Here is a 54,707-nt window from a genome sequence, read left to right on the forward strand (position 1 = left end):
GAGGTCCCGCACGACGTGAGGAATCCCGCATGAGCACCAGCCCGTCCACGCCCCAGGCCGACACCGCCGCGATCGCCCGCATCATCGACCACACGCTCCTGAAGCCCGAGGCCACGCGCGACGAGGTCGCCGCGCTGGTCGCCGAGGCGGTCGAGCTCGGCACGTACTCGGTGTGCGTCTCGCCGTCGATGCTCCCGCTCGAGCTGCCCGCGGGATCCGACCTCAAGGTCGCCGTCGTCTGCGGCTTCCCCAGCGGCAAGCACCACAGCGAGGTCAAGGCCGCCGAGGCCGCGCTCTCCGTCCGCCAGGGCGCCGACGAGGTCGACATGGTCATCGACGTGGGAGCCGCCCGCGAGGGCCGCTTCGCCGACGTCGAGGCCGACATCCGCGCCGTGCGCGAGGCCGTGCCCGCTCCCGCCGTGCTCAAGGTGATCATCGAGTCGGCCGCGCTCGACGACGACCAGATCGTCGCCGTCTGCGAGGCCTCCGTCGCCGCGGGGGCCGACTTCGTCAAGACCTCCACGGGCTTCCACCCCACCGGCGGCGCGACCGTGCACGCGGTCGAGCTGATGAGCCGCACCGTCGACGGGAAGGCCGGCGTCAAGGCGTCCGGCGGCATCCGCACGTACGAGGCCGCGGTGCAGATGATCGAGGCCGGCGCCACGCGCCTCGGCGTCTCGGGCAGCGCGGTCGTCCTCGCGGGTCCCGTGCAGACGCCCGAGAACGGCGCGCTCGGATCGAGCGGCTACTGATGCCGGCGGACCGCCGCGCGCACCTCGCCGACCTCGGCCGCTACATCCAGGCCTCCCCCTCCTCGTTCCACGCGGCGGAGGAGGGCGCCCGCCGGCTCGAGGCCGCGGGCTTCACCCGGCTCGACGAGCGCGACGCCTGGCCCACGGGCGCCGGCCGGCGCCTCATCGTCCGCGACGGCGCGCTCCTCGCGTGGATCCAGCCCGCCGGCGCCCGCACCACCACGCCCTTCCGCGTGCTCGGCGCCCACACCGACTCCCCCGGCTTCAAGCTCAAGCCGAAGCCGACCATCGGATCTGACGGCTGGGTGCAGGCCGGCGTCGAGGTCTACGGCGGCCCGCTCCTCAACTCCTGGCTCGACCGCGACCTCGAGCTGGCCGGCCGCCTCGTGACGCGCGACGGCACCCGCCACCTCGTCCGCACCGGCCCGCTGCTGCGCTTCCCGCAGCTCGCCGTGCACCTCGACCGTGGGGTGAACACCGAGGGCCTCCGCCTGGATCCGCAGCGCCACATGTCGCCGGTCCTCGGCACCGGCTCCCCCGCCGACGCCGACGTGCTCGGCCACCTGGCCGGCCTCGCGGGGCTCGCGGCCGACGACGTGCTCGGCTACGACGTGGGCGTCGCCGACACCCAGGCGCCCGGATCGCTCGGCCTCGACGGCGAGCTGTTCGCCGCCGGCCGCATGGACAACCTCAGCTCCGTGCACGCGGGCCTCGCCGCCCTGCTCGAGCTCGCGGCCACTGCGGACACGAACCCGGACGCGCCCATCGCGGTGCTCGCCGCCTTCGACCACGAGGAGGTCGGATCCGCGACCGCCTCGGGCGCCGCCGGCCCGATCCTCGAGGACGTCCTCGGCCGCATCTCCGCCGGCCTGGGCGCCTCCTCCGAGGAGCGCCGCCGCGCGTTCGCCGCGTCCTGGTGCCTCTCCGCGGACGCCGGCCACGCCGTCCACCCGAACTACGGGGAACGCCACGACCCCGCCAACCGGCCGGTGCCGAACGGCGGGCCGCTGCTCAAGATCAACGCGAACCAGCGCTACGCGACCGACGGCGTGGGCGCGCGCGAGTGGGCGCTGGCCTGCGAGCGCGCCGGCGTGCCGTACCAGGAGTTCGTCTCCAGCAACGCGGTGCCGTGCGGCTCGACCATCGGCCCCATCACGGCCACGCGCCTCGGGATCCGCACGGTCGACGTCGGCATCCCGCTGCTCTCGATGCACTCCGCCCGCGAGCTGTGCGGCGCCGACGACCCGGGGCACCTCGCCGCCGCGGCCGCCGCGTTCCTCCGCCCGGCCGGCTGACCCGGGGCGATCCCGCCCCGCACGACGGAGGGCCCGGCGCCATGCGCGCCGGGCCCTCCGTCGTGCTCGGGATCAGCCGCCGTACGAGGCGAGCAGCGCCCGCATCTTGGTCAGCTGCATCCCCTGCGCCGACGACATCGCCTCGGCGATGCCGATCGCCTCCGTGGAGGTGCCGAGCTGCGACTCCCCGTCCGCCATCTCGATGGCGGCCTGGTGCCTCGCGATCATGCCCTGCAGGAACAGCCGGGCGGCGTCCACGCCGGTCGCGGCGCGCAGGGCCTGCAGCTCGGAGTCGAAGGCGGCGTCGCTCATCTCCTCGGTCTCGGCGCGGGATGCGGACCCGCCCTCGACCCCGGTCCCGTCGTCGCTGCCGGTGCCGCTGTCGGCACCCGATGCGGCGCCGGTGCCGCCCTCACCCGCAGCCCCGCTGCCGCCCTCCTCGCCGCTGCCGGCGCTGACGCCGCCGGCCTCCTCGCGGTCCTCGGTGCCGTTCGCGCCGGATCCGCCCTCCTCGGCGGCCCAGCCCTCGGCGAGCTGCGCGAGCTGCCTGGCCTGCGGTCCCTGCTCGTCGCGGATCTGCACGGCGAGCTCCTCCGCCTCCTGCGGCAGGCCCTGCACCTGGAGGGCGGCCTCGGCGAGCTCCACGGATCCGGCGGCCTGGTCGCCCATCTCCTCGGCGAACGACAGGTCGGCGCGGTTCCAGCCCTGGGACTCCGTCTCGCCGGGCTCGGCCGCGTCGGCGCTGGCGCGGGCGGCGTCCTCCGGGGTGCGCGGCGGCGTCGAGCAGGCGGCGAGCCCGGCGACGAGGACGAAGGCGGTCGTGGCGGCGGCGAGGCGGTGACGGTATCCCATGCGACGATCCTCCTCCACGGCGCGGCCGGCGACCGACCTCCCGATAGGTTCTCCCCATGCCCGAGATCGTCGACCTGCCGCACCCCGGCGTCACCCTCGAGTTCGGCGAGCCCGGCAGCCCCGTGGTCGTCCTCGTCCACGACGACCACGGCCGCCTCCCCTGGCTCGACCAGTACGCGCTCGCGCTCGCCCGCGCCGGCTTCCACGTGCTCGTGCCGGACCTCTACGACGGCCGCGCCACGCTCGACGACGAGCTCGCCGCGGGCCTCGCCGCCCAGCTCGACGTGGGCTTCGCCCTCGGCACCCTCCGCGACGGCATCGACTCGGCGCGCGCCCGCGGATCCGAGCGCGTCGGCCTCGTCGGCTTCGCCCCCGGCGGCTGGCTCGCGCTCCTCGAGGCGCAGGACGGCGGCGCGGACGCCGTGGTCGCCTACTGCGCGAGCCTCGGGCCCGAGGAGCACGGCGTCATCCCGTGCGCGGTGCTGCTCCACCTCGCGGAGCACGACGAGTGGATCGACGACCAGCGCCCCGAGGCCTTCATCGGCCGCCTGCGCGAGCACGGCACCCCCGTCACCGCCCACACCTACCCCGGCACGCTCCCCGTGTTCCCCGACGCGAGCCTCCGCGACCGCTTCGATCCGGACGCCGCGGCCCTCGCGTACCGGCGCACGGAGGCGTTCCTCGCGGAGCATCTGGGAATCGGGCCCTGATCCAGTAGCGCGAACGCACCAATCCGGGCGCGTAGGCGGTACGAATGTAGAGAGCCTGGGAGAACCCCGGCTCTTCCCTACCAGTGGAGGCACCACCATGAGCTCGTCCCCGAACCGCCTGCTCGGCACCGTCTTCGGCGCCGTCTATGTCCTCGTCGGCCTTCTCGGCTTCCTGTTCCCGCCGTCCAGCGGCGGCTTCTTCTCCGATCAGGGCGGCCTGCTGCTCGGGATCTTCATGGTGAACCCGTTCCACAACGTGGCGCACCTCCTCATCGGCGCGGCCCTCCTCATCGGCGGCCTCTCCAGCGTCGCGTCGGCCAAGGCCGTGAACTCGGTCGTCGGGTTCGCGTACCTCGCGCTCGGCATCGTCGGCTTCTTCCTCGTGAACACCGACTTCAACATCCTCGCGCTGAACACCGCGGACCACTTCCTGCACCTCGGCAGCGCCGTCGTGCTGCTGATCGTGGGCCTCGGCGCCGAGAAGGGCGTCCGCAACCGCGCCGCCCGCGCCGCCTAGGCACCGCACCGCCGCCGCGCCGCTGCACCGGGCGCGTCACGCATCACCGCACGACAGCACCGCAGCACCACAGCACCGCACCACCGCGGCGCCCGGGACGACGAAGGGACCAGCACGTGTCACTGCTCATCCGCCACTGGCTGGCCCTCGCCGCCCTGGGCGCCGCGCTCATCCACCTGGCCGTCGGCGCGGGATCCCCGCCCGCGGTCATGGCGGCCCTCCTCGTCATCGGCGTCGCCGAGGGCGCGTGGGCCGTCGCCGTGCTCCGCTCGGACCGCCTGCCCGCCGCGTCGTGGGCCGTCGTCGGCGCGCTCGTGCCGGTCGCCGGCTGGGCGCTCCTCGTCACCGCCGCGGTCGTCATGTCGGCGCCCGGCATCACCAGCGGCCTCCCCGCGATCCCCATGCTCGCCGCGACCCTGCTCGACCTCGTCGTCGCCGCGGTCGTCGGCCGCCACCTGCGCTCCCGCGCCGAGTCCGAGGCCGAGGCGGTCTGCACGGCCGTCGAGGCGTCCCTCCCGGCCGACATCGCCCTCGTCGGATCCGGCGCCCCGCGCCCGTCCGCCGTCGCGAGCCCGCCCGCCGCCGCATCCGCCATCGTCCCCGCTCCCGCCGCCGGGACCGTCGAGCCCGAGGCCACGGGCGGCCGCTACCTCGTCGGCGTCCTCGTGGGCGCGTTCGTCGTCGCCGGGCTCGTCACGCCGGCCCTCTCGCTCACGCACGCCGGCGAGTTCGCCGTGCCCCACGGGCAGCACAGCACCCTCGACCTCGACGGCATCGAGGGCGAGCACGGCGGCCACTGAGCCGGCGTCGCCGCCACCAGACGCCCGCCGTGGGATCAGCCGGCGGGCGTGACCGCCGGGGTCACCCGGATCCGCGTCGCCTCGCTCATGAACCGCCGCACGTTCTCGTCGACGATGATGTCGGCCGGCCGCAGCGGCCGCGTGAGGTACAGGCCGTCGATGTCGGTGATCCGGCTGAGCGCCACGTACGTCTGCCCGGGGCTGAACACGCGCGCGCCGAGGTCGACGATCGCCCGCTCGTAGGTCTTGCCCTGCGACTTGTGGATGGTGACCGCCCACGCCAGCCGCAGCGGGAACTGCGTGAAGTCGGCCACGACGTCGCGCCGCAGCTGCTTCGTGGTGGGCGAGTACGAGTACTTGTGCTTCTCCCACGTGACCGGCTCGACCTCGTGCACGACGCCGTCGAGCTCGACGTACACGTTCGTGTCGATGCGCGTGACGACGCCCACGGATCCGTTCACCCAGCGCTGGTCGGCGTCGTTGCGGAGGAACATCACCTGCGCGCCGATCTTGAGGTCGAGCTTCTCGTCGGCCGGGTAGGTGCGGCCGCCGAAGTCGCCCGTGACGTCGGCGGTGGCGGTGAGCGAGCGGCCGGGCAGGCGCTTGAGGGCCTCGGCGTTGATCCGGTTCACCGTGTCGTTGCGCGTGGCCAGCGTGATGGCCCCGTCGGTCGGCGCCGGCCGGGCGCCCGCCGCGTTGAGGACGCCCGCGATCTCCGCCGTGACGCGTCCGTGGCGCACGGCGTTCAGCATCTCCTTGAACGCCTCCTCGTGCTGCCGATGGATCTCGGTGAGCTCGTAGATGCGGAGCTGCGCCTCCTGCCACACGTTCGCGTCGAAGAACCACATGGAGCGGTAGCGGTCGGCGAAGTAGGCGCGCTCGTCGCCGTCGCCGGGCACGGGGGCCAGCTGGTACGGATCCCCGAAGAGCACCACCTGCACGCCGCCGAACGGCACGTCCTTCTTGTGGCGGGCCTGGCGGAGGCTGCGGTCGATGGCGTCCACGAGGTCGGCGTTGACCATGGAGACCTCGTCGATGACAAGCGTGTCGATGGTGTTGAGCAGCTTCCGCAGCTCGCCCGTCTGCTCGATCTCCTCGTCGGCGATGACCCCGATGGGCAGCTTGAACAGCGAGTGGATGGTCTGCCCGCCGACGTTCAGCGCGGCGACGCCCGTGGGCGCGCAGATGACGATCTGCTTCTCGGTGTTCCACGACAGGTGCGTGAGGAGGGTCGACTTGCCGGTGCCGGCGCGGCCCGTGACGAAGATGTGGTCGCGCGTGCCCTCGATGGCCTGGAAGACGGCGGCCTGCTCCGGGGAGAGGGGGACCGTGCTCACGCGGGGCTCCTGGCGGGTCGGGGACTTGAGGATGCGCGGGACGGCGGCGCCCGGCGCCGCGCGGATGCGCACTCGAATCTACCCCGGCGCCCGCCGCCGGGAGGCCCCGATGCCCCGCCCGTAGGATGATCCGCATGCCGAGCCCCGCCGTCGACGCGCGCGCGGAGCTCCGCCGGGCCGTCGTCGTGTGGTCGCTGCTCGCCGCCCTCCTCCTCGGCGCGTTCCTCGGCACGGTCGGCTCGCTCAACCAGGGCACCCTCAGCGCCCACGGCTTCGTGCGCACCTACCTCGACGCGCTGGCCCGCGAGGACAGCCGCGACGCCCTCGCGACACCCGGCGTCGTGCTGCCCGACGAGGGCAGCCGCGCCCTCCTCGACGCGCGCGCCCTGCCGGGCCTCGACGACGTGCGCCTGGTGTCCGACGAGCCCGCGGGCGACGGCGAGCGCGCGGTCACGTACGCGTACACGCTGCCGTCGGGGCCCGGATCCACCGAGTTCCGCGTGCGCGAGCGCCCGGCCGCGCTCGGCCTCTTCGCCCGGTGGGAGTTCGCGACGAGCCCGGTCGCGGCGGTCGACCTCGAGCTGCGGCACGCGTCGACCTTCACGGCCAACGGGCTGCCGGTGCAGGCGACGGCCGGCGGCGCGGCGGCCGCGGGCGGAGGATCCGCGTACCTCGTGCTCGCGCCCGGCTCGCTCACGCTCGACCACGCCTCCGAGCACCTCCAGGCCGAGGACGCGGAGGTCGCGGTCACGGAGCCCGGCAGCGTCGTCCCGGCGCGCGTCGACGCCGAGCCCACGCCCGAGCTCGTCGACTCCGTACGGTCGGAGGTCGAGGCGTACCTGACGGAGTGCACGACGCAGTCCGTGCTCTACCCGTCCGGCTGCCCGTTCGGGAAGTCGATCCGCGACCGGATCACCGCGCCGCCCGTGTGGACCATGGCGGCCATGCCCGAGATCGCCCTGCAGCCGGCGAGCGACGACCCGGCCGACCTCGACTGGGTGGTGCCGCCGACGGTCGGCACCGCGCACATCCGGGTGCCCGTCCGCTCCCTCTACGACGGCAGCGTGAAGGACCTCGACGAGGACGTGCCGTTCAGCGTGAGCTGGCGCGTGAGCGTCGACGAGACCGCGGGCGTGCGCATCCAGGGCCTCTAGTCGCCCCGCACCCTCCCCGCGCGTCACGGTGCGGGTCGGCGGCGACCGGGCCAGGATCGGGACGCAACAGGGTCGCCGCGACCGCGGGGCCCGTCACCCGAGGAGCATCCCCATGTCCGCGATCATGAACCCGTACCTGTCCTTCCGCGACCAGGCGGCGCAGGCGCTCGGCTTCTACCAGGGGATCTTCGGCGGCGAGGTCGAGACGACCACCTTCGGCGAGGGCGGCATGGCCCAGGATCCGGCCGAGGCCGGCAAGGTCATGCACGGCCAGCTGACCTCGGGCGCGGGCTTCGTGCTCATGGCGTCGGACACGCCGGCGTCGATGGGCGTGCCGAGCGGATCCTCCATCAGCCTCTCGCTCTCGGGCGACGAGGAGCCCGTGCTGCGCGGCTGGTGGGACGCGCTGACGGCCGACGGCACCGTCGTGCTGCCGCTCGAGGTGGCGCCGTGGGGCGACCAGTTCGGCATGTGCACCGACCGGTACGGGATCGACTGGATGGTGTCGATCAGCGCGGCGCCCGCCGCGGGCTGACCCGGCGGTTCCCGGCCGTCAGGCCCAGCGGCCGCCGCGCGGCACGATGAGCGGCGTGTGCGAGACGGGGTCGTCGATCACGAGGCACGGCAGGCCGAAGACCTCCTCGACGAGCTCGGCGGTGACGACGTCGCCCGGCGCTCCCGCCGCGACCACGCGGCCCTCCGCCATCACGATGAGGTGGTCGGCGTAGCGGGCGGCGTGGTTGAGGTCGTGCAGCACGGCGACGATCGTGCTGCCGTCGCGGTGCAGGTCGGCCAGGAGGTCGAGCAGCTCGATCTGGTGGGCGATGTCGAGGAAGGTCGTGGGCTCGTCCAGGAGCAGCACGGGCGTCTGCTGCGCGAGCGCCATCGCGACCCAGACCCGCTGGCGCTGGCCGCCGGAGAGCTCGTCGACGTGGCGGGCGGCGAGGTCGGCGACGCCCGTCGCGGCCATCGCGTCCTGCACGGCGTCCTCGTCGGTCGACGTCCACTGGCGGATGAGGTTCTGGTGCGGGAACCGCCCGCGCGCCACGAGGTCGGCCACCGTGATCCCCTCGGGCGCGATGGCGCTCTGCGGGAGCAGGCCGACGATCCGCGCGACCTCCTTGGCGCGGTACGACCCGAGCGGCCGGTCGTCGAGGAGCACGCCGCCCGAGGTGGGCGCGAGGAGGCGCGCGAGGGCGCGGAGCAGGGTCGACTTGCCGCAGGCGTTGGGGCCGACGATCACCGTGAAGGAGCGGTCGGGCACGGCGACGTCGAGGCCCTCCGAGATCACGCGGCGGTCGTAGGCGAGCGTGACGCCCTCGGCGCGGAGGCGCGGAGCGGTCGGGGCGACTAGGGGCGCGGCGGGTGCCGCGAGCGCGGCGGGTGCGGTGTCGTCCACGGCGGGACCTCCCATCGGGTCGGGGGCGGCGGCGTCAGGCACGGCGGGACGCCTCGCGGATCAGCAGCGCGATCAGGTAGACCCCGCCGACGACGACCGTGACGATCCCCACGGGCACCGTCCCCGGCAGCGCGTGCTGGGCGACGGAGTCGGCGGCGAGCAGCAGCAGGCCGCCCGTCAGCGCGGCCGGCACGAGGGGCAGGCCGGCGCTGCGGGTGAGGCGGCGGGCGATCTGCGGGGCGGCGAGCGCGACGAACGCGATGGGCCCGGACGCCGCCGTCACGATCGCGGTGAGGGCGACGCCGAGGACCAGCAGTGCCAGCCGCGTCGGCTCGGCCCGCACGCCGTGGGCGCGCGCGGCGTCGTCGCCGAGCTCGAGCTGCCGGAGCGGGGCCGAGAGCAGCAGGATCGCCGGCGCGAGCACGAGGAGGGCGACGAACGCGGGGAGGGCGCGGTCCCAGCCGACGAGCGCGAGGGATCCGGCGCCCCAGATCGACGCGGCCATCGCCACCTCGGTGCCCGCCTTCAGCAGCAGGAACGTGTTGACCCCGTGCAGCACGGCCGTGACGGCGATGCCCGTGATGATCAGCCGGAACCCCTGCACGCCGCCGCGGTACGCGAGCAGGTACACGACGAGCGCCGTGCCGAGCCCGCCGGCCAGCGCGCCGATCGCCGTGGGCAGGAAGGCGGCGCCCGCCAGCGTGGTGACGATCAGCGCGCCCGTGTACGAGCCGGTCGAGAAGCCGATGATGTCCGGCGATCCCAGCGGGTTGCGCGTGAGCGACTGGAACACCGCGCCCGCGACCCCCAGCGCGGCACCGAACGCGAGGGCCGCCAGCACGCGCGGCAGGCGCCACTCGAGCACGATGGTCGAGGCGAAGGACCCGTCGGGGAGCACCATCGCGCGGATCACCTCGGGCACCGTGAGCGGGAAGTCCCCGGTGCCGAGCGCCACGAGCGCGACCGCGACGATGACGACGGCGAGCGCCGCACCCACGAGCACCTCCCGGCGCTGGAGGCGCGTGCCCACCACGGGCAGCCGGACGGTGCCGGGGATGCGGGCGGCGGGTCGGCGACCGGCGCGGGCGGGCGCGCTCACAGCGCCGACGCCCTCTGCCGGCGCACGAGCAGGATCAGCACGGGCGCGCCGAGCACGGCCGTCACGATCCCCGCGGGCAGCTCCGCCGGCCGCAGCACGACCCGGCCCACGACGTCGGCCGCGAGCAGCAGCACGGGCGCGAGCACGATCGTGTACGCGAGGATCCAGCGCTGGTCCGGCCCCACGATCCAGCGGGCGATGTGCGGGATCATCAGGCCCACGAACGCGATGGGCCCGGCCATCGCCGTCGCCCCGCCCGCGAGCAGGGTCACCGCGACGACCGCGACCGTCCGCACCACCACCACGTTCGCGCCGAGGGACCGCGCGAGGTCGTCGCCGAGCGCGACCGCGTCGAGGCTCCGGGCGATGAGCGCGGCCAGCAGCACGCCGACCGCGAGGAACGGAGCGACCGGCAGGAGGGCGTCCCAACCGCGGTCCTGCAGCGAGCCCGACTCCCAGGCGCGCATGGCGCTGAACCCCTGCGGGTCGGCCAGCAGCAGGCCCGAGGTGATGCCCGCGAGCACCGCGCCGAGGGCGACGCCGGCGAGCGTGAGGCGCACCGGGTCCCCGCCGCCGCGCCCCGCGGATCCCACCACGTAGACCACGACGGCGGCCACGAGCGCGCCGCCGAAGGCGAACCAGAGGTAACCGCTCACGGCGGTCACGCCGAGGACGCCGGTGGCGACGGCGACCGCGAAGGCCGAGCCGGCGGTGACGCCGAGGATGCCGGGATCCGCCAGCGGGTTCCGCGTGACGGCCTGGATGAGCGCGCCCGCGACCCCGAGCGCGAGGCCGGCGGCCAGGCCGACGAGGGTGCGCGGGATGCGGAGGTCGAGGATCACGACGAGCTCGGCGGCATCGCGCGGCCGGCCGGCGAGCGCGTCGACCACGGCGCCGAGCGGGATGTCGCGCGAGCCGATCGCGATGCTCGCCAGGCACGCCAGCACGAGGGCCGCGAGCGCGAGCAGGAGGCCCGCCGAGCGCGACAGACCGCTCCGCGCCCGGCCCGCGGGGGCGTCGGTGGCGGAGGCGCGCGCGAGGACCCGGAGCGACATGGCCTCGGAAGCCTATCGCGCGTTTAGGTTAGGCTGCCCTTGCCTGACGGGATCCGCACCGACCCGTCACCCTTCGCTCCGCTCCCGAGAGGCCCCGCACCATGAGGTTCCCCACCACCGGCTCCGCGCTCGTCGCGATCACCGTCGCGACGCTCGCCCTCACCGGGTGCAGCGCCGCGTCCGACCCGGGCGCGTCCGCGCCGCCGGCCTCCGGATCCGCGTCCGGCGCCTTCCCCGCCACCGTCGACACGAAGTTCGGCGAGGTGACCGTGCCGAGCGAGCCGACGCGCGTCGTCGCCCTCGGCTGGGGCGACGCGGAGACCGCGCTCGCCCTCGGCGTGCAGCCCGTCGGCGCGTCCGACTGGCTCGGCTTCGGCGAGGACGCCGACGGCGTCGGCCCCTGGGCGCAGGACCTCTACACGGAGGCGCCGCAGCTCATCGAGACGCTCGAGCCCTCCTACGAGGCGATCGCGGCGCTGAAGCCCGACCTCATCCTCGACACCAAGGGCTCCGGCGACCAGGCGCGCTACGACCGCCTCTCGCAGATCGCTCCGACCATCGGCGTGCCCGAGGGCGCCGACAGCTACCTCACCGACATGGAGGACCAGGTCGACATGGTCGCCGAGGCACTCGGCCGCGAGGACCAGGGCGACGCGCTCCTCGAGGCGGTGGACCAGCGCTTCGACGAGGTCGAGGCCGCGCACCCCGACTGGAAGGGCAAGACCGTCACGGCCGCCACCAAGACCAGCGAGGGCTGGGGCGCCTACGTCGAGGGCAGCGAGCGCGTCGCGTTCCTCGAGCGCCTCGGCTTCGCGCAGAGCCCCACCATCGCCGGGATCCCCGCGAACGCCGGCGGCTTCTCGGTGGACGTCTCCTCCGAGCAGCTCGACCTGCTCGACGCCGACGTGATCGTGGCGTTCCCGATCTTCATCGACAAGGCCGTCATCACGGACGACCCGCTGTGGCAGGCGATCCCCGCGGTCGCGGCCGGCCACGCGATCGTGCTCGACGGCGACGTCTCGTCGGCCTACTCCATCGGCACGACGCTCTCCACCGGCTACGCGCTCGACCGGCTCGTGCCGCTGCTGGAGACCGCCACGTCCTGAGCCCGCCCTGCTCCACCGAGGCCCGCCGCGCGCATCGCACGGCGGGCCTCGTCGCGTCCGGCGGCCCCGGCCGGCGGTGACGGCCGCCCGCTACGCGTCGAGCATCTCCGTGAGCGCCCGGCGGTAGTCCTCGAACGCCCGCCGCCCGACCGTCGTGAGCGCCAGGTAGGTCACGGGCTGCCGCCCCTCGTGCGTCTTCCGCACCTCGACGTAGCCGGGGTCCTCGAGCTTCCGCAGGTGCGTCGACAGGTTGCCGGCCGTCATGTCGAGGATCTCCTGGAGCCGCGGGAACGACAGCGCCTCCCCCGCGTCGAGGGTGGCGAGCGACGCGACGATCCGCAGCCGGGCCTGCGCGTGGATCACGGGGTCGAGGTCAGCCAAGGCGGGCTCGCAGCGAGCGGCGGGTGCGCGCTCCGCGCACGGCGACGGCGATCCCCGTCACGAGGTAGGCGCCCCCGCCCACGACGGCCATCACCAGGTAGTTGCCGGGGTAGCCCGCGAAGGGCGCCGCGAGGGCGGCGACCACGAGGATCGAGCCGAGGAGCAGCGACGTGCGCGAGTGGAACAGCGCCGCGGTCGACAGCAGCATCATCCCGGCGACGAACGAGAAGCCCGAGGGGTAGAAGATCGCCAGCGTCTCGTCGGTGGCGCCGTTGAACGCGAGCCCGATGCCGAGCACGTAGACCGACGTCATCGCCACCGACCAGCTGATCCCGTAGACACGCCCCTGCCAGCGCGCCTCGCCCGTGGTCGCCAGGCCCGTCGAGCCGCGGATCCCGAGCACGATGCTCACGACCACGCCGACGCCGATGAGCCCCGCGAAGATCCCGACGGCGACCGGCAGCGGCAGGCTCACCGCGTCGGACCCGTCGATGAGCCACAGCGCCGTGTAGCCGAGGATCCACGCGACGCCCCAGACCACCTCCATGATCCAGACGAACGACGTCTGCGCGTCGACCGCGACCCGCCGCTGGTCCTCCATGAGCGCGTGCATCGCGCGCGGGTCGGGCGCGGGCCCGTCGTCGTCGACCTGGTCCGTGCGCATCGTCGTGTCCATCTCCGCCTCTCCGCGGACGACCCTCGCCCGCCGGGCTCCCGCCCTCGCTACTTTGTAACGCAAAGTGCTTTGCCGTGTCAATGGATGCGGTGATGCCCGCCGCCGTCCGCCATCATCGAGAGGTCGCGCGCCGCCACGGACGCTCGGCGGGAGGAGACCCATGAGCACCCGCCCCGACGCCGTCCCCGCGGCCGCCGGCATCGCCTGGATCGCCGCCGCCGTCGTCTACGTCGGCACCGAGGCCATCGCCGCTTCCGCCTTCCCCGGTTACAGCTACTCCGCCAACTACATCAGCGACCTCGGCGTGCCCGAGGTCGCCGAGTTCCAGGGCCGCACCATCGACTCGCCGCTCGCCGCCGTCATGAACGCGGGCTTCGTCCTCCAGGGCGTCCTCTACCTCGTCGCCGCGGCCATCGCCACGCGCGCCCTCCGCGCCGGCCCGCGCCGCGCGTTCCTCGCCCTCGCGGCCCTGCACGCGGTCGGGATCATCGTGGTCGGCCTCATCCACGGCAGCGCCGCGAGCGACGCGAGCGGCATCGGCTGGCTGCACGTCGTCGGGGCCGGGCTCGCGATCATCTCGGGCAACGTCGCCTCGATCGTGGCGGGCGCCGGCTCCCGCCGCCTCGGCGCACCCCGCGCGTTCCGCGTCGCGAGCGTCGCCCTCGGGGTCGTGGGCCTCGCCGCGCTCGTCGCGCTGCAGTCGCTCGGCGGATCCGACGTCGACGGGATCTGGGAGCGCGGCTCCGTCTACACCGTCACCGCGTGGGAGCTCCTCACGGGCATCGCCGTGCTCGTGGCCGCTCGCCGGGCCCGCGCCGACTGAGGCCCCCGCAGGGGCCGGACGCCGCGGCTCAGCGCCGCTCCGCCGCCTGCAGCGCCTCGAGGTTGCGGTTGTAGGCCTCGAGCTCGGCGTCGCCGTCGCGGTCCGCCTTGCGGTCGTACCGGACGGAGTCCCGCTTGTCGCTCTTGCTCCACATGATGGCCGTGACGATCGCGAGGACCACCGTGGGGATCTCGCCGATGCTCCACGCGATGCCGCCGCCCGCCTGCTGGTCGGCCAGCGCCGACTCGCCCCACGGCCGCCCCATGGCGCCGAACCAGTCCGCGAGCAGCAGCCCGGTCCCCGTCATGAGCGACAGCCCGAAGAACGCGTGGAACGCCATGGTGGCGAGGAGCAGCAGCAGGCGCATCGGGTAGGCCAGGCGCACGGGCATCGGGTCGACGCCGATGAGGTTCTGCGTGAAGAGGTACCCGACGATGAGGAAGTGCACGATCATCCACTGGTGCCCGATGTGGTCGGTCGTGGCCCAGCTGAACAGCGGCGAGTAGTAGAAGACGAGGAGCGACCCGGCGAAGAGCACGGCCGCCACGATGGGGTGGCCGACGAAGCCGGCGAACTTGGAGTGGACGGCCATGAGGATCCACTCGCGGCCGCCGCGGCTGCCGTCCTGGCGCTTGCGGATGGCGCGCATCGCGAGCGTCACGGGCGCACCCGGCACGAGCAGCAGCGGGATGACCATGGCCAGCACCATGTGCGCCAGCATGTGCGAGCTGAAGAGGTACTTCTGGTAGACGTTCACGCCGCCGTTGGTGATGTAGAAGAGGCCGATCATGCCCGCGACCCAGAGGATCGAGCGGTGCACGGGCCAGGCGTCGCCGCGCTTCCGGAGGCGGCGCACGCCGGCCAGGTAGAAGAAGACGCCGAAGGCGCACAGCAGGACCCAGAGCAGGTCGAAGTTCCACTCGGTGAGGTAGCGCATGGGCGTGAGCTCGGGCGGCAGGGGCTCGCCGGTGAGGATCTGCGCGGGCGTCGGATCCGGCAGCTGCGTCGCCACGACCTGGCTCACCGGCGGCGCGGTGCGGGCGAGGGCCGCGGCCACGCCGGACGCGACGCCCATGAACGCGAGCTCCGCGGTCACGAGCCACCAGAAGGGCCCGCGGGCCGTGGATCCCCGCTCCTCCAGGCGCCCGATGAGCACCCGGCGGTACGCGGCGCCGAACAGCCCGAGCGCGAGCAGGGCCGCGACCTTCACGAGCACCAGCAGGCCGTACGGGGTGAGCAGCCGGTCGAGCGAGCCGACGCGGATCTCCGCGCTCACGTACCCGGACGCCGCGACGACCACGAAGCACACGAGCGCCACGGCCGAGTAGCGGCGGAGGACGGGCACGAGCCGGTCGCCGTCGAGCTTCGAGCGCAGCAGCACCATCGTGAGCAGGCCGCCGAGCCACACGGCCGCGAACACGAGGTGCAGGCCGAGCGCGTTGACGGCGGCGTCGTGCCCCTCGGTGCCGCCCGCGTGCCCCTGCTGGGCCATGGGGACGAGCCCGCCGACGGCGAGGACGAGCACGAACGCGATGGCCGTGTGGTTCCGCACCGCGAAGCACAGCACCGTGACGGTCGCGGCGATGAGCGTGGTCGCGAGCCACGCCTGGCCGACGGAGATCTGCGTGAGCACCAGGCCGAGGCTCGTGCCGAACTCGGGGCTGAGGGAGAACGGCGTGCCCGAGACGCTGAGGAAGGTGAAGAAGGCGGTGATCGCCGAGGCGACCGTCCAGAGGGCTGCGCCCGCGGCGGCGATGTCGAGCGCCCGTCCGTACTCGGCGCGCTTCCGGGACAGCGCGAAGGCCGCGAGCAGCAGCGCGCCGATGGCCGTGGCCGCCGTGATGTTCACCATCATCTTCGCGGCGGGCAGTCCGTAGCGGACCACCGGGCCGGCGTCCTCGAGGAGCTGCGGGGCGGCGCCTCCGCCGATGGCGAGCGCGGCCAGCAGGGAGAGGAACGCGACGATGAGGAGGGCGGCGGGCCCCGCGACGCGGAGGAGTCTGGGCATGAGGGATCCAGCGTAACTCGCGCCTGCTGACGGGCGGCTGGCCGCCTCGGCCCGCAGGAGGCGGAGCCCGGGGACGCGACAGCGGGGGCGCCGACCGGAGTCGGCGCCCCCGCTGGGCGTGAGGTGAGGAGGACTACTTGACGGCGGCCTTGAGCTTGCTGCCGGCGGAGACCTTGACGCCCTTGGACGCCTTGATCTCGAGGGGCTCGCCCGTCTGCGGGTTGCGGCCCGTGCGCGCGGCGCGAGCCGTCTGCTCGAACGCGACCCAGCCCGGGATCGTGACCTTGACGCCGTCGGCGACGTTGGTCGCGACGGTGGAGAAGAGAGCGTCGAGGACGCCGTTGACGGCGGCCTGGCTCTGTCCCGACTCCGCGGCGACGGCGGCAACGAGCTCGGTGCGGTTGAGTGACTTGTCAGCCATGGGTGTCCTCCTCGGACCTGGTGCCGTTCTTCTCGAGCGGCCGTGTGGTGGATGGGTTCTGTCTACGTCAGCTGACCGCGCGACCCGACGGGGCCATCAGCGGTCCGTACGGCCGTGCGGCCGCTTGGAACCTACCAGCTCGACTTCGTGATGCCCGGAAGCTCGCCGCGGTGGGCCATGTCCCGGAAGCGGACGCGGGAGATGCCGAACTTCGACAGGTTGCCGCGGGGGCGACCGTCGATGCCGTCGCGCTGGCGGACGCGGACGGGCGAGGCGTCGCGCGGGAGGCGCTGGATGCCGGCGCGGGCCGCCTCGCGGCTCTCGTCGGTGCCGTTCGGGTCCACGAGGGCCTTCTTCAGCTCGAGGCGCTTCGCGGCGTACCGCTCGACGATGACCTTGCGCTGCTCGTTGCGGGCGATCTTGCTCTTCTTGGCCATGGTTAGCGCTCCTCGCGGAAGTCGACGTGCTTGCGGACGACCGGGTCGTACTTCTTCAGCACGAGGCGGTCGGGGTTGTTGCGGCGGTTCTTGCGGGTCACGTACGTGTACCCGGTGCCAGCCGTCGAGCGGAGCTTGATGATCGGACGGACGTCCTGCTGCTTGGCCATCAGATCTTCACCCCACGACCGAGGAGGTCCTTGACGACGGACTCGATGCCGCGGGCGTCGATGACCTTGATGCCCTTCGCGGAGAGCGTGAGCTTGACGTTGCGACGCAGCGAGGGGACGTAGTACGTCTTCTTCTGCACGTTCGGGTCGAAGCGGCGCTTGGTGCGCCGGTGCGAGTGCGAGATGTTGTGTCCGAAGCCGGGGACGGCGCCGGTCACCTGGCAGGTTGCTGCCATGGTTTCCTCCGTAGGTACCGTAGGGCGAGACCGCCCTACCCAAGATTTCTTGTCGGCACGCCGGGACCCCGGATCTCGGTGAGGAGGGGGATCGGCGCACATGCGAGCGGATGAGCCGCTCGGCCAAGGATCGAGGCTACGCGACGACACGCCCGGACGCAAGCCGGGAGCCCGGGATCATGCGGATGCGGGGGCCTCGGCGGCGGTCGCGGAGGCGTCGGCGGACGCCGCGTCGGCCGCCCGGCGCGTGCACTCCGCGCAGAGTCCGAAGACGTCGACCACGTGGGTCGGCGCGGTGAAGCCGTTGCGCGCGGCCACGTCGTGCGCCCACGACTCGACCTCGTCGGCCGCGATCTCCACCGTCTTGCCGCAGACACGGCAGATGAGGTGGTGGTGGTGGCCGCCCGTGTCGCAGGTGCGGTAGAGCGCCTCGCCGTCGGGCGACTGCAGCGAGTCGGCGTCGCCCTCCGCGGCGAGGTCGCCGAGCGCGCGGTACACGGTGGCCAGGCCGATCGGGGATCCCGCGTCGTGCAGGCGCGCGTGCAGCCGCTGGGCGCTCACGAACTCGGTGGAGGCGTCGAGCGCCTGGCGCACGGCCTCCCGCTGCCACGTGTTCCGCTTCATGCCCGTCCCCTCCCGGCGGGCGATCCTCCCCGCCCCGCCAGGGTACGCGTCCCACCCGACGTGCCGGTGCGCGCCCGGAGGGCGTCGATGCCGCGGCAGACCAGGTAGATCGTGAACGAGATGGTGGTGACGTACGGGCTGATCGGGATGCTGCTGCCGAGCGCCAGCATGATCCCGCCGACGATGCTCGTGAGCGCGAACAGCACGGAGAGCGCGACGACCACGCGCGGCGTCGACGAGACGCGCATGGCGGCGGCCGCCGGCGTCACGAGGAGCGAGAGCACGAGCAGCGCGCCGACGATCTGGATGGAGACCGCGGTGCCGAGCCCGAGCAGGACCATGAAGACGATGGAGAGCAGGCGCACCGGGATCCCGCGCGCGGCCGCGACGTCCGGGTCGACGCTCGCGAACATGAGCGGCCGCCAGACGATCGCGAGGCCCACGATGACGACGGCGCTGATCGCGACGAGGTAGCCGAGCTGCGGGTTGTCGACCGCGACGATCTGGCCGGTGAGCAACCCGAACTTGTTGCTGGCGCGGCCGTCGTAGAGGGCGAGGAAGAGGATGCCGAGGCCCAGGCCGAACGGCATGAGCACGGCGATGATCGAGTTGCGGTCCTTGGCCCGGGTGCCGAGGACGCCGATGGCGACGGCCGCGATGAGCGAGCCCACCAGCGATCCGCCGACGACGTTGACGCCGAGCAGCAGCGCCGCCGCCGCGCCCGCGAACGAGAGCTCGCTCACGCCGTGCACCGCGAACGCGAGGTCGCGCGTCATCACGAACACGCCGATGAGGCCGCCCACGACGCCGAGCACGGCGCCCGCGATGATGCTGTTCCGCAGGAGCGCGACGAGCGCGCCGTAGTCCGAGAAGTCGAACAGGCGCGACCAGAGGTCGCCCAGGTCGACGAGCAGGTGGATCACGCGGCCCTCCCGTCGGATGCGGCGTCGGCGCCGTGCAGGCCGTGCGGACCGTGGTCGCCGTGCTCGTCGTGCTGGTCGTCGTCGTGCGAGTGGTGGTCGTGCGGGTCGTCGGTCGCGCCCACCACGACGATGCGGCCCCGCACGCGCACCACGTCCACCGGGGTGCCGTAGAGCGAGCTCAGCACCTCGGAGTCGAGGACCTCGTCGGGCGTGCCGATGCGGAACCGGCCACCCACGAGGTAGAGGACGCGGTCGACCATGTCGAGGACGGGGTTGATGTCGTGGGTCACGAAGACGACGGCGGCATCGGTCTCGCGCCGGTGCCGGTCGATGAGCTCGCTCACCACGCGCTGGTGGGCGAGGTCGAGGCTGAGCAGGGGCTCATCGCAGAGCAGCAGCCGCGGATCCGACGCCAGGGCCTGGGCCACCCGCAGCCGCTGCTGCTCGCCGCCCGAGAGCGCGGCGATGGGCGCGTCCGCGTAGGCCGTGGCACCGACGGCCTCGAGCAGCTCGTCGACGCGGGCCCGTTCGGCGCGCCTGCTGAGGGGCAGGCCCCACCGGTGGCCCGTGACGCCGAAGCCCACGAGGTCGCGGGCGCGCACGGGCGTGGACGCGGTGATGAGCTTCTGCTGCGGGATGTAGCCGATGCGCCGCGCACCGCGGCGCACCGGCTCGTCGAGGAAGCGCATCTCCCCCGACGTGAGGCGCTGGGCGCCGAGGACGGACTTGAGGAAGCTGGTCTTGCCGGATCCGTTCGGGCCGAGCACGGCGACGAACTCGCCGGGCGCCACGTCGAGGTCGAGTCCGCTCCAGAGGGTGCGCGCGCCGAACGACAGCGTCGCGTCCCGGAGGTTCAGGACGGGTGCGCCGGTCACGATCCCCGGATCGCGGAGGCCACGGCGGCGACGTTCTCGGTCATCCACTCAACGTACCCGCTGCCCGCGGGCAGGTCGGCGGGCAGCGTCTCCGTGACGGGGACCACCGGGACGCCCGCGGCCTTCGCCGCGGCGACGACCTGGTCGGTCGTGGTGCCCGTGGTCTGGGCGTTGTAGACGAGCGCGGCGACCTGCTTCTCCGAGAACAGCGCGAGGGTCTCGGCGAGCACGTCGGCGGGCACGTCGGTGCCCTCCTCGATGGCCTCGCTGAACTCGTCCGGCGTGCGGTTCTCGAGGCCCATGGCGCTCGTGAGGTACAGCGGGACGGGCTCGGTGATCGCGACGCCCTTGCCGGTGCCCGCCGCCTTCGCGTCGGCCTCGGCGGACGCGATGCCGTCGAGCTTCTCGCTGAACGCCTTCTCGTTGGCCTCGAACGTCGAGGCGCCCGCCTGGTCGGCCTTCGAGAACGCCTCCGCGATGCCCGCGGCGAGCTTCTTCATCGTGGGCACGTCGTACCACATGTGCTCGTTGAACTCGCCCTCGGCGGGCTCCTGGTCGTAGCCCGAGATGTCGGAGGCGTTGAGGAGGACGTGGCTCCCGGCGTCCGGCAGGGCGTCGACCATCGTGTCGATGAAGTCGTCGTAGCCGCCGCCGTTCTGGATCACGACGTCCGCCGTGGAGAGCGCCAGCTGGTCGCGCGACGTGGCCTGGTACTCGTGCGGGTCCTTGTCCGGGCTGTCGATGATCGACGTCACCTTCACGTCGTCGCCGCCGATCTGCTTCGCGATGTCGCCGTAGACGTCGGTGGACGCGACGACCTCGAGCGTGCCGTCGGCGGACACCGAGGCGCCGTCGGACGGGGCGGCGGATCCGGAGGCGCAGCCCGCGAGGGGGACGGCGAGCAGCGAGACGGCGAGCAGGGCGGTGAGGGGGCGACGGTTCATGGATCCGACGATACGGTATTGAGAACCGCTCTCATGACCAATGGCGCCCGGCTGTGCAGTCCCGCCCGGTCACTCCAGGAGCAGCGCCGGCTCCTCGATGATGCTCGCCACGTCCGCCAGGAAGCGGCTGGCCACGTCGCCGTCGACGACCCGGTGGTCGAAGCTCGCGCCGATGGTGGTGACGAAGCGCGGGCGCACCTCGCCGTCGACGACCCAGGGCTTCTGCTTGATGGTGCCGAGCGCGACGATGGCGACCTCGCCCGGGTTGAGGATCGGCGTGCCGGTGTCCATCCCGAAGACGCCGATGTTGGTGAGCGTGATGGTGCCCTGGCTCATGTCGGCCGGGCTCGTCTTCCCGTCGCGGGCCGTGAGCGTCAGCTGCTCGAGGGACCGGGCGAGCTCGAGGAGCGACATCGCCTGCGACTCCTTGACGTTCGGCACGACGAGCCCGCGCGGCGTCGCGGCGGCGACCCCGAGGTTCACGTAGTGGCGGACGATGATCTCCTGGTCGGTCCAGGAGGAGTTGACCGTCGGGTTCCGGCGCACGGCCCAGATCATCGCCTTCGCCATGATGAGCAGCGGCGAGACCTTGACGCCCGCGAAGTCGGTGGAGGCCTTGAGGCGCTTCACGAACTCCATCGTGCGGGTCGCGTCGACGTCGACGAAGAGGCTCACGTGCGGCGCCTGGAACGCGCTCTGCACCATGGCCGCGGCGATGACCTTGCGGACGCCCTTGACGGGGATCCGGTCCTCCCGTGCGTCCGGCCACTCGGGCGTCTCGATGTTCTTGAACACGCTCGCCTGCTGGGCCGTGCGGATGACGTCCTCGCGGGTGATCTCGCCGACGAGGCCGGTGGCCTCCACCTCGGCCAGGTCGACCTCGAGGTCCTTGGCGAGCTTGCGGATGGGCGGCTTCGCGATGATCGGCGCGGCGGAGGCGGCGGGGACGGACGCGGGACGCGGGGCGCGCGCGGCGGGGGCGCCGACCGGTGCGCCGGGGCGGGCGGCCGGGCGCGCGGGGGCGGCGTCGCCCTGCTCGGCGCGGCGACGCCGGCTCGCGACCTTGCCGACGGTGCCGTAGCCGACGAGCACGGCACCCGAGGTCTCCTCCGCGGCCGGAGCCGGCGTCACGACGGGCTCGCGGCCCTCGATGGCGGTGTCGTCCTCGATCACGGTCTCGCCGGGGAGCGCCATCTGCGCGGGCGTCTCGGCCGGGCCGGAGACGCCGGGCGAGCCCTGCGCGATGGCGATGATGGGCGTGCCGACCTCGACCGTCTGGCCCTCCTGCACGAGGAGCCCCGAGACGGTGCCCTCGAACGGGCTCGGCAGCTCCACGAGCGACTTCGCGGTCTCGATCTCGACGATCACCTGGTTCAGGGCGACCTGGTCGCCCGGCTGCACGCGCCACGAGACGATCTCGGCGTCGATGAGGCCCTCGCCCACGTCGGGCAGGGTGAACTCGGAATCAGCCATCGTGCGGTCCTCTTCTCCGTGCCGCGGGGGCGGCGGGGCGTCTTAGTAGGCGAGCGAGCGGTCGACGGCCTCGAGGATGCGGTCGGCATCCGGGAGGTACAGCGTCTCGAGCTTCGCGGGCGGGAACGGGGCGTCGAAGCCGGAGACGCGGATCACCGGGGCCTCCAGCGAGTAGAACGCGCGCTCGGTGACCGTCGCGGCGATCTCGGAGCCGACGGACACGTGGCCCGGCGCCTCCTGCGCGACGACGAGGCGGCCGGTGCGCTGCACCGACTCGAGGATCGGGCCGTAGTCGACGGGCGACAGCGAGCGCAGGTCGACGACCTCGACGCTCGTGCCCTCCGCGGCGGCGAGCTCGGCGGCCTGCAGCAGCATGGAGACCATCGCGCCGTGCCCGACGAGCGTGACGTCGGTGCCGGAGCGGACGACGCGGCTCTCGTGCAGGCCGATGCCGGGCGCGGAGAGGTCCACCTCGCCCTTCGGCCGGTAGCGGGCCTTGGGCTCGAAGAACATGACCGGGTCGTCCGACCGGATGGCCTCTTGGATCATCCAGTAGGCGTCGTGCGGGGTGCTCGGGCTCACGACGCGGAGGCCGGGGGTGTGCGCGAAGTACGCCTCCGGGCTCTCCTGGTGGTGCTCGATGGCGCCGATGTGGCCGCCGTAGGGCACGCGGATCACGACGGGCATGCGCACGGCGCCCTCGTGCCGGTTGGTGATCTTGGCGAGCTGGCTCGTGATCTGGTCGAACGCCGGGTAGATGAAGCCGTCGAACTGGATCTCGCACACCGGCCGGTAGCCGCGCATGGCGAGGCCGATGGCGGTGCCGACGATGCCGGACTCGGCGAGCGGGGTGTCGATGACCCGGCGCGCGCCAAAGTCGCGCTGCAGGTGCTCGGTGATGCGGAAGACGCCGCCGAGCGGGCCGATGTCCTCGCCCATGAGCAGGACCTTGTCGTCCTCCTCGAGCGCGCGGCGGAGGCCGGCGTTGAGGGCCTTCGCCATGGGCATGCTCTCGATGCCGGCGGGGGCGCCGTCCGCGGCGCCGGTCCCGGCGGCCTCGGCGCGGTCGATGGTGTCGGTCATCGGGTCCCTCCCAGCGAGGCCTCGTAGCGCTCGAGCCACTCGCGCTGCTCCGCCGTGACGGGGTGCGGATCCGAGTAGACGTGGTCGAAGATGCCGGACAGCGGCGGGCCGGTCAGCTCGATGGTGCGGCGGCGGACGTCGGCGGCGAGGTCCTTGGCCTCCTCGTCGATGCCGTCGAACAGCGACTGCGGCGCGCCCTGGGCGCGCAGGTACGCCTCGAGGCGCGCGATGGGGTCCTTCGCGACCCAGCCCTGCAGCTCGTCGTCGGTGCGGTACTTCGTGGGATCGTCGCTCGAGGTGTGCGCGCCGACGCGGTAGGTGAGGGCCTCGATGAAGGAGGGGCCGCCGCCGTTGCGCGCGTCGTCGAGGTGCTTGGCCGTGACGGCGTAGCTCGCGAACACGTCGTTGCCGTCGACCTGCGTGCTCGGCACGCCGAACCCGCGGGAGCGGAGGTAGAGGGGCGTGCGCGACTGCGTGGAGACGGGGACCGAGATCGCCCAGTGGTTGTTCTGGAGGAAGAAGACCTGCGGGGTCTGGAAGCTCGCGGCGAAGACGAACGCCTCGCTCACGTCGCCCTGGCTGGTGGCGCCGTCGCCGTAGTAGGCGATGACGGCCGTGTCGCGGTCGGGGTCGCCCGTGGCGACGTCGCCGTCGAAGGCCACGCCCATCGCGTAGCCCGTGGCGTGCAGCGCCTGCGAGCCGATGACCAGCGTGTAGAGGTGGAAGTTGCCCGCGGCCGGGTCCCAGCCGCCGTGGGTGACGCCGCGCATCAGGCGCACGATGTCGACGGGGTCGATGCCGCGGATCAGCGCGACGCCGTGCTCGCGGTAGGCGGGGAACACGTGGTCCTGCGGGCGCGTGGCCCGACCGGATCCGACCTGCGCCGCCTCCTGGCCCGTGCTCGGCGCCCAGAGGCCGAGGTGGCCCTGGCGCTGGAGGTTCGTGGCCTCGAGGTCGAACGCCCGCGTGAGGCGCATGTCGCGGAGGAAGCCGCGATGGTCGTCCTCCGTGAGTCGCTCGAAGTACGGGAGGAACTCCTCGGCGGAGTCGCTCGGTGCGAGCTCGCCCGCGGGGGTCAGGAGCTGGACCGTCACATCGCTTTCCGGCATCGTCCCAACCTACCGGCGCGCCGGGTGGCCCTCCGGCAGCCCCCGGACAATCTCCGCCGACGCGTTCAGTAGCTTCCGGACAGAGGCGGGCTCGCCGACGGTGACGCGGATCCCCTCGGACCCGAAGGCGCGCACCACGAGCCCGGCGGCGGCCAGCTGCGCCTCGACCTCGGCGGTCTCGGCGCCCGTGGCCAGCCAGACGAAGTTGCCGTGCGGGCGCGGGACCTCCCAGCCCTGCTCGGTGAGCGCGCGCCAGGCCTCGTCGCGGTCCCGGGCGAGCACGGCGACGCGCTCCAGGAGCTCGTCCTCGTGCTCGAGCGACGCGAGCGCCGCGTGCTGCGCGTGGCCCGTGACGGACAGCGGGATGGCGGCCGACCGGGCGGCGTCGAGGATCCGCGGGTGCCCGACGGCGTAGCCGATGCGGAGACCGGCCAGCCCGTAGGCCTTGGAGAACGTGCGGAGGACGACGAGGTTCGGGTGGCGGTCGAGCAGGCGCATGCCGTCGAGGGCATGCTCCGGGGCCACGAACTCGCCGTACGCCTCGTCGAGGAGCACGAGCACGTCGCGGGGGACGGCGGCGAGCAGGCGCTCGAGGTCCTCCTCCGTCACCAGCGTGCCCGTGGGGTTGTTCGGTGTGCAGACGATGACGACGCGCGTGCGGTCGGTGAGGGCCGCGATCATGCCGTCGACGTCGTGCGAGTGGTCGGGGAGGTTCGGGATCGGCACGCCCGTGGCGCCGGCGACGGTGATGAGCGTCGGGTACGCCTCGAAGGAACGCCAGGCGTGCACGACCTCGTCGCCCGGGCCCGCGGCCGCGGTGATGAGCTGGGAGAGGATCGCCACGGATCCGGCCCCGGCGTGCACGTGGTCGACCGTGACGCCGAAGCGCTCGGCGAGCGCGGTGCGCAGCAGAGTGGCTCCCGCGTCGGGGTACCGGTTCACGTCGCGCACCTGGTCGATGCGCGCGAGCACCGACGGCAGCGGGTCGAAGGGGTTCTCGTTGCTGGAGAGCTTGAAGTCGTCCTCGCCGGCGGGCTTGCCCTGGCGGTAGGCGACCATGGAGGCGATGGCGGGACGGAGCCGGACGGGGGTGCCGGCGTCGGCGTCGAGGGGCGCGGGTTCGGGGGTCACCGGGCGATTCTAGGGGCGGGGGAACGCCGAGCCCGTGGTCTCGCGGGGTGCCGTCTGGGAGGATCGGCCCATGTCCCGATTCCTCGTCCGCGTCGTCGTCAACGCCGTCGCGCTCTGGCTCACCACCCTCATCGTCTCCGGCGCCGTCGTGACCGCCTACGAACCGGGCGACACCACGGCCACCGTGCTCACCTACCTGCTGCTCGGCGCGATCTTCGGCGTCGTGAACGGCGTGATCGGCACGGCCATCCGCATCGTGGCGTTCCCGCTCTACCTCCTCACGCTCGGGCTCATCGCGCTCGTCGTCAACGGCCTGCTCTTCCTCCTCGTGGGGGCGATCTCCGACGCGCTCGGCTTCGGCCTGACGGTCGACGGCTTCTGGTGGGGCGTGCTCGGCGCGCTGCTCATGGCGCTCTTCAGCTGGCTGGTGGGGCTCGTGCTCCGGCCCGTGACCTCGCGGGTCTGATCCGGGATCGCCTCCGCGGGCCGGCTCCCGGCCCGACCGCTCACCGTGCACGGTCCATGCCCCTCACCGGGGTGAGGGGCGCCCGCTCGGCCCGGTAGAGGTGGGTCCGGACCGGCGTCGCCCCGTCGAGGAAGCGGTGGAGCTCGTCGCGAGCCCGCACGAGGTGCGGCGAGCGCGACGCGTCCATCTCCTGGGCTGTCGCCCGGTACGCGTCGAGACCGTGCGCGTCCAGCGGCCCCGCCTGCGCCGCCGGGTCGTACGCGCGGGAGCGGACCACGACGTCGTCGCCGGCGTCGCCCTCCGACGAGCGGCTCCCGCCGAGGGCCGGGACGGGATCGTCGGTGTGCTCCACCGCCACGCCGTCGATGCCCTGCCGCAGGGGCAGCTGGCCCACCGGCGACCCGAACGTCAGCTCGTGGGTGACGTGGAACCCCGGGTCGTCGCCCACGGATCGCGCGAGGATGCCGCCCATCGAGTACCCGACGACGTACACCTCGTCGTCGGCGGTGGCCCCCGCCTCCCGGAGGGCGAGCTCCGCGGCGCGGACGGCCGACCCGCTCTCGGTCGCCAGGGCGGTCGCGGCGGACGACGGCCCGAACTCCTCCCGGCCGGTGCGGGGATCCAGGGTGAGCATGCCGCCGAGGTACGCCACGAAGCGGCGGCCGCCGTCGGGTGCGCGGTACTCCTCGACGCGCATCTGCGGCGACCCGGGGGCGGGATCCGGGACGCGGGCCGCGAGGTCGGCCAGCGTCGACGGCGCCGGGCGCAGGACGTCGCGGCGCTCGCGGACGGTCGCGGGGGCGTCCCGCAGGAGGCCGATCGCGCCCGTCACGGCGAGGAGCCCCGCCGTCGTCGCGCGCACGTCGGCCTCGCCCGCGGCGCGATCCGGCGCGAAGCGGGTGGCCGCGGCCGCCACGTCGGACACGGCGACCCGCACGGCCCCGGGGACCGCCAGCCGCGTCGGCCCGTCCGGGTGGAGCGCGAGCGCAGCCCCGAGGCCGAGGAGGCGGAGCACGTCGACCGAGGGCCGGACGGCGTCGCCGAGGAGGGCGGCCCACCCGGACGAGGCGGATGCCGTGGGATCGACGTCGGCGGCGGATCGCACGCAGCGGTCGACGTCGCGTTCCCCGTCCGCGTACTCGGCGGCCGCCCGGCGCAGCTCGCCGGCGAGGGCGCGCGCGTGGTCGGCGGCCGCGCCGAGGAGCTGACGCGGGAGGTCGAGGGAGGAATCGTGCTCGCCCGTGACCGTCGTCACGAGCGGCGGCGACGTCAGCTCGCGCGCGTGGTCGTCGAGGCGGGCGGCCGCGTCGTCGAGCCCGGCCGCGACGCGCATCAGCTCGTCCGTGGCGACGGCGGTGGCGCCCCCGAGCGTCACCGTGAGGTCCGTCACGAGCCCGCACCCGGGCAGGCCGACGCCGACCCCGCCGCCGCGGTCGCGTCGTGGAGCAGGGTGGCGGCGAGCGCGACCCGGCCCGCGAGGTCGTCGAGGGCGCGGAGGAACGCGTCGTGCGCGCGGCCGGACCACGACGGGTCGTCCCGGCAGGAGGAGAGGTCGCGCTGCGTCGCGGCGACCGCGTCCGCGAGGGTCCGGAGCGCGTGGGCGCGCGTGAGGGCCTCCGCGCGCAGCTGCCCCGGGGTGCCCCCGCCCGCCGCGTGCGCCGCCCCGTCGGCCGCCCCGTCCGACGCACCGCCGCCGCCCGCTCCCCCTGCCGATCCCCGCTGCATCCCGTGCCCTCCGTCGTCTCTCCTCGTCGGCCCGCATCCTGTCGCGGAGGACGGATGCGAGGGCCGCGGGTGGCGTGACGCGGGGACGCCGGCGCCGACGGGGGGTGTGGGGAGGGACCGCAGCCGACAGAATGAGCGCATGGGAGCCCCCGACTCTCCGGCCTCGACGGCGCCACCCGTCTTCCGGATCGCCTTCGTCTGCACCGGCAACATCTGCCGCTCGCCGATGGCGGAGGTCGTCTTCCGGGACCTGGTGCAGCGCGCCGGCCACGCGGACCGCGTCTCCGTGACGAGCGCCGGCACGGGCGACTGGCACGTGGGCGAGCAGGCCGACGCGCGCACGCTCGACGCCCTCGAGCGGATCGGGCTGTCGGGATCCGCCCATCGCGCCAAGCAGTTCGACCCGGACGCGCTGCAGGACCTCGACCTCGTGGTCGTCTTCGACCGCGGCCAGGAGCGCACGCTGCGCCAGTGGGCCCGGACCGAGGCGGACCGGGCGAAGATCCACCTGCTGCTGTCGTTCGATCCTCCACAGGCCCACCTGCGGGACGTCCCCGACCCCTACTACTCGGACGCCGCGAGGTTCGACGAGGTCCTTGAGATGATAGGTCGTGCCTCCCGGGCCCTCCTCGCGCAGGTGGAGCCCGGCATCCGTCCCCCCAGCTAGGAGATCGCCCGCATGAGCCCGTTGCCCCCGCAGGTGCTGAGCCCCCTCGACGGCCGCTACGCCCCCGTCGTCACCGAGCTCGGCGAGCACCTCTCGGAGGCGGGCCTCAACCGGGCGCGCGTCCACGTCGAGATCGAGTGGCTGATCCACCTCACCGACCGCTCGCTCCTCTCCTCCTCCCCGTTCACCGACGAGCAGAAGGCGGCGCTCCGCGAGGTCGTCACCGGCTTCGGGCAGGAGCAGATCGACGCGCTCGCCCGCGTCGAGGCCGTCACGCGGCACGACGTCAAGGCCGTCGAGTACTTCGTGCGCGACCGCCTCGAGGAGCTCGGCCTGGGCCGCGTCGCCGAGCTCACGCACTTCGCCTGCACCAGCGAGGACATCAACAACCTCTCCTACGCCCTCGTCATCGACCGCGCCGTGCGGGAGGTGTGGCTGCCGAAGCTCGTCGCCGTCATCGGCGCGCTCCGCGAGCGGGCCCTCCTCTTCCGCGACGACGCGATGCTGTCGCGCACGCACGGGCAGCCGGCCACCCCCACGACGCTCGGCAAGGAGCTCGCCGTGTTCGTGCACCGGCTCGAGCGCCTGCGGGCGGACGTGGAGGACGTCGAGGTGCTCGGCAAGTTCAGCGGCGCCACGGGCACCTTCGCGGCGCACCTGGCCGCGGACGCCGGCGTGGACTGGCCCGCCGAGTCGCGCGCGTTCGTCACTTCGCTGGGCCTGGTGTGGAACCCGCTCACCACGCAGATCGAGTCGCACGACTGGCAGGCCGAGCTCTACACGCGCATCGCGCACGTCAACCGGGTGCTGCACAACCTCTGCACCGACGTGTGGACCTACATCTCGATGGGCTACTTCCGGCAGATCCCGCAGGCGGGGGCGACCGGGTCGTCGACCATGCCGCACAAGATCAACCCCATCCGGTTCGAGAACGCCGAGGCCAACCTCGAGCTGTCGGACGCGCTGCTCGACTCGCTCGCGTCGACCCTCGTCACCTCACGGCTGCAGCGCGACCTCACCGACTCCACGACGCAGCGCAACGTCGGCGTCGCCCTCGGCCACTCGCTGCTGGCGCTCGACAACATCGGGCGCGGGCTGCTCGAGATCGATGTCGACCGGGCGCTGCTGGCGGCCGACCTCGACGCGAACTGGGAGGTCCTCGGCGAGGCCATCCAGACGGTCATCCGCGCGGAGATCGTGGCCGGACGCAGCTCCATCAGCGACCCGTACGCGGTGCTCAAGGAGCTCACGCGCGGCAAGCGCGTCGGCCGCGACGAGATGCGCGCGTTCGTCTCCGGGCTCGACATCGGCGACCAGGCGAAGGCGCGGCTGCTCGAGCTGACGCCGGCCGGCTACGCGGGACTCGCGTCGCAGCTGGTCGACCACATCCTCTGACCCGGGCGGTCGGGGTCCTCGCGGAGGCGGGGATCCCGGCTCGACGGCCGGTCCGACGGGCGGCTCAGTGCCGGGTGGGCCGGTCCGGGTGGTCCTGCTCGTCCATGTCCTGCAGCTCGTCGCGGTTCGGCTTGAACGACAGGGCGAGCATGGCGAGCATCACGAGGGCGCCGATGAAGGCGACGCCCGTGAAGATGACGACGACGGTCCACGCCTGCGCGTCGCCCGGTCGGGTGCTGAGCGCGACGATCACGCCGACGAACGCGGCGAGCGCCGCGGCGATGCCGAGCAGCTCGGCGGGTCGCATGCGGTCCTTGCGGATGTCAGAAGTCACGGTCAGCTCGCGCTCTCGGTCGTTCGGGGGGCGTCCGCCGCGGAGGTCGCGGTGGGCGTGGAGGTGCCCCATTTCATGCTCAGTGCGGCGATGACCAGGAAGACCCCGACGATCGCCGCGTAGGCGCCCAGGAGGCCCACGGCCACGACGGGCGCGGTGAGCTGGCCCTCGCGCTGCTCGACGCCGCCGTACTGGACGACGAGGTCCGGCGGCACGAGGAGGAACGCGACGGCGAGGACGACGGTGAGCGCGCCGGCCGTGATCGCATCGCTGGCGCCCGGCACGCGGCCGCGCGAGCGCAGGCCGGCGACGAGCTCGAGGAAGCCGGTGACGACGGCCCAGACGCTCACGACGTAGAGGAGCACGAGCACGCCGCCGTCGCGCGCCAGCAGCGCCGCGACACCGGCCACGATCGTGAGGGCGCCCTGGACGACGGCGCTCGTGCGGAGGCCCGCGGCCGGGCCGCGGAGGGCGCGGGCGCCGAGGCCGGCGGTGATCAGACCGGAGACGATCGCGAAGACGCCGAAGGCGGCGAGGCCGAGGGCCGGCGAGTGGTCGCTGGAGAAGGTGATGAACGCGGCGAGCGCCAGCGCGGGCAGTGCGCGCAGCAGGAGGACGGGCCAGTACGCCGCCCGGAACGTCAGCTCGTCCTCGGACACAGCGGCCTCTCTCTCCATCCGGGCCAGCCTACTCGGTGGGTTCCTGGGCGGATGCTCGGCCGGACGCCCGCGACGACGGCCCGGGCGGGCTGGCCTAGGCTCGTCGGGTGACGAGTCCCCTCCCCCGTCTGGCCGCCGCGGCGGTCGGCGCGGTCGTCGGGCTCGCGGTCGTCTGCGCCGTGGGCGTGGCCTGCGGGATCGTCTACGCGAACCGGGCGTTCTGAGCCGCGGCGGCCCCGCGGCCGTCGGCTCGGGATCCGCGGCTCGGGTCCACCCGCTCCGCCCGCCGTGCACCCGCACCGCGCAGCCCGCATCACGCCAGCCGCACCACCCGACCCGCACCACGCAACCGAGAGGCCCCGCCGTGTCCCAGCCCGAGACCCCGCCGCGGCCTTCCTCCGAGAGCGGACGGCCCGTCGGCGGCTTCATCCCGGTCGACCGCGCCGTCGTCGCCGCCCCCGAGGGCGCGGAGGCCGCGCTCGCGCACCGCGACCGGCTCGCGCTCGGCATCGACATCGGCGGGACCACGCTCAAGGCGGGGATCGTGGACGTGACAACGGGGATCCGGCTCACCGAGCGCATGACGGTCGCCAAGCCCGTCGGCGGCGAGCCCGAGGACATCGCCGACGTCATCGCCGAGATCGTGCTCGCGCTCACGCCGGACGAGGACCTGCCCGTGGGGGTCGGCGTCCCCGGCATCGTGCGGGACGGCATCGTCCGCTCCTCCGCGCACATCTCCGACCGCTGGCTGGGCATGGACGCGCGCACCGCGATCCGCGAGCGCAGCGGGATCGACGTGCTGACCGTCAACGACGCCGACGCGGCGGGCGTGGCCGAGCTCGAGTACGGGGTGCTGCAGGGACGCGGCGGCTTGGTGATCCTCACGACGCTCGGCACCGGGATCGGCACCGCGCTCCTGCACGACGGGAAGCTGATCCCGAACAGCGAGCTCGGCCACGTCCACATCGACGGCGGCGACTACGAGATGCAGGCGGCGTTCTCCGCGGTGCGCCGCGAGGGCATCACGTTCGAGGCGTGGGCGGCACGGCTCGAGAGGTACTACCGCCACCTCGAGTCGATCATGTCGCCCGACCTGATCGTGGTCGGCGGCGCGGCCGCGCACGAGTTCGCGCGGTTCGAGGGGTTCCTGCGCCTCGACACGGAGATCATCGCGGCCAGCCGGGGCAACGACGCCGGGCTCGTCGGGGCCGCGCTGCTCGCGCACCGGGCGGGCGTCGCGCCGGACTGAGCGCGGCGGCGGGACGGGGCTCGCCCCACCCGCACGCGCCGACCCGCACGCGGCAGACTGGCCGCATGAGCACCGCCGCTCCCCCTCCCCCGCGTCGACGCCCGCACCCGCGTCCGCTCCGCGTCGTCGTCGCGCCCGACTCGCTCACGGGATCCGCCACGGCCGTCGACGCCGCCCGGGCCCTCCGCCGCGGCTGGCTCCGCGCGCGCCCGGACGACGACGTCGCGCTCGCGCCCATGGCCGACGGCGGGCAGGGCACGCTCGACGTGCTCCAGGCGGCGGTGCCGGGATCCCGCCGCGTGCCCGTCCGCGTCACCGGGCCCGACGACCGGCCGGTCGACGCGCACTGGCTGCTCCTGCCGGACGGCACGGGCGTGGTCGAGGTGGCGTCCACGAGCGGCATCACCCTGCTCGATCCGCTCCGCCCGCTCGCCGCGCACACCCGCGGCTTCGGGCAGGCCATCCGCGCGGCGCTCGACGCGGGCGTGCCGCGCCTCCTGCTCGCGCTCGGCGGCAGCTCGTCCACCGACGGCGGCCTCGGGGCGCTCCGGGAGCTGGGCGCGGAGGCGATCGGCGCCGACGGTTCCGCGGCGGGCGACGGCGGCGGAGCGCTGGCGGGGATCACCGCGCTCGACCTCACGGGCCTCCGCGCGCTCCCGGCGGAGGGCGCGCGGATCCTCGGTGACGTCCGTGCGCCGCTCACCGGCCCCGCCGGCGCGGCCGCCGTCTACGGGCCGCAGAAGGGCGCGACGCCGACGGACGTCGTCGCGCTCGACGCCGGGCTCGCCCGCCTCGCGACCCTGCTCGGCGTGGATCCGACCACCCCGGGCGCCGGCGCGGCGGGCGGCACCGCGGCCGGCCTGCTCGCGTGGGGCGCGGCCTGGACCTCCGGATCCGCCGGGGTGGCCGCCGCGATCGGCCTCGCCCCGCTCCTCGCCGACGCCGACGTGGTGATCACCGGGGAGGGCCGCTTCGACGCCGCGTCGCGGACCGGGAAGGTCGCGTCCCACGTGCTCGACCTCGCCCGCGCGCACGGGACCGCAGCGGCCCTGGTCGCGGGCGCCGTGGCCGCGCCCACCGACGGCTTCGCGGCCGTGCGCTCGCTCACCGACCTCGCCGGATCCGGCGACGCCGCCCGCGCGGACGCCGTCGCGTGGCTCGAGCGCGCGGCCGAGGACCTGGCGCGGGATCCGGGTCTGCTGGCCGCGCTGCGCGACACGGCGCCCTGACCGCGGCGGCCGGAGCCGATGCCGGGGCCGATGCCGGCATCGTGATCCGCGCCGTCAGCCCCGCGACCCCGCCACGGCGTCCGCGACGAGCCGCTCCCGCGCCAGCCGGTACTCGGCCGCGACGTCCGCCGCCGCGACGTCCCACGTGTGCCGCGCCGCGTGCTCGCGCGCCGTGGCCGACAGCCGCGCGAGGGCGGGCCGGTCGGCGAGGAGGTCGCGGATCGCGCGGGCCCAGTCGGCGGGATCCCGCGTCGCCACGAACACGCCGCTCACCCCGTCGCGCACCGAGTCGACGAGCCCCTCCGTGCGCGAGGCGATCACGGGCGTGCCGCACGCCGCCGCCTCCAGCGCGACGAGCCCGTAGGTCTCGGCCGCCGACGGCATGAGCGCGAGGTGCGCGCCGGCGAGGGTCCGGGCGGTCGCGGCGCGGTCGAGCGCGCCGGCGAACACGACGTCGTCCTCGAGGCCCAGCGAGCGCACGAGCGCGTGCAGGCTCGCCGCGTACGCGTCACGGCCGGGCGAGACGCCGCCGGCGATCACGAGCAGCGGCCGGGTCGCCGGGTCCAGCAGGGCGAGGGCCCGGAGCGCGACGTCCTGCCCCTTGAGCGGCTGGATCCGCGCCAGCAGCACGATCCGCACCCGCCCGCCGCCCTCGCGCCCCGATGGCTCCCGCAGGAACGCCTCCTCCACACCCGGCGCGACGACGTGCACGGCCGCCGGATCCGCGTCGTACGCCTCCACGAGCAGCCGCCGCTCCGACTCCGCCGACGCGACCACGAGGTCGGACGCGCGCACGAGCCGCGCCTCCTCGGCCAGCCGCGCCGCGGGCTCCGGGGTGTCGCCGGCCACGAGCCGCCGGTTCTTGCCCGCGGACACGGAGTGCAGCGTCAGCACGTGCGGCACGCCCCAGGCGCGCGCGACGGGCAGGGCCGCGACCGCCGACAGCCAGTAGTGCGCGTGCACGACGTCGGCCGGCGGCAGCGCGGCGAGCGCGTCCGCGAACTCCGCCGTGATCCCCGGCAGCTCCTCCTTGGCGACGGGCCCGACCGGCCCCGCCCGCAGCGCCACGAGCTCCACGCCGGGCGCGACCGGCGTCGTCGGCGGGTCGGCGGGATCCGTCGCGCGCGTGATCAGCCGCACCTCGTGCCCCTGCCGCCCGAGGCTCCGCGCGAGCTCGAGGAGGTAGACGTTGAGGCCGCCCGCGTCGCCGGTGCTGGGGGTCTGGATCGGCGACGTGTGCATCGAGACGAACGCGATCCTCATGCGCCCGATCCTACGAGCGGCTGCCGCGCCCGCCCGCCGCGGCCGCCCGCCGCGCCCGCCCGCCGCCGGCCGCGCGTCAGCCCTCGCCGCCCAGCCGCCCCGCGAGCCGCCCGTGCATCCGGAGGCTCGCGTCGTTCATGCCGTCGATGTCGACGGTCGTGCCGCGGCGCGCGTACTTCGTCGTGATCGCGTCGAGCGCGGCCACCGTCGACGCGTCCCACACGTGCGAGCCGCTCATGTCGATCCGCACGCGCGCCGGGTCCTCCGCGTAGCGGAACTGCGTCGTGAGGTCGTTGCTCGACGCGAAGAACAGCTCGCCGACCACGCGGTACTCGGCGACGTCCTCGCCGTCGGCGCCCGCGACCACCGTGCGCTCCACCGTCGCGAAGCGCGCCACCCGCCGGGCGAACACGACCATCGCGGCGATGACGCCCACGACCACGCCGATCGCGAGGTTGTGCGTCGCCACGACGACGGCCACCGTCAGCGCCATCACGAGCGTCTCGCCGAGCGGCATGCGCTTCAGCGTCGACGGCCGGATGCTGTGCCAGTCGAACGTGCCCACCGAGACCATGACCATGACGGCGACGAGCGCGGCCATCGGGATCACGGCCACCACGTCGCCGAGCACCACCACGAGGAGCAGCAGGAACACCCCGGCGAGGAACGTGGAGATGCGGGTGCGCGCGCCGGAGACCTTCACGTTGATCATCGTCTGGCCGATCATCGCGCAGCCGCCCATCCCCCCGAACAGGCCCGAGAGCACGTTCGCGGCGCCCTGGCCCCACGTCTCGCGCGTCTTGTGCGAGGGCGTGTCGGTGATGTCGTCCACGAGCTTCGCGGTCATCAGCGACTCGAGGATCCCGACGAGCGCCATCGCGAGCGCGTACGGCCCGATGATCCCGAGCGTCTCCAGCGTGAGCGGCACCTGCGGCAGGAACAGCTCCGGCAGGCTCCGCGGCAGCTCCCCCTGGTCGCCGACGGTCGGCACGGCGAGCGCGCCCAGCACGGTCGCGCCCGTGAGCAGCGCGATCGCGACGAGCGGCGCCGGCACCACGCGCGTCACGCGCGGCAGCAGCACGAGGATCGCGATCCCCACCGCCACGAGCGGGTACACGAGCCACGGCACGTCCACGAGGTTCGGGATCTGCGCCGTGAAGATGAGGATGGCGAGCGAGTTGACGAAGCCGACCATCACCGACCGCGGGATGAACCGCATCAGCCGTGCGACGCCGAGCACCGCGAGCACGACCTGCAGCAGCCCCGCGAGGATCACGGTGGCGAGGAAGTACTCCATGCCGTGCTCGCGCGCGACCGGGGCGATGACGAGCGCGACGGCGCCCGTGGCCGCCGAGATCATGGCCGGCCGGCCGCCCAGGAACGCGATGGTCACGGCCATGACGAACGACGAGAAGAGGCCCACGCGCGGATCCACCCCCGCGATGATCGAGAACGAGATGGCCTCGGGGATCAGCGCGAGGGCCACCACGAGGCCGGCGAGCGCCTCGCGCGTGAGGATCCGCGGCGTGCGCAGCGCCTGGAGCACGGTGGGCGACGGCGCGGGGGCGGCCGGGGCGGCGGATCCGGCGGGCGACGGCTCGACGGCGGCGGGGGGCGTGACGGACACGGTGCTCCGATCGGGAGGAGGAGGACGGCAGGGGACGGGCGTCCCGCGGCGCTGGCCGGTGATGCGGCGGCACGGCGACGCGGGTGGCGGTGCGGCCCCCGTTCGGGGGCCGACGGCGCCGCTCCCGGCATCGGGGAGAATGGGCGGACGCGGTCACCCGGCCGTGGACCACCCTACCCTACCCTCACGTGAGGGAAGAGTCTGCCTGGAGGCCCGCATGACGCGACCCGCCGGCCCCGCGACCATGCAGATCGGCGAGCTCGCCGAGCGCACCGGCCTGTCGCACCGCACGCTCCGCCACTACGACGAGACCGGCCTGCTCCGCCCGTCCGGCCGCTCCGACGGCGGCTTCCGCCTCTACACGGACGACGACCTGGAGCGCCTCCTCCTCATCCGCCGCATGAAGCCGCTGGGGTTCTCGCTGGAGGAGATGATGCGCCTGCTCGAGGTCACCGACGCCCTCGACGCCGCCGCGCCCGACGACGACACCGCGTCCCTGCGCGCCGACCTCGCCGCCTTCATCGCCGACGCCGAGGAGCGCCGTCGGCGCCTGGCCGACCACCTCGGCATGGCCGACGAGTTCCTCGACCGCCTCCGCGCTCGCTGATCCCGCGGAGCGGCCGGCCCGCTCCGCCCGCCCGCCGCCGCCGGCCCGCGGCGGGACCCTCCCGCGACGGCCTCGTACCATGGGGAGGTGTCGACCATCACCCCTCCCCGCGCGCCCGCCTCGGCCTCCGCCTCCCCCGTGCTGCGCGAGGCGTCCCGCCGTCGCACCTTCGCCGTCATCTCCCACCCCGACGCGGGCAAGTCCACGCTCACCGAGGCGCTGCTGCTGCACGCGCACGCCATCGGGTCCGCGGGCGCGGTCCACGGCAAGCAGGGGCGCAAGTCCACGGTCTCCGACTGGATGGACATGGAGAAGGAGCGCGGCATCTCGGTGAGCTCCGCGGCGATCCAGTTCACCCACCGCGACACCGTGATGAACGTGGTCGACACCCCCGGCCACGCCGACTTCTCCGAGGACACCTACCGCGTGCTCTCCGCGGTGGATGCCGCGATCATGCTCGTCGACGCCTCCCGCGGCCTCGAGACCCAGACCATGAAGCTGTTCGAGGTGTGCCGCCAGCGCCGCATCCCGATCATCACCGTCATCAACAAGTGGGACCGCCCCGGACGCGAGCCGCTCGACCTCATGGACGAGATCAAGGAGCGCACGGGCCTCCTCCCCACCCCGCTCACCTGGCCGGTGGGCGAGTCCGGCGCCTTCTTCGGCGTCGTCGACCGCTCCACCGGCGAGTGCGTGCACTTCACGCGCACGGCCGGCGGCGCGAGCATCGCCCCCGAGACGCGCATGTCGCCCGACGAGGCGCTGGCGGCGGCCGGATCCGCGTGGACGAACGCGGTCGAGGAGAGCGAGCTCCTGCACGAGGAGGGCCAGGACCACGACGAGGAGTCTTTCCTCGCGCGCCGCACCACCCCCGTGCTCTTCGCGGCCGCCGTCCTCAACTTCGGCGTGACCCACATCCTCGACGCGCTCGACGCCATCGCCCCGGCCGCGCAGCCGCGCCCCGACGAGCAGGACCGCACGCGTCCCGTCGAGGAGGACTTCTCCGGCTTCGTCTTCAAGGTCCAGTCGGGCATGAACACCGCGCACCGCGACCGCCTCGCCTTCATGCGGATCTGCTCGGGCGTCTTCCACCGCGGCATGACCGTCACGCACGCCCAGACCGGCCGCCCCTTCGTCACCAAGTACGCCCAGCAGCTCTTCGGCCGCGAGCGATCCACCGTCGAGGACGCCTACCCGGGCGACGTCGTCGGCCTCGTCAACGCGTCCAACATCCGCGTGGGCGACACGCTCTTCGACGGGGCTCCCGTCACATTCCCGCGCCTGCCGCAGTTCGCCCCGGAGCTCTTCCGCGTCGTCCGCTCGAAGGACACGAGCACGCACAAGCAGTTCCGCAAGGGCATCGAGCAGCTCGACCACGAGGGCGTCATCCAGGTGATGCGCTCCGACCTCCGCGGCGACCAGGCCCCCGTCCTCGGCGCCGTCGGCCCCATGCAGTTCGAGGTCGTCGTCGAGCGCATGACGAACGAGTTCCGCGCCCCGCTGCGCATGGAGCCGCTCGAGTACCAGGTGGCCCGCATCACCGACGCGGCCTCCGCGCCGGCCCTCGCGAAGACCATCGGCGTCGAGGTGCTCGTGCGCTCGGACGGCACGCACATCGCCCTGATCACCACTCCGTGGCGCCTCAAGGCCATCCAGCGCGACAGCCCCGAGCTCACCCTCATCGACGCCGCGACGGCCCTCCCCGACGCGTGATGCGCGCGTGACCCCCTCAGCCGGTCACGGCGCTCGAGCGCTCCGCCAGGGCCAGACCGTGACCTCCTCGACCGGTTGCGGCTCTGCCCCTGTGCGCGGCTGGATCACCGCGTGACCGATCCGGCCGGCCGCGCGAGGCCCTCGCGCAGGAGCTCGCGGCGATGACCGGCTCCGCCGTCCACGACCCCGTGGGCGACCCGGTGCTCGTCCGCGGCCCGGCCGTCGACGCCGAGACCCGCTGCATCCACTACGGATCCGCGCTCGACGTCGTCGCCCTCCGCGCCCCCTGCTGCGACGCCTGGTACCCGTGCCACCTCTGCCACGCCGCCGTCGCCGACCACCCCCTCGAGGTGATCCCCCGCACCGAGCACCACCTCCCGGCGGCCCTGTGCGGCGTCTGCCGCGCGACGATGACCGTGCCCGAGTACCTCGCAGCGGACTCCTGCCCGAGCTGCGGTGCGGCCTTCAACCCCGGCTGCGCGGCCCACGCGCACCTCTACTTCGCGCCCTGACGAGGACGCGGAGGCCCGTGTCGCGAGCCGCCAGCCGCCCCTGACCGATGCCTGGGGCCACCCCCTCGGCTCCCGGAACACGGCACGGCCCGGCGCACGCTCGGTCCGTCAGCACCCGGATGCGCGTGCTCGAGCCCAGGCAGGCGTCAGCGCGCGAGCCAGCCAGCGTCCGCCTATCCGCCCGCGGGCATGTCCGCGAAGCGCGAGAAGTGCCCGTGGAACCCGACCGTGATGGTGCCGGTCGGGCCGTTGCGGTGCTTGGCGACGATGAAGTCGGCCTCGCCCGCGCGCGGGTTGTCCTTCTCGTAGGCGCTCTCGCGGTGCAGCAGGATGACCATGTCGGCGTCCTGCTCGAGCGATCCCGACTCGCGGAGGTCGGAGATGGCCGGCATCTTGTCGGCGCGCTGCTCGGGGCCTCGGTTCAGCTGGGACAGCGCGATGACGGGCACCTGCAGCTCCTTCGCCATGAGCTTCAGCGCACGCGAGAACTCCGAGACCTCCTGCTGGCGCGACTCGACCTTCTTGCCGCTCGTCATGAGCTGCAGGTAGTCGATGACGACGAGCTTCAGCCCGACCTTCTGCTTGAGCCGGCGGCACTTGGCCCGGATCTCGACGAGCGTCATGTTCGGGCTGTCGTCGATGTAGAGCGGGGCGTCGTTGATGCGGCCCCGGGTCTGCGCGATGGTCGTCCAGTCACGGGCGTCCACGGTGCCCTTGCGCATGCTCTGCAGCGGCACGGAGGCCTCGGCGGAGAGGAGGCGCATGGCGATCTCGCTGCGCCCCATCTCCAGGCTGAAGAAGATGGAGGGCATGTCGAACTTGATGCTGGCGGCGCGCGCGAAGTCGAGCGCGAGCGTCGACTTGCCGAGCGCGGGGCGCGCGGCGACGATGATGAGCTGGCCCGGGTGCAGGCCGTTGGTGAGCGCGTCGAGGTCGGCGAAGCCCGTGGGCACGCCGGTCATCTGGCCGTCCTTGCCCTTGGCCGCCTCGATCTCGTCGATGGCCACCGTGACGGCGTCCGTGAGCGGCACGTAGTCCTCCGCCTCGACCCCGCCCGTGACGCCGTAGATCTCGGCCTGCGCGTTGTTCACGAGGTCGACGACCTCGCCCTCGCTGGCGTAGCCCATCTGCACGATGCGCGTGCCCGCCTCGACGAGGCGCCGGAGCACCGCCTTCTCGGCGACGATGGACGCGTAGAAGCCGGCGTTGGCGGCGGTGGGCACGACGCTGGTGAGCGTGTGGAGGTAGTCCGCCCCACCGGCGCGGCTGAGCTCGCCGAGCTTCGTGAGCTCGTCCGTGACCGCGATGACGTCCGTCGGCTCGCCGTGGGAGTACAGCGACAGGATCGCGTCGAAGATGATCTCGTGCTTGGGGATGTAGAAGTCGATGGCCCGCACCTGCTCGACCGCGTCGGCCACCGCGTCCTTGCTGAGGAGCATGCCGCCGATTGCGCTCTGCTCGGCGAGGAGGTCGTGCGGCGGCGTGCGCTCGTGACCCGCGCGCTTGTCGCGCTCGTCGCGCTCACCGGCGAGACCCAGATGGGCGATGGACACGTGCGGCTCCCCTCGGTCGGCTGGGCGGATGCGCCCGCACGACCGTTCTAGCTCGGACCTCCGACACCGCCCGGGCGGCGTCGGCCGGACCGCTAACGGGCCCATCGCGACCCGTTCGACGGGCGCTGCCCCACGATATGGAGCGACCCCCTGCGGCACCAAATGCACCTGTGGACGAGGTTGTGGACAAAGTGGGCGAAACGCCGGGGATCGTGTGGACTACCTGGGGAGAAGCATGTGCACTACCGACGGATTATGGCCCCGAATGCCGCCCTGACCAGGGATCCGGAGTTCCACACCCGATGTGGGAAAACTAGTCTGCACCAGGGCTTGAGAGTTCTTCTGCTAGGGCCTCGCCTGTGGATGGAGCTGGGGATCGAGGGCCCCCTGACCGGCTTGTTAACGACCGGTGGCGGTGGGCATCACGCCCACCGCCACCGACTTCGTGCAGCGTTACTTCGCGGCGACGACCTGCAGGCTGATCGTGGCGACGATGTCGTCACGGAGCCGGATCGTGGCCTCGTGGTTCCCCGTGGCCTTGATGGCGTTGGGGATCTCGATCTTGCGCTTGTCGACCTGGCCGATGCCGGACTCCTCGACCGCCTTGGCGATGTCGGACGTCTTGACGGAGCCGAAGAGGCGTCCGCCCTGGCCGGCCTTGACGGTCAGCTTGACGATCTTGGCCTCGAGGCGGCTCTTGAGGTCCTGCGCCTCCTCGATGGTCGCGTGCTCGCGAGCGGCACGCGCGGCCTTGATCTGCTCGATCTGCTTCTCGCCGCCGCGGCTCCAGATGACCGCGAAGCCCTGGGGCACGAGGTAGTTGCGGGAGAACCCGTTCTTGACCTCGACGACGTCTCCGGGGGAACCGAGGCCGGAGACCTCGGTCGTCAGGATTACTTTCGACATTCCATTACCCCTTAACGGCCGGAGCCGGCGTAGGGGAGAAGTGCCATCTCACGCGCGTTCTTGACTGCGCGCGCGATGAGGCGCTGCTCCTGCACCGAGACACCGGTGATGCGACGAGCGCGGATCTTTCCCCGCTCGGAGATGAACTTGCGGAGGGTGGCGACATCCTTGTAGTCGATGACGCCGACGCGGATGGACTTCGCCGGGGCGGCGTTCTTGCCGCCCTTGGCTCCGCGGAGAGGCTTGCGGCGGTCGCCGCTGCTCTTTCCAGCCATGATTCTTCCTGTCTTTCGTACGTAGTGCGACGAGCCCTAGAAGGGCGTCTCGTCGTTGAAGTTGCCGGGGTTGGACCAGCCGCCGTCGCCGCCGCCGGAGTTGCCGCCGGAGCTCGCGGGGGTTCCCCACGGCTCCTCGGCCACCTGCTGCTGCTGGGGCTGTCCGCCGCCGAACTGGCCGCGACCACCGCCGCCGGAGTTGCCCCCGCCGGAGTTGCCGCCGCCGCCGGCCGCGCGCGTGACCTGAGCGGTCGCGTAGCGGAGCGAGGGGCCGATCTCGTCGACCTCGAGCTCGATGGAGGTGCGCTTCTCGCCCTCCTTCGTCTCGTACGACCGCTGCTTGAGCCGGCCGGTCGCGACGACGCGCGAGCCCTTGGTGAGCGAGGACGCCACGTGCTCGGCGAACTCGCGCCACACGCTCGCACGGAGGAAGAGGGCGTCGCCGTCCTTCCAGTCGTTGCTCGCGCGGTCGAAGGACCTCGGCGTGGAGGCGATGGTGAAGTTGGCTACCGCCAGCCCGTTCTGCGTGTACCGCAGCTCCGGATCACTGGTGAGGTTGCCCACGACCGTGATGATGGTTTCGCCGGCCATCGACTACTCCCCGGTCTTCTCGCTGGAAGCGGCCTGCGCCGCCGGCTTGCCGGGCGTCGCCGGAGCGGCGTCCGTGGCGGGCGCCTGGGGCGCGGCGTCTGCGGCCTTGGACGTGGCGGCGGCCTTGCGGGCGGCCTTCTCGTCGGCGAGCTTCGCAGCGGAGGCGACCATGGCCATGGCCTCCTCGGCACGCAGCACCTTGGTGCGCATGACGGCCTCGGACAGACCCAGCTGGCGGTCGAGCTCCTGCGTGGCCTCGCTCGTGGCGGTGAGCTGGACGACGGCGTAGATGCCCTCGTTCTTCTTGTTGATCTCGTACGCCAGTCGACGACGGCCCCAGACGTCGACGTTGTCGACGGTGCCACCGCTGGTGCGGATGACGTTGAGGAACTTGTCGAGACTGGGAGCGACGGTGCGCTCATCGATCTCGGGATCCAGGATCACCATGAGTTCGTACTGATGCGTCACTAACCCACCTCCTTCGGACTTGAACGGTCGCAGACGATCTGCGACAGGAGGGTATGTGCATCTGTCCGCGCGGAGGAGGGGAATCCCGCCGCCGGGCGGACAACCTCGCAAGACTACCGGATGGGGAGGAGTCGCACCAGGCCGCCGGCCGCGGAGACGCGGATCAGGCCTGCTCGGCCGCCCACCACGCGACGAGGCGACGCTCGGCCTCCTCCTCGGGGAGCGGCCCCTCGTCCAGGCGGAGCTCGAGGAGGAAGCGGTAGGCGCGGCCGACGACGGGGCCCGGCGGGACGTCGAGGATCCGCATGATGGCCTCGCCGTCGAGGTCCGGGCGCACGGCGGCCATCTCCTCCTGCTCGGCCAGCTCGGCGATGCGGGTCTCGAGGTCGTCGTACGCGAAGCCGAGGCGGTCGGCCTTGCGGCGGTTCTGGGTGGTGACGTCGGCGCGCGTGAGCATGTGCAGGCGCTCGAGCTCGGGACCCGCGTCGCGCACGTACCGGCGGACGGCCGAGTCGGTCCAGCCGCCCTCCGTGTAGCCGAAGAAGCGGAGGTGCAGCTCGATGAGGCGGGCCACCGAGGCGGTGGTGTCGTTGTCGAAGCGCAGCGCCCGGAGGCGGCGCTTGGCCATCTTGGATCCCACCACGTCGTGGTGGTGGAAGGTGACGACCCCGCCGGGCTCGAGGCGGCGGGTGGCCGGCTTGCCGATGTCGTGGAGGAGGGCGGCCAGGCGCAGGACGAGATCGGGCGCCTCGCCCGGGTGGCGCGAGCGCTCGTGGTCGATGGCCTGGTCGAGCACCTGGAGGGAGTGCTGGTAGACGTCCTTGTGCCGGTGGTGCTCGTCGGCCTCGAGCTTCATCGCCGGGAGCTCGGGCAGCACGTGCTCGGCGAGGCCGCCCTCCACGAGGAGGTCGAGGCCGGCGCGCGGCTCGGGGGTGCGCAGGAGCTTGGAGAGCTCGTCGCTGACGCGCTCGACGGAGATGTCGAGGATCCGCGGCGCCATGTCGCGGATGGCGGCGAGTGCGGCGTCGTCGAGGCGGAAGCCGAGCTGGGACGCGAAGCGGACGGCGCGCATCATGCGGAGCGGGTCGTCGCCGAAGGAGACCTCGGGGGCCACGGGCGTGCGGAGCAGCTGGGAGAGGAGGTCGTCGATGCCGCCCGACGGGTCCACGAGGACCACTTGCGGCAGGCGCACGGCGAGGGCGTTGACGGTGAAGTCGCGGCGCACGAGGTCCTCCTCCAGGGAGGAGCCGAACTCGACCTCGGGCTTGCGGGAGACGCCGTCGTACTGGTCGGTCCGGTAGGTCGTGATCTCGACCTGCTCGCCCTTCACCCGGGCGCCGATGGTGCCGAACGCGCGACCGATGTCCCAGTGGGCGTCGGCGACGGGCTTGACGATCTCGAGGATGCGGTCGGGGCGTGCGTCCGTCGTGAGGTCGAGGTCGGTCGCGGCCCGGCCGAGGAAGGCATCGCGCACAGGCCCGCCGACGAGGGCGAGCTCGTGGCCCGCCTCGTGGAACGCGCGGGCGAGCACGGCGACCGGGGGCGATGCGGCCAGCTCGCGGAGACGCTCGAGGGCCTGTGCGACGCTGTGCATGGTCGGACAGTCTACGGCGGCGGCGCGACGGGCATCCGGCGTCCACGGCGAGCGCGCACGGGCCGTGAGGGGCGGGCGCTTTAGAATGCCCAGATGCACGCCGCGCCTCGACACGACGCCGGCCCCACCCGCACGGACAGAGCCCTCCGGCTGATCCGGCGATCCGCTCGACGCACGATCTCCACCCTCGTGTGCGTCACGGTCGCCGCCGGGACGCTCGCCGCCGGGACGGTCGCCGGTCCGTCGACCCCGGCGCGGGCGGCCACCGAGGGCGTGACGCTGGCCGTGACGCCGGCGGCCGAGGGGATCCTCACCCCCGGCGCCGACCTGGCCGTCACCGTCACGGTCGTCAACGCCACCGACGCCGCGGTGCCCGCGGGCCGCATCGACCTGGACCTCAACCGCACCGTGCTCGACACGCGCGCGGAGCTCGACGGCTGGCTCGACACGGCGTCCACCGACGCGAACGCGCGCACCGGACCGCGCATCGGACGGGTCGACTCCCCCGAGGTCCCCGCGGGCGGCACGGTCGACGTGCCCCTCACGGTGCCGGCCGCCACGGTCGCGCTGCAGGGCAACCGCGGCGGCTTCGGGCCGCGCGGGCTGACCGCCGAGCTCGAGGCGGGCGGCGCCGACGTCGCGACCGCCCGGGGCGCGGTCGTGTGGAGCCCGGGAGCGGATCCGGTACCCACCCCCGTCGCGGCCGTCTTGCCGCTCACGGTGCCGCCCAGCGCGTCCGACTTCATCGACGCCGAGGCCCTCGCGACCTACACCTCCCCGAGCGGGACGCTCACGCGCCAGCTCGACGCCGTGCTCGACCGGCCGGTCGCGGTGGGCATCGACCCGCGGATCATCGCGTCCATCCGCATCCTCGGCGCCGACGCCCCCGCCTCCGCCGTCGAGTGGCTGCAGCGCCTCCGCGAGATGCCGAACGACACGTTCGCGCTCGCGTGGGCCGACGCCGACGCGGCCATCCAGGCGCAGGCGGGCGCCACCACCCTCCTGGCACCCACGGACACGAGCTACGCCGTGCAGGCGTCGCGCTTCGCGGCGCCGGGGACGACGCCGACGCCCAGCCCGACGTCCACCCCGACCGAGGAGCCCACGGCCACGGAGGCCCCGGCCGCGAGCGGCTCACGCGGGGGATCCGCGGCCGCGGGCCTCTCCACCCCCGAGCCCTCCGGGTCCCCGACGCCCACGCCGAGCCCCACGGCCGGTGAGGCGCCCCTCTCCCCCGCTCCCGGGCTCGCCGACCTCACCGCCTGGGACTACACGATGTCCGGCTTCTCGTGGCCCGCCGCCGGCACCGTCACGTCCGGCGACCTCGGCGTGCTCGCCGCGAGCGGCGCCACCACCGCGATCCTCGGCAGCGGCGACGTGCGGTCGACGGGCACCGCGCGCGTCGGAGCCCGGGGCACCGTGGGCGACACCACCGCTCTCGTCACCGACGAGCGCGTCTCCGCACTCGTCGACCGCGCCCTCTCCGCGCACACCGACGAGGCCTTCGGCATGGCCCTCGCGCAGCTGTCTGCGACCCTCGCCGCCGACGCGCGCGAGGCGGACGGGCACGTCGTCGTCGCGGGCCTCGAGCGCGGCTGGGCGGCCTCGAACGGACGCCTCGGGCAGCTGCTCGACGCGATCCAGGCCCTCCCCTACAGCGACACCGCGCCGGTCTCCACGGCGCTCGGCAGCGCGTCCACGCCCCTGCAGGTGGTGGACCACCCCGAGGACGCCGAGCGCGTCCGCCGCGTCGCCGACGCGATGTCGCTCGAGGCGCAGGTCGCCGCGTTCGCGAAGGCGGTGGAGAAGCCCGAGCTCATCACCGGCCGGCAGCGGCTCCTCCTCCTCTCCACCCTCTCCGTCCGCTGGCGCGACGACCCCGACGGGCTGGTGACCGTCCAGGACGGTTACGTCTCCCAGGCCGATCTCGTGCTGTCGTCGGTCGCCATCACCACCCGGCAGAACACCGTCATCAGCGACACCACGAGCCTGCTCATCAACGTGAGCAACGAGCTCGACCAGCCCGTCACCGTGCGGCTGTCGATCATCGCGGGCAGCGGCCGGATCCGCGTCGACGACTCCGCGGTCGTCACCGTCCCGGCGCACGGCAGCGCGTCGGCTCGGCCGCCCATCACCGCCATCTCCAACGGCGACGTCGTCGTCACCGCGCGCCTGACCACCGAGGACGGCGACGTCCAGATCGGCGACAGCGCGCCCGTGGAGCTCTTCATCCGCGCCGGCTTCGAGGCCGTCGTCACGACGCTGTTCGTCGCCGCGGTCGCGCTCCTGTTCGGCTTCGGCCTGTTCCGCAGCATCCGCAAGCGCCGCCGCGCCCGTGCCCGGCAGCTGGCCGGCCTGCCCGAGGAGATCGATGACTGACCGCACCGCGTCGCGCACCCACGGATCGGACGCGGCGTGACCGCGGCCCCCGCTCCCCGCGGCGGCGGCATCGGCCGAGCGTCCGCCCTCCTCGCCTCGGGCACGTTCGTCTCGCGCATCCTCGGCTTCGTCAAGGCCATCGTCCTGCTGCAGACCATCGGCGCGACCCTCGGCAGCTCGAACGCCTTCTCGAACGCGAACCAGCTGCCCAACAACATCTACGTGATCATCGCGGGCGGCGTCCTCAACGCGGTCCTGGTGCCGCAGGTCGTGCGGGCCGCCAAGCACGCGGACGGCGGCGCCGGCTACATCAACAAGCTCGTCACCATCGCGATCGTCGTGCTCGGCGGCGTCACGGTGCTCGCGACCGTCGGCGCGCCGGTCGTGTCGCGTCTCTACGCCGCCACCCTGCCCCCGGACGTCTTCGCGCTCGTCGTCGCGTTCGCCTACTGGTGCCTGCCGCAGATCCTCTTCTACGGGCTCTACGCCGTGCTCGGCGAGGTGCTGAACGCCCGGGGGTCCTTCGGGCCGTTCACGTGGGCGCCCGTCCTCAACAACGTGGTCGCCATCGCCGGCCTCCTCCTCTTCCAGGCGATGTTCGGCTCCGGCAGCCGCCCCGTCGACGACTGGAGCCTCGACAAGATCGCCGTGCTCGCCGGATCCGCGACCCTCGGCGTCGTCGCCCAGGCGCTCATCCTCTTCGTGTTCTGGCGCCGCGTGGGTCTCCGCTTCCGGTTCGACTTCGCCTGGCGCGGCGTCGGCCTCGGCACCGCGGGCCGCCTCGCCGGGTGGACCTTCGGCATGCTCGTCGTCACGCAGCTCGCCGGGATCGCGCAGTCGAACGTGGCGAACATCGCGGCCACCTCGGACAGCCCCTCGAGCACGATCCTGCTCAACGCCTGGCTGTTCTTCATGCTGCCGCACTCGATCTTCGCGGTCTCCATCGCCACCGCCTACTTCACGCGCATGAGCACGCACGCGGGTGAGGGCGACCACGATCTCCTGCGGCTCGACCTCTCCTCCGCCATCCGCACGGTCGCCCTCATGACCGTGCTCTCGACAGCGCTCATCGCCGTGCTCGCGGGTCCCGTCGCGCGCGTCATGGTCTCAGGGGACATGGGCGAGGTCCGCGGCTACGGCATGGTCCTCATCGCCTTCATCCTCGGCCTGCCGGCGTTCAGCACGCTCTTCGTCCTGCAGCGCGCCTTCTACGCCCTCTCGGACACCCGCACGCCGTTCCTCATCCAGTGCGCGCAGGTCGTGGTGTTCATCGCCGGCGCGCTTGTCATCTCCCAGCAGCCCGTGGAGCTCATCGGCGTCGGGCTCGCGGTCCTGCAGACGGTCACCGTCACCGGCCAGGCCGTGCTGGCCGCGGTCCTCCTGCGCCGGCGCATCGACCGCATCGACGGGCGGCGGATCCTCCGCAGCTCGGTCCGCTTCGCCGTCGCGGCCGTCCCCTCCGCGCTCGTCGGCATCGGGCTCCTCACCCTGATCTCCGGCGGGCCCTTCGAGGGCGTCGGCGTCGCGTCGAAGGGCTCGGCGCTCCTCGTCGGGATCGTCGTGGCCGCCGTCATGACGGCCGTCTACCTCGCCGCCCTCGCCGCCATGCGGTCCTCCGAGCTGCAGCAGCTCGCCGGCCCCGTGATGCGCCGCATCCGCCGCCGCTGACCGCCTCTCCCGTCGGCGTGGCGCCGCCCCGCGACCCGCGTCCGCACCCGCGCCGCCGCCCGGTGGAGGCCAAGGAATAGCCGCTACCGTGGGTCTGTTGCAGAGGTGAGCGGGCGCCGGGAAGGTGCCCCGCCGAGCAGTGGAGGAGAAGCCGTCGTGCGTCAGATCATCATCATCGGTTCGGGTCCCGCGGGGTACACGGCCGCCATCTACGCCGCGCGCGCCAACCTCACCCCCCTCCTCATCGCGAGCTCGGTCGAGGCCGGCGGCGAGCTCATGAACACCACCGAGGTCGAGAACTACCCGGGCTTCCCCGAGGGCATCCAGGGCCCCGACCTCATGATGGCGATGCAGGCGCAAGCCGAGCGCTTCGGCACCGAGGTCGTCCTCGACGACGTCACGTCGGTGGAGCTGGAGGGCGACGTCAAGCGCGTCACCCTCGGCAACGGCGACGTGCACGAGGGCCTCGCGGTCATCGCCGCGACCGGATCCGCGTACCGCAAGCTCGGCCTCCCCGCCGAGGACCGCTTCAGCGGCCACGGCGTCTCCTGGTGCGCCACGTGCGACGGCTTCTTCTTCCGCCAGAAGACCATCGCGGTCGTCGGCGGCGGCGACAGCGCCATGGAGGAGGCCACCTTCCTCACGCGCTTCGCGGAGAAGGTCTACGTGATCCACCGCAAGGACAGCCTGCGCGCCTCCAAGATCATGCAGGAGCGCGCGTTCGAGAACCCGAAGATCGAGTTCGTCTGGAACGCGCAGGTCGTCGACATCACCGGCGGCGAGAAGGTCGACGGCGTCGTGCTCGAGGACACGGTCACCGGCGAGCAGCGTCCCCTCGCGCTCGACGGCCTGTTCATCGCCATCGGCAACGACCCGCGCACGCACCTCTTCCACCAGCAGCTGGAGCTCACCGCCGAGGGCACCATCGCCGTCGAGGGTCGCTCCTCGCGCACCAACCTGCCGGGCGTCTTCGCCGCCGGCGACGTGATCGACCCCACCTACCGCCAGGCCATCACCGCGGCCGCGTCGGGCACCATCGCGGCGCTGGACGCCGAGCACTTCCTCGCCTCCCTGCCCGACGCCCTGCTCGACGCGGCGTCCGACGGCCCGGACGGTCCCGCGGGCCACGGCGCTCCGGCGGCCGGCAGCGTGGTCGACCCCGACGGCGAGCTCGTCGGCGCCGAGCAGTAGCCCTCCGCGCTCCGGCGCCCACCCCGAAGGATCCGGGAACCGCCCGGATCCACCCGAACCACACGAAGGAGCACTCATGTCCCACTCCCGCGACGTCACCGACGCCAGCTTCCAGGCCGACGTCCTCGACGCCGAGAAGACCGTCATCGTCGACTTCTGGGCCCCCTGGTGCGGCCCCTGCAAGGCCGTCTCCCCCGTCCTCGACCAGATCGCCGCCGAGAACCCCGGCATCGAGCTCGTCAAGATCGACGTGGACGACAACCCCGAGATCGCGATGAAGTACAAGATCACCTCGATCCCGGCCATGAAGGTCTTCCAGAAGGGCGAGGTCGTCAAGACCGTCATCGGCGCCAAGCCGAAGCCGGCCCTCGAGCAGGAGTTCGCCGACTTCCTCAAGTAGGCAGCTCGCGCCACCGGCGCGACGAGCACCATCCGGAGGGCCCGGCACCACGAGGTGCCGGGCCCTCCGTCGTCCCCGTGGACGTGGCCGCTCCGGCGGTGCCCGGCCATGCCACCGGGATCCCCCGCGGCCTCCCGTTAGGCTGATCGGCAATCGGACAGTGAGAGACGTGACGTGACACCTGCAGGCAGCCCCCGCGATCCCGCGGGCACCAACCTCGACCCCTGGTTCCCCCACTACGCGGAGAGGACCTCGGGCCTCAGCGCCTCCGAGGTCCGCGCCCTCTTCGCCGTGGCCTCGCGACCCGAGGTGGTCTCCCTCGCCGGCGGCATGCCCTTCGTCTCCGCCCTCCCGCAGGAGCTCATCGTCACGGCGATGGAGAAGGTCATGCGCGAGCGCGGCCCCGTCGCCCTGCAGTACGGCGGGGGCCAGGGCACCCCGGAGCTCCGCGAGGACATCCTCGAGGTCATGGCGCTGGAGGGGATCCGCGGCAGCGTCGACGACATCGTCACGACGACCGGGTCGCAGCAGGCGCTCGACCTCGTGACCAAGCTCTTCATCGACCCGGGCGACGTGATCCTCGCCGAGGCCCCCAGCTACGTCGGCGCGATCGGCGTCTTCCGCAGCTACCAGGCCGTGGTCGAGCACGTGGTGATGGACGACGACGGCCTCGTGCCCGAGGCGCTGCGCGAGGCCATCGCGCGGATCCGCGGCGAGGGGCGCACCATCAAGTTCCTCTACACGGTCCCCAACTTCCACAACCCGGCCGGCGTCACGATGTCCGCCGCCCGCCGCCCGGAGATCCTCGAGATCTGCCGCTCGAACGACATCCTGGTGCTCGAGGACAACCCCTACGGCCTCCTCTGGTTCGACCGCCCCGCACCGGACGCGCTGCGCAGCCTCGACGACGAGGGCGTCATCTACCTCGGCTCGTTCTCGAAGACGCTCGCCCCCGGCTTCCGGGTCGGCTGGGCGCTCGCACCGCATGCCATCCGCGAGAAGCTGATCCTCGCGCAGGAGTCGGCTGTCCTCTCCCCCAGCTCCTTCAGCCAGCTCATCATCTCGGAGTACCTGCACGCGTCCGACTGGAAGGGCCAGATCGACACCTTCCGCGGCGTGTACCGCGAGCGGCGCGACGCCACGCTCTCCGCCCTCCAGGAGCACCTGCCGGGCCTCAGCTGGACCGTGCCGAACGGCGGCTTCTACGTGTGGCTGAAGCTCCCGGAGCAGCTGGACTCGAAGCAGATGCTCCCCCGCGCCGTCACCGCCCTGGTGGCCTACACGCCGGGCACGGCCTTCTACGCCGACGGCCGCGGGCGCGACGCCATCCGCCTGTCGTTCTGCTATCCCACTCCTGAGCGGATCCGCGAGGGCGTCCGTCGCATGGCCGGCGTCATCGACGACGAGCTGGATCTCCTCAGCACCTTCTCGGGCACGGGCCAGCTCGCGTCCCGCCCCACCACCTCCGTCGCCGCGCCGCCGCCGGACCTCGACTGAGCCTCCCTCCCGACCACGACCGGATCGAGCATCATGACCGCACACGACCCCCTCTCCGTCGTCGTCCTGGCGGGCGGCATCTCCCATGAGCGCGACGTGTCGCTCCGCAGCGGCCGCCGGGTCGCGGACGCCCTCCGCGGCGCGGGCGTCAGCGCCTCGCTCCGCGACCCGGACGCCACCCTGCTCGACTTCCTCCGCGACACCCCTCCCGCGGTCGTCTGGCCCGTCCTCCACGGCGCCAGCGGGGAGGACGGCGCGCTCCTCGGCCTCCTCGAGCTCGCTGGCGTGCCCTACGTCGGGTCGTCGGCCCGCGCCGCACGCCTCGCCTGGGACAAGCCCACCGCCAAGGCCCTGGCCGAGGCTGCCGGCATCCGCACGCCGCGCTCCGTCACCCTCCCGAAGGACACATTCCGCGAGCTGGGCGCGGCAGCCGTCCTGCGCCTGGTGACGGAGACCATGCCGGCCCCCTACGCGGTGAAGCCCGCCCGAGGAGGATCCGCGCAGGGCGTCACGATCGTGCGCGAGGCCGATGCCCTCCCCCGCGCCATGGTCGACGCGTACACCTACGGCGACGTCGCGCTCATCGAGCAGCTCGTCGAGGGCACGGAGCTCGCGATCGGCGTCCTGGACACCGGGAACGGGCCCGAGGCCCTGCCCGCCACCGAGATCGTCCCCACGTCCGGCGTGTACGGCTACGAGGCGCGCTACAACGCGGGTCTCACGCGCTTCTACACCCCCGCCCGCGTCTCCCCCGCGGAATCCGACGCCGCGGCGGAGGCGGCCGTCGGGATCCACCGCGCCCTCGGCATCGGACAGGTCTCGCGCGTCGACATCATCGTCGACAGCGCGGGCGCTCCCTGGTTCCTCGAGGTGAACGTCATCCCCGGGCTGACCGAGACGTCGCTGCTCCCCCAGGGGCTGGCCGCGGCGGGCATCGACGTCGGCGACCTCTACCGCCGCCTCGCGGAAGCCGCGCTCGGCGCAGCCTCCTCCGACTGACCGCTCCGACACGCGGTCGACGCCGGGGATCGCACGAACTGCTGTACTCCCCGGCGTCGACCGCTCATCGCGCCGGCCTCGTCAGCTCACGTCGGCGTCCGGGACGCCCATCTCCTGCACGATGCGCGTGAGGTCACCCAGGGTCGCGAAGTCGATCACGATCTGCCCCTTCTGCGCGGACATCGTCACCCGCACGCTCGTGTTGAGGTGGTCGCCCACGCGTTGCGCGGCTTCGTCGAGGTGCGCCGTGCGCGCGTTCGTGGCGCTCCTGCGCGGCTTGGACACCCGCTGGCCCCGCTGCGCCGCTGCCTCCGCGGCGCGCACGGAGAGATCCTCGTTGACGATCTTGTCGGCGAGGTGGCGCATCGCCTCCTCATCGCCCGACGAGAGGATGGCTCGCGCGTGACCGGCGGAGAGCACCCCGGCGGCGACCCTGTGCTGGACGTCCTCGGGGAGCCGCAGCAGCCGGATCGTGTTCGTGATCTGCGGTCGTGAGCGACCGAGCCGCTGCGCCAACTCGTCCTGCGTGATGGCGAAGTCGGCCAGGAGCTGCTGGTAGGCGCTCGCCTCCTCCAGCGGGTTCAGCTCGGAGCGGTGCAGGTTCTCGAGCAGCGCGTCGCGCAGCATCGACTCGTCGGCGGTGTCCTTAATGACGGCCGGGATCGTGTCGAGTCCGAGCTCCTTGGTCGCCCGCAGGCGCCGCTCCCCCATGACCAGCTCGTATCGCGTCCTGCCGTCGGCGTCCGCGCCGAGCGGACGGACCACGATGGGCTGCAGCACGCCGTACTCGCGGATCGAGACCACGAGCTCCTGCAGCTCGTCCGGGCGGAAGTCCGTCCGCGGCTGCTGCGCGTTCGGCCGGATGTCGGCCGGGTCGAGGTTCGCCAGGCGCGCGCCTGGTACGGCCACGAGCTCCGGCTCACGCTTCTTCGCCGTACCCGTGCCGTGTCCGTCCGCGGCCTGGACGCCGCTCGGTGCTCCCGCTCCGACGCTGTCGGGGAAGAAGACGTCCACCGGGCGGCTGCGGTCGTCAGACGTGGGGATGAGGGCGCCGATGCCGCGCCCCAGGCCGGTTCTCTTGGTTGCCATTACTTCGGGGCTCCTCGGTGTGCGATCTCGGCGGCCGCTTCCAGGTAGGAGAGCGCGCCGGGTGAGTTGGGGTCGTAGCTGATGACGCTCTGCCCGTAGCTGGGTGCCTCGCTGATGCGCACGGATCGGGGGATCAGCGTCGTGAGGGTCTGCTCTGGGAAGTGCTCCCGCACTTCGGCGGCGACCTGCTGCGCCAGGTTCGTGCGGCCGTCGTACATCGTCAGCAGGATCGTCGTCATCGACAGCTCAGGGTTCAGGTGCTGCGAGATCAGCTCGATGTTGGACAGCAGCTGGCTCAGCCCCTCGAGCGCGTAGTACTCGCACTGGATGGGGATGAGCACCTCCTTGGCAGCACTGAACGCGTTGATCGTGAGCAGGCCGAGGGAGGGCGGGCAGTCGATCAGCACATAGTCGAATCCCCTGCCATGCTCCGACGCCAGGAACGCGTCGAGTGCACGCCGGAGTCGACTCTCACGCTGCTCCAGCGTCACGAGTTCGATCTCGGCTCCCGCCAAGTGGATGGTCGCGGGAACGCAGTAGAGCGCGTCGAACTCCGGACTGCTCTGCAGCGCATCCTCGATGGGAACGTCGTTGACGAGGACGTCGTACACGCTCGAGAGATCGGACGACCTGTCGGCCCCCAATGCCGTCGAGGCGTTGCCCTGGGGATCGAGGTCGATGACCATCGTGCGTGCGCCGGCCTTCGCCAGCGCTGCGGCGAGGTTGACCGTCGAGGTGGTCTTCCCGACGCCCCCTTTCTGGTTCGCGATCGTGAAGACACGCGTGCGGGACGGACGCGGGAGGACCAAGCTTGCAAGCGCCTTTCGTCGACGACTCGTCTCGGAGAGCTCCCGCGCGATGGGACTCAGGTCGTCATTCATGCGCGAGTTCCAATCGAGTGCGGGTCATCGGGGACTTGGGCGAGACGGGACGATGTTTCACGTGGAACATAGCTTTCGCGCGTCTCCGTCGTGAGCTGAATACGCGCCTGACCGGGGAATTCAGGCGTCGTCTGTGAGTGGCGCATGTCACGCGACCCGTGCCCTGATGACGCGAGTGACTTCCTCGACCTGACCCTCACCGAGCGTGAGCACCTCGACATCCTCGAGGTGGAATCGCCGGATCACCTTCGTCGCAGCCTCCACCTCGCGCTCGGCATTCGCGCCCTTCATGAGCACCAGCTCTCCCCCGGTCTTGACCAGTGGCGCGGTCAGCGGAATGAGCTTCGAGAACGCACTCACGGCCCGGGCGGTGACCTGAT

57 protein-coding genes and 1 pseudogene (1 of these 58 running past the window's edge) are annotated in these 54,707 nt (G+C 73.3%); 23 read left to right on the forward strand and 35 right to left on the reverse strand.

All coding sequences use genetic code 11. The annotated features are described in order from the left end of the window. Positions 1-29: 29 nt before the first annotated feature. Entirely contained in the window at positions 30-752 is a 723-nt protein-coding gene (gene deoC / locus H9X71_RS14490; protein ID WP_191147704.1) for a deoxyribose-phosphate aldolase, read from the forward strand. After that, on the forward strand, positions 752-2,047 hold the full coding sequence (locus tag H9X71_RS14495) for a M18 family aminopeptidase (protein ID WP_191147705.1): 1,296 nt from the start codon (positions 752-754) through the stop codon (positions 2,045-2,047). Before deoC ends, H9X71_RS14495 begins: the two co-directional genes overlap by 1 nt. A gap of 72 nt (positions 2,048-2,119) precedes the next feature. Here H9X71_RS14495 and H9X71_RS14500 read toward each other — a convergent pair whose 3' ends face one another. Continuing rightward, positions 2,120-2,899, reverse strand: coding sequence for a DUF305 domain-containing protein (locus H9X71_RS14500; RefSeq protein ID WP_191147706.1), 780 nt, complete (start codon positions 2,897-2,899; stop codon positions 2,120-2,122). 56 nt (positions 2,900-2,955) lie between these two features. On the opposite strand from H9X71_RS14500, the gene H9X71_RS14505 reads away from it, so the two are divergent. The 3 genes from H9X71_RS14505 (at position 2,956) to H9X71_RS14515 (ending at position 4,926) form a co-directional block, all read left to right on the forward strand. Beyond that, positions 2,956-3,609: a dienelactone hydrolase family protein gene (locus H9X71_RS14505; protein WP_191147707.1), complete on the forward strand. Its 654-nt coding sequence runs from the start codon at positions 2,956-2,958 to the stop codon at positions 3,607-3,609. A 97-nt stretch (positions 3,610-3,706) separates the two neighbouring features. After that, on the forward strand, positions 3,707-4,126 hold the full coding sequence (locus tag H9X71_RS14510; protein ID WP_191147708.1) for a DUF4383 domain-containing protein: 420 nt from the start codon (positions 3,707-3,709) through the stop codon (positions 4,124-4,126). Positions 4,127-4,242: 116 nt separating this feature from the next. Then, positions 4,243-4,926, forward strand: coding sequence for a hypothetical protein (locus tag H9X71_RS14515; protein WP_191147709.1), 684 nt, complete (start codon positions 4,243-4,245; stop codon positions 4,924-4,926). 35 nt (positions 4,927-4,961) lie between these two features. Here the strand turns inward: H9X71_RS14515 and H9X71_RS14520 are convergent, their stop codons facing one another. Beyond that, entirely contained in the window at positions 4,962-6,263 is a 1,302-nt protein-coding gene (locus H9X71_RS14520; RefSeq protein ID WP_191147710.1) for an ATP-dependent DNA helicase, read from the reverse strand. A 134-nt stretch (positions 6,264-6,397) separates the two neighbouring features. Between H9X71_RS14520 and H9X71_RS14525 the strand changes: the two genes are divergently transcribed. Together H9X71_RS14525 and H9X71_RS14530 are read left to right on the forward strand one after the other, a co-directional pair. After that, positions 6,398-7,417 carry a hypothetical protein gene (locus tag H9X71_RS14525; protein ID WP_191147711.1) on the forward strand — a complete coding sequence of 340 codons (1,020 nt, stop codon included), beginning with the start codon at positions 6,398-6,400 and terminating at the stop codon, positions 7,415-7,417. A 112-nt stretch (positions 7,418-7,529) separates the two neighbouring features. Continuing rightward, positions 7,530-7,952 carry a VOC family protein gene (locus tag H9X71_RS14530; RefSeq protein ID WP_191147712.1) on the forward strand — a complete coding sequence of 141 codons (423 nt, stop codon included), beginning with the start codon at positions 7,530-7,532 and terminating at the stop codon, positions 7,950-7,952. An 18-nt stretch (positions 7,953-7,970) separates the two neighbouring features. On the opposite strand, the gene H9X71_RS14535 is transcribed toward H9X71_RS14530, so the two are convergent. Genes H9X71_RS14535 through H9X71_RS14545 form a run of 3 tightly spaced genes read right to left on the reverse strand, consistent with a single transcriptional unit; the run spans position 7,971 to position 10,970 of the window. Further along, positions 7,971-8,831 (reverse strand): ABC transporter ATP-binding protein, encoded by an 861-nt coding sequence (locus tag H9X71_RS14535; protein ID WP_244961950.1) that lies wholly within the window; start codon positions 8,829-8,831, stop codon positions 7,971-7,973. 19 nt (positions 8,832-8,850) lie between these two features. Then, positions 8,851-9,915 carry a FecCD family ABC transporter permease gene (locus tag H9X71_RS14540; RefSeq protein WP_191147713.1) on the reverse strand — a complete coding sequence of 355 codons (1,065 nt, stop codon included), beginning with the start codon at positions 9,913-9,915 and terminating at the stop codon, positions 8,851-8,853. Continuing rightward, positions 9,912-10,970, reverse strand: coding sequence for a FecCD family ABC transporter permease (locus H9X71_RS14545; protein ID WP_191147714.1), 1,059 nt, complete (start codon positions 10,968-10,970; stop codon positions 9,912-9,914). Before H9X71_RS14545 ends, H9X71_RS14540 begins: the two co-directional genes overlap by 4 nt. A gap of 101 nt (positions 10,971-11,071) precedes the next feature. On the opposite strand from H9X71_RS14545, the gene H9X71_RS14550 reads away from it, so the two are divergent. Then, on the forward strand, positions 11,072-12,076 hold the full coding sequence (locus H9X71_RS14550) for an iron-siderophore ABC transporter substrate-binding protein (RefSeq protein ID WP_191147715.1): 1,005 nt from the start codon (positions 11,072-11,074) through the stop codon (positions 12,074-12,076). Between the two features lie 90 nt (positions 12,077-12,166). On the opposite strand, the gene H9X71_RS14555 is transcribed toward H9X71_RS14550, so the two are convergent. Together H9X71_RS14555 and H9X71_RS14560 are read right to left on the reverse strand one after the other, a co-directional pair. Further along, complete coding sequence (locus H9X71_RS14555; protein WP_086518456.1) at positions 12,167-12,457, reverse strand: transcriptional regulator; 291 nt, start codon at positions 12,455-12,457, stop codon at positions 12,167-12,169. After that, on the reverse strand, positions 12,450-13,133 hold the full coding sequence (locus tag H9X71_RS14560; protein ID WP_191147716.1) for a hypothetical protein: 684 nt from the start codon (positions 13,131-13,133) through the stop codon (positions 12,450-12,452). The genes H9X71_RS14555 and H9X71_RS14560 overlap by 8 nt, the downstream gene beginning before the upstream one ends. Before the next feature lie 160 nt (positions 13,134-13,293). Here H9X71_RS14560 and H9X71_RS14565 point away from each other — a divergent pair, with 160 nt between their 5' ends. Beyond that, complete coding sequence (locus tag H9X71_RS14565; protein WP_191147717.1) at positions 13,294-13,956, forward strand: DUF998 domain-containing protein; 663 nt, start codon at positions 13,294-13,296, stop codon at positions 13,954-13,956. 28 nt (positions 13,957-13,984) lie between these two features. On the opposite strand, the gene H9X71_RS14570 is transcribed toward H9X71_RS14565, so the two are convergent. The 13 genes from H9X71_RS14570 to H9X71_RS14630 all read right to left on the reverse strand — a co-directional run bounded on the left by H9X71_RS14570 (position 13,985) and on the right by H9X71_RS14630 (position 25,390). Beyond that, a complete protein-coding gene (locus H9X71_RS14570) occupies positions 13,985-15,964 on the reverse strand; it encodes a bifunctional copper resistance protein CopD/cytochrome c oxidase assembly protein (protein ID WP_213003954.1) in 1,980 nt (659 codons plus the stop codon). A 133-nt stretch (positions 15,965-16,097) separates the two neighbouring features. Beyond that, a complete protein-coding gene (locus H9X71_RS14575; RefSeq protein WP_012039622.1) occupies positions 16,098-16,385 on the reverse strand; it encodes an HU family DNA-binding protein in 288 nt (95 codons plus the stop codon). Positions 16,386-16,516: 131 nt separating this feature from the next. Next, positions 16,517-16,822, reverse strand: coding sequence for a 30S ribosomal protein S14 (rpsN, locus tag H9X71_RS14580; RefSeq protein WP_015491493.1), 306 nt, complete (start codon positions 16,820-16,822; stop codon positions 16,517-16,519). Between the two features lie 2 nt (positions 16,823-16,824). Continuing rightward, positions 16,825-16,992 carry a 50S ribosomal protein L33 gene (gene rpmG, locus H9X71_RS14585; RefSeq protein ID WP_011187086.1) on the reverse strand — a complete coding sequence of 56 codons (168 nt, stop codon included), beginning with the start codon at positions 16,990-16,992 and terminating at the stop codon, positions 16,825-16,827. Continuing rightward, a complete protein-coding gene (gene rpmB / locus H9X71_RS14590) occupies positions 16,992-17,228 on the reverse strand; it encodes a 50S ribosomal protein L28 (protein ID WP_015491494.1) in 237 nt (78 codons plus the stop codon). The genes rpmG and rpmB overlap by 1 nt, the downstream gene beginning before the upstream one ends. A gap of 177 nt (positions 17,229-17,405) precedes the next feature. After that, positions 17,406-17,852 carry a Fur family transcriptional regulator gene (locus tag H9X71_RS14595; RefSeq protein WP_191147718.1) on the reverse strand — a complete coding sequence of 149 codons (447 nt, stop codon included), beginning with the start codon at positions 17,850-17,852 and terminating at the stop codon, positions 17,406-17,408. Continuing rightward, a complete protein-coding gene (locus H9X71_RS14600; RefSeq protein ID WP_191147719.1) occupies positions 17,849-18,775 on the reverse strand; it encodes a metal ABC transporter permease in 927 nt (308 codons plus the stop codon). Before H9X71_RS14600 ends, H9X71_RS14595 begins: the two co-directional genes overlap by 4 nt. Further along, a complete protein-coding gene (locus tag H9X71_RS14605) occupies positions 18,772-19,650 on the reverse strand; it encodes a metal ABC transporter ATP-binding protein (RefSeq protein WP_191147720.1) in 879 nt (292 codons plus the stop codon). The genes H9X71_RS14600 and H9X71_RS14605 overlap by 4 nt, the downstream gene beginning before the upstream one ends. After that, positions 19,647-20,594 (reverse strand): metal ABC transporter substrate-binding protein, encoded by a 948-nt coding sequence (locus tag H9X71_RS14610; RefSeq protein ID WP_191147721.1) that lies wholly within the window; start codon positions 20,592-20,594, stop codon positions 19,647-19,649. Before H9X71_RS14610 ends, H9X71_RS14605 begins: the two co-directional genes overlap by 4 nt. Positions 20,595-20,663: 69 nt before the next feature. Beyond that, a complete protein-coding gene (locus H9X71_RS14615) occupies positions 20,664-22,067 on the reverse strand; it encodes a dihydrolipoamide acetyltransferase family protein (protein WP_191147722.1) in 1,404 nt (467 codons plus the stop codon). A 42-nt stretch (positions 22,068-22,109) separates the two neighbouring features. Next, the gene (locus tag H9X71_RS14620; protein ID WP_191149215.1) at positions 22,110-23,075 is read right to left on the reverse strand and encodes an alpha-ketoacid dehydrogenase subunit beta; all 966 of its coding nucleotides are present in this window, start codon (positions 23,073-23,075) and stop codon (positions 22,110-22,112) included. 71 nt (positions 23,076-23,146) lie between these two features. After that, positions 23,147-24,259, reverse strand: coding sequence for a thiamine pyrophosphate-dependent dehydrogenase E1 component subunit alpha (locus tag H9X71_RS14625; RefSeq protein ID WP_191147723.1), 1,113 nt, complete (start codon positions 24,257-24,259; stop codon positions 23,147-23,149). Between the two features lie 9 nt (positions 24,260-24,268). Then, entirely contained in the window at positions 24,269-25,390 is a 1,122-nt protein-coding gene (locus tag H9X71_RS14630; protein WP_191147724.1) for a pyridoxal phosphate-dependent aminotransferase, read from the reverse strand. Positions 25,391-25,460: 70 nt separating this feature from the next. On the opposite strand from H9X71_RS14630, the gene H9X71_RS14635 reads away from it, so the two are divergent. Further along, positions 25,461-25,856: a phage holin family protein gene (locus tag H9X71_RS14635; protein WP_191147725.1), complete on the forward strand. Its 396-nt coding sequence runs from the start codon at positions 25,461-25,463 to the stop codon at positions 25,854-25,856. A gap of 40 nt (positions 25,857-25,896) precedes the next feature. On the opposite strand, the gene H9X71_RS14640 is transcribed toward H9X71_RS14635, so the two are convergent. Further along, positions 25,897-27,246 carry a hypothetical protein gene (locus tag H9X71_RS14640; protein WP_191147726.1) on the reverse strand — a complete coding sequence of 450 codons (1,350 nt, stop codon included), beginning with the start codon at positions 27,244-27,246 and terminating at the stop codon, positions 25,897-25,899. After that, positions 27,243-27,581 (reverse strand): hypothetical protein, encoded by a 339-nt coding sequence (locus H9X71_RS14645; RefSeq protein WP_244961665.1) that lies wholly within the window; start codon positions 27,579-27,581, stop codon positions 27,243-27,245. Before H9X71_RS14645 ends, H9X71_RS14640 begins: the two co-directional genes overlap by 4 nt. Positions 27,582-27,720: 139 nt before the next feature. Here H9X71_RS14645 and H9X71_RS14650 point away from each other — a divergent pair, with 139 nt between their 5' ends. Both H9X71_RS14650 and purB read left to right on the forward strand, forming a co-directional pair. Beyond that, a complete protein-coding gene (locus tag H9X71_RS14650) occupies positions 27,721-28,248 on the forward strand; it encodes a low molecular weight protein-tyrosine-phosphatase (RefSeq protein ID WP_191147727.1) in 528 nt (175 codons plus the stop codon). A 12-nt stretch (positions 28,249-28,260) separates the two neighbouring features. After that, the gene (purB, locus tag H9X71_RS14655) at positions 28,261-29,643 is read left to right on the forward strand and encodes an adenylosuccinate lyase (RefSeq protein ID WP_191147728.1); all 1,383 of its coding nucleotides are present in this window, start codon (positions 28,261-28,263) and stop codon (positions 29,641-29,643) included. Positions 29,644-29,707: 64 nt separating this feature from the next. On the opposite strand, the gene H9X71_RS14660 is transcribed toward purB, so the two are convergent. Together H9X71_RS14660 and H9X71_RS14665 are read right to left on the reverse strand one after the other, a co-directional pair. After that, the gene (locus H9X71_RS14660) at positions 29,708-29,977 is read right to left on the reverse strand and encodes a hypothetical protein (protein WP_191147729.1); all 270 of its coding nucleotides are present in this window, start codon (positions 29,975-29,977) and stop codon (positions 29,708-29,710) included. A gap of 2 nt (positions 29,978-29,979) precedes the next feature. After that, positions 29,980-30,654, reverse strand: a complete 675-nt coding sequence (locus H9X71_RS14665; RefSeq protein ID WP_213017206.1) for a DUF308 domain-containing protein — start codon at positions 30,652-30,654, stop codon at positions 29,980-29,982. Positions 30,655-31,000: 346 nt separating this feature from the next. Here H9X71_RS14665 and ppgK point away from each other — a divergent pair, with 346 nt between their 5' ends. Beyond that, positions 31,001-31,885, forward strand: a complete 885-nt coding sequence (gene ppgK, locus H9X71_RS14670; protein WP_191147730.1) for a polyphosphate--glucose phosphotransferase — start codon at positions 31,001-31,003, stop codon at positions 31,883-31,885. Between the two features lie 65 nt (positions 31,886-31,950). After that, complete coding sequence (locus H9X71_RS14675) at positions 31,951-33,114, forward strand: glycerate kinase (RefSeq protein ID WP_191147731.1); 1,164 nt, start codon at positions 31,951-31,953, stop codon at positions 33,112-33,114. A gap of 54 nt (positions 33,115-33,168) precedes the next feature. Here the strand turns inward: H9X71_RS14675 and H9X71_RS14680 are convergent, their stop codons facing one another. Together H9X71_RS14680 and H9X71_RS14685 are read right to left on the reverse strand one after the other, a co-directional pair. Then, on the reverse strand, positions 33,169-34,377 hold the full coding sequence (locus H9X71_RS14680; RefSeq protein ID WP_191147732.1) for a glycosyltransferase: 1,209 nt from the start codon (positions 34,375-34,377) through the stop codon (positions 33,169-33,171). Between the two features lie 76 nt (positions 34,378-34,453). Next, positions 34,454-36,004: a SulP family inorganic anion transporter gene (locus H9X71_RS14685; RefSeq protein WP_191147733.1), complete on the reverse strand. Its 1,551-nt coding sequence runs from the start codon at positions 36,002-36,004 to the stop codon at positions 34,454-34,456. 217 nt (positions 36,005-36,221) lie between these two features. Between H9X71_RS14685 and H9X71_RS14690 the strand changes: the two genes are divergently transcribed. From H9X71_RS14690 to H9X71_RS14700, 3 genes are all read left to right on the forward strand, one after another. After that, complete coding sequence (locus H9X71_RS14690) at positions 36,222-36,611, forward strand: MerR family transcriptional regulator (RefSeq protein WP_191147734.1); 390 nt, start codon at positions 36,222-36,224, stop codon at positions 36,609-36,611. A gap of 87 nt (positions 36,612-36,698) precedes the next feature. Beyond that, on the forward strand, positions 36,699-38,324 hold the full coding sequence (locus H9X71_RS14695; RefSeq protein WP_191147735.1) for a peptide chain release factor 3: 1,626 nt from the start codon (positions 36,699-36,701) through the stop codon (positions 38,322-38,324). A gap of 161 nt (positions 38,325-38,485) precedes the next feature. Continuing rightward, positions 38,486-38,836 carry a CHY zinc finger protein gene (locus H9X71_RS14700; RefSeq protein WP_191147736.1) on the forward strand — a complete coding sequence of 117 codons (351 nt, stop codon included), beginning with the start codon at positions 38,486-38,488 and terminating at the stop codon, positions 38,834-38,836. Positions 38,837-39,009: 173 nt separating this feature from the next. Here H9X71_RS14700 and dnaB read toward each other — a convergent pair whose 3' ends face one another. The 6 genes and pseudogenes from dnaB to H9X71_RS14730 form a co-directional block, all read right to left on the reverse strand. Next, positions 39,010-40,389, reverse strand: coding sequence for a replicative DNA helicase (gene dnaB, locus H9X71_RS14705; RefSeq protein WP_086518435.1), 1,380 nt, complete (start codon positions 40,387-40,389; stop codon positions 39,010-39,012). A 453-nt stretch (positions 40,390-40,842) separates the two neighbouring features. Continuing rightward, positions 40,843-41,295: a 50S ribosomal protein L9 gene (gene rplI / locus H9X71_RS14710; protein ID WP_012039647.1), complete on the reverse strand. Its 453-nt coding sequence runs from the start codon at positions 41,293-41,295 to the stop codon at positions 40,843-40,845. 11 nt (positions 41,296-41,306) lie between these two features. Continuing rightward, the gene (gene rpsR / locus H9X71_RS14715; protein WP_012039648.1) at positions 41,307-41,570 is read right to left on the reverse strand and encodes a 30S ribosomal protein S18; all 264 of its coding nucleotides are present in this window, start codon (positions 41,568-41,570) and stop codon (positions 41,307-41,309) included. Positions 41,571-41,606: 36 nt separating this feature from the next. Then, positions 41,607-42,161, reverse strand: a complete 555-nt coding sequence (locus H9X71_RS14720; RefSeq protein WP_086515642.1) for a single-stranded DNA-binding protein — start codon at positions 42,159-42,161, stop codon at positions 41,607-41,609. Positions 42,162-42,263: 102 nt separating this feature from the next. Continuing rightward, a pseudogene (gene rpsF / locus H9X71_RS14725) lies at positions 42,264-42,608 on the reverse strand (30S ribosomal protein S6); the annotation flags it as partial. Positions 42,609-42,792: 184 nt separating this feature from the next. Further along, positions 42,793-44,223, reverse strand: coding sequence for a CCA tRNA nucleotidyltransferase (locus tag H9X71_RS14730; RefSeq protein WP_191147737.1), 1,431 nt, complete (start codon positions 44,221-44,223; stop codon positions 42,793-42,795). Positions 44,224-44,316: 93 nt separating this feature from the next. On the opposite strand from H9X71_RS14730, the gene H9X71_RS14735 reads away from it, so the two are divergent. From H9X71_RS14735 to H9X71_RS14760, 6 genes are all read left to right on the forward strand, one after another. Further along, the gene (locus H9X71_RS14735; protein ID WP_191147738.1) at positions 44,317-46,602 is read left to right on the forward strand and encodes a DUF6049 family protein; all 2,286 of its coding nucleotides are present in this window, start codon (positions 44,317-44,319) and stop codon (positions 46,600-46,602) included. 36 nt (positions 46,603-46,638) lie between these two features. Beyond that, complete coding sequence (gene murJ / locus H9X71_RS14740) at positions 46,639-48,270, forward strand: murein biosynthesis integral membrane protein MurJ (protein WP_191147739.1); 1,632 nt, start codon at positions 46,639-46,641, stop codon at positions 48,268-48,270. A gap of 156 nt (positions 48,271-48,426) precedes the next feature. Next, positions 48,427-49,461: a thioredoxin-disulfide reductase gene (gene trxB / locus H9X71_RS14745; protein WP_191147740.1), complete on the forward strand. Its 1,035-nt coding sequence runs from the start codon at positions 48,427-48,429 to the stop codon at positions 49,459-49,461. A 76-nt stretch (positions 49,462-49,537) separates the two neighbouring features. Beyond that, positions 49,538-49,861, forward strand: a complete 324-nt coding sequence (gene trxA, locus H9X71_RS14750; RefSeq protein ID WP_012039655.1) for a thioredoxin — start codon at positions 49,538-49,540, stop codon at positions 49,859-49,861. Positions 49,862-50,035: 174 nt separating this feature from the next. Continuing rightward, on the forward strand, positions 50,036-51,358 hold the full coding sequence (locus H9X71_RS14755; protein ID WP_191147741.1) for an aminotransferase-like domain-containing protein: 1,323 nt from the start codon (positions 50,036-50,038) through the stop codon (positions 51,356-51,358). Between the two features lie 33 nt (positions 51,359-51,391). Then, positions 51,392-52,357 carry a D-alanine--D-alanine ligase family protein gene (locus H9X71_RS14760; RefSeq protein ID WP_191147742.1) on the forward strand — a complete coding sequence of 322 codons (966 nt, stop codon included), beginning with the start codon at positions 51,392-51,394 and terminating at the stop codon, positions 52,355-52,357. Between the two features lie 81 nt (positions 52,358-52,438). Here the strand turns inward: H9X71_RS14760 and H9X71_RS14765 are convergent, their stop codons facing one another. The 3 genes from H9X71_RS14765 to rsmG all read right to left on the reverse strand — a co-directional run. Beyond that, complete coding sequence (locus tag H9X71_RS14765; protein WP_191147743.1) at positions 52,439-53,446, reverse strand: ParB/RepB/Spo0J family partition protein; 1,008 nt, start codon at positions 53,444-53,446, stop codon at positions 52,439-52,441. After that, a complete protein-coding gene (locus H9X71_RS14770) occupies positions 53,446-54,327 on the reverse strand; it encodes a ParA family protein (RefSeq protein ID WP_244961666.1) in 882 nt (293 codons plus the stop codon). The genes H9X71_RS14765 and H9X71_RS14770 overlap by 1 nt, the downstream gene beginning before the upstream one ends. Positions 54,328-54,474: 147 nt before the next feature. Beyond that, positions 54,475-54,707, reverse strand: partial view of a 16S rRNA (guanine(527)-N(7))-methyltransferase RsmG gene (rsmG, locus tag H9X71_RS14775; RefSeq protein ID WP_191147744.1) — the 3' end only. It continues 403 nt past the right edge of the window; the window shows 233 of its 636 coding nt (coding positions 404-636); its start codon lies beyond the right edge, outside the window — the gene reads right to left on this strand; it ends in the stop codon at positions 54,475-54,477.

The organism is Clavibacter zhangzhiyongii (assembly GCF_014775655.1).
GTDB classification, from domain to species: Bacteria; Actinomycetota; Actinomycetes; order Actinomycetales; family Microbacteriaceae; genus Clavibacter; species Clavibacter zhangzhiyongii.

Coding starts and splice junctions, on each gene's coding strand:
- deoC (WP_191147704.1), top strand. CDS start 30: ATGAGCACCAGCCCGTCCACGCCCCAGGCCGACACCGCCGCGATCGCC.
- H9X71_RS14495 (WP_191147705.1), top strand. CDS start 752: ATGCCGGCGGACCGCCGCGCGCACCTCGCCGACCTCGGCCGCTACATC.
- H9X71_RS14500 (WP_191147706.1), bottom strand. CDS start 2,899: ATGGGATACCGTCACCGCCTCGCCGCCGCCACGACCGCCTTCGTCCTC.
- H9X71_RS14505 (WP_191147707.1), top strand. CDS start 2,956: ATGCCCGAGATCGTCGACCTGCCGCACCCCGGCGTCACCCTCGAGTTC.
- H9X71_RS14510 (WP_191147708.1), top strand. CDS start 3,707: ATGAGCTCGTCCCCGAACCGCCTGCTCGGCACCGTCTTCGGCGCCGTC.
- H9X71_RS14525 (WP_191147711.1), top strand. CDS start 6,398: ATGCCGAGCCCCGCCGTCGACGCGCGCGCGGAGCTCCGCCGGGCCGTC.
- H9X71_RS14530 (WP_191147712.1), top strand. CDS start 7,530: ATGTCCGCGATCATGAACCCGTACCTGTCCTTCCGCGACCAGGCGGCG.
- H9X71_RS14535 (WP_244961950.1), bottom strand. CDS start 8,831: ATGGGAGGTCCCGCCGTGGACGACACCGCACCCGCCGCGCTCGCGGCA.
- H9X71_RS14545 (WP_191147714.1), bottom strand. CDS start 10,970: ATGTCGCTCCGGGTCCTCGCGCGCGCCTCCGCCACCGACGCCCCCGCG.
- H9X71_RS14550 (WP_191147715.1), top strand. CDS start 11,072: ATGAGGTTCCCCACCACCGGCTCCGCGCTCGTCGCGATCACCGTCGCG.
- H9X71_RS14560 (WP_191147716.1), bottom strand. CDS start 13,133: ATGGACACGACGATGCGCACGGACCAGGTCGACGACGACGGGCCCGCG.
- H9X71_RS14565 (WP_191147717.1), top strand. CDS start 13,294: ATGAGCACCCGCCCCGACGCCGTCCCCGCGGCCGCCGGCATCGCCTGG.
- H9X71_RS14570 (WP_213003954.1), bottom strand. CDS start 15,964: ATGCCCAGACTCCTCCGCGTCGCGGGGCCCGCCGCCCTCCTCATCGTC.
- H9X71_RS14575 (WP_012039622.1), bottom strand. CDS start 16,385: ATGGCTGACAAGTCACTCAACCGCACCGAGCTCGTTGCCGCCGTCGCC.
- rpsN (WP_015491493.1), bottom strand. CDS start 16,822: ATGGCCAAGAAGAGCAAGATCGCCCGCAACGAGCAGCGCAAGGTCATC.
- rpmG (WP_011187086.1), bottom strand. CDS start 16,992: ATGGCCAAGCAGCAGGACGTCCGTCCGATCATCAAGCTCCGCTCGACG.
- rpmB (WP_015491494.1), bottom strand. CDS start 17,228: ATGGCAGCAACCTGCCAGGTGACCGGCGCCGTCCCCGGCTTCGGACAC.
- H9X71_RS14595 (WP_191147718.1), bottom strand. CDS start 17,852: ATGAAGCGGAACACGTGGCAGCGGGAGGCCGTGCGCCAGGCGCTCGAC.
- H9X71_RS14610 (WP_191147721.1), bottom strand. CDS start 20,594: ATGAACCGTCGCCCCCTCACCGCCCTGCTCGCCGTCTCGCTGCTCGCC.
- H9X71_RS14615 (WP_191147722.1), bottom strand. CDS start 22,067: ATGGCTGATTCCGAGTTCACCCTGCCCGACGTGGGCGAGGGCCTCATC.
- H9X71_RS14620 (WP_191149215.1), bottom strand. CDS start 23,075: ATGCCCATGGCGAAGGCCCTCAACGCCGGCCTCCGCCGCGCGCTCGAG.
- H9X71_RS14625 (WP_191147723.1), bottom strand. CDS start 24,259: ATGCCGGAAAGCGATGTGACGGTCCAGCTCCTGACCCCCGCGGGCGAG.
- H9X71_RS14635 (WP_191147725.1), top strand. CDS start 25,461: ATGTCCCGATTCCTCGTCCGCGTCGTCGTCAACGCCGTCGCGCTCTGG.
- H9X71_RS14645 (WP_244961665.1), bottom strand. CDS start 27,581: ATGCAGCGGGGATCGGCAGGGGGAGCGGGCGGCGGCGGTGCGTCGGAC.
- H9X71_RS14650 (WP_191147727.1), top strand. CDS start 27,721: ATGGGAGCCCCCGACTCTCCGGCCTCGACGGCGCCACCCGTCTTCCGG.
- purB (WP_191147728.1), top strand. CDS start 28,261: ATGAGCCCGTTGCCCCCGCAGGTGCTGAGCCCCCTCGACGGCCGCTAC.
- H9X71_RS14665 (WP_213017206.1), bottom strand. CDS start 30,654: ATGGAGAGAGAGGCCGCTGTGTCCGAGGACGAGCTGACGTTCCGGGCG.
- H9X71_RS14675 (WP_191147731.1), top strand. CDS start 31,951: ATGAGCACCGCCGCTCCCCCTCCCCCGCGTCGACGCCCGCACCCGCGT.
- H9X71_RS14680 (WP_191147732.1), bottom strand. CDS start 34,377: ATGAGGATCGCGTTCGTCTCGATGCACACGTCGCCGATCCAGACCCCC.
- H9X71_RS14690 (WP_191147734.1), top strand. CDS start 36,222: ATGACGCGACCCGCCGGCCCCGCGACCATGCAGATCGGCGAGCTCGCC.
- H9X71_RS14700 (WP_191147736.1), top strand. CDS start 38,486: ATGACCGGCTCCGCCGTCCACGACCCCGTGGGCGACCCGGTGCTCGTC.
- rplI (WP_012039647.1), bottom strand. CDS start 41,295: ATGTCGAAAGTAATCCTGACGACCGAGGTCTCCGGCCTCGGTTCCCCC.
- rpsR (WP_012039648.1), bottom strand. CDS start 41,570: ATGGCTGGAAAGAGCAGCGGCGACCGCCGCAAGCCTCTCCGCGGAGCC.
- H9X71_RS14720 (WP_086515642.1), bottom strand. CDS start 42,161: ATGGCCGGCGAAACCATCATCACGGTCGTGGGCAACCTCACCAGTGAT.
- H9X71_RS14730 (WP_191147737.1), bottom strand. CDS start 44,223: ATGCACAGCGTCGCACAGGCCCTCGAGCGTCTCCGCGAGCTGGCCGCA.
- H9X71_RS14735 (WP_191147738.1), top strand. CDS start 44,317: ATGCACGCCGCGCCTCGACACGACGCCGGCCCCACCCGCACGGACAGA.
- trxA (WP_012039655.1), top strand. CDS start 49,538: ATGTCCCACTCCCGCGACGTCACCGACGCCAGCTTCCAGGCCGACGTC.
- H9X71_RS14760 (WP_191147742.1), top strand. CDS start 51,392: ATGACCGCACACGACCCCCTCTCCGTCGTCGTCCTGGCGGGCGGCATC.
- H9X71_RS14765 (WP_191147743.1), bottom strand. CDS start 53,446: ATGGCAACCAAGAGAACCGGCCTGGGGCGCGGCATCGGCGCCCTCATC.
- H9X71_RS14770 (WP_244961666.1), bottom strand. CDS start 54,327: ATGAATGACGACCTGAGTCCCATCGCGCGGGAGCTCTCCGAGACGAGT.